Source organism: Pseudoselenomonas ruminis (assembly GCF_008271295.1).
Lineage (GTDB): Bacteria > Bacillota > Negativicutes > Selenomonadales > Selenomonadaceae > Selenomonas_A > Selenomonas_A ruminis.
In genome coordinates, this window is the sequence record NZ_VTOY01000001.1 from 748,492 (window position 1) to 798,881 (window position 50,390).

The following is a 50,390-nucleotide window of genomic DNA, read 5'->3' on the forward strand; positions in this document are numbered from 1 at the left end:
TACAGCAACATCACCCGTCTGCAGGAAACAGCGGAATTTGCTAAAGCCATGGGCTATAAGAAGCTCGGCATGGCCTTTTGCATCGGTCTCAACGCCGAAGCCCGCTATATTGCCCGCTACTACGAGCAACAAGGTTTTACCTTTTACAGCGTCTGCTGCAAAAATTGCAGTTTCAACAAAAAAGAGCTTGGCCTAAAACAGGTCAAGCCCGAACTTACGCATGAAGCCATGTGCAATCCAAAATTCCAAGCCAGGATTCTAGCGGAAAAAGGCACAGAATTTTTCATCTCCTGCGGCCTCTGCGTGGGACATGATACCATATTTAATGCCAGCTGCCCCGGCCCTGTCACCACCTTAGTGGTAAAAGACCGGCTGCTGGCCCACAATCCTCTGGGTGCCATTTATTCCCGCTACTGGAAGCGGAAACTGGGAATTATGGATGAGGACGAAGTCTGAAGTCATTCATAGCCATGCTTTTGCAGCTGGAACGCCAGCAGCGCCCGTATGCGCTGTTCATCGTCTACTGCTAAAACCTTCATCGGCACCACCTCTTGGCATCATTTGCATTCAAACCGGTATTTCTGCTCTGCCTGGGGATATTTCGCATGATCCACCTCGCTCATGAACATGGCTAGCGGCCGGCAGAATATGCCATAGTCCCCATAAAGCGCCTGATACACGCAGTACAGCTCCTCCGTTTCGGTATGGATCACCGGGCAGGCGATGATCTTGTAATCGTTGTGTTTGAAATGCTGCCATATCTCGCCCGCCTGCGGGATTGGCCGCCCATATTGTTTATCCATCGGTTTCCTCCATAATCTTTTTCAGCAATCCTTCCAGTTTTGCCTGGTACTGTATATTATCTTCCACGGAGCGCTTCCGTGGCCCTTTCCAATGGCTTTTACTCGAGGCACGACGTGCCTTCTTCCCCAGATGGCGTTCCATCAGCAGCCGCTCGATATTTTCATTGGTATACTGCCAGCCATTCTGGTGAATAGCATACGCCTTCTTGCCCAAAGCCATGGCTGCCACTCCATAATCCTGCGTAACCACCAAATCGCCAGACCGGCAGCAATTGACCAGTGCAAAGTCCACCGCATCGGCTCCTGCGCCGATTATCTTTACCTCGCTATAAGCAGACTGCAGGATGTGATTGGTATCGCATAGCAAAACCACTGGCACCGAATATTTTGCCGCCACTTCTTCTGTTTCCTTGACCACCGGGCAGGCATCTGCATCGACAAATATTTTCATAGCGAAGCTCCTTGTCTTGGATTTGCCAGGGCCAGCTTTTCTGCGGCGGTGGTGTTGCCGCCCAGCAGGCTGCCGCTGCGCATATTATCGGGATCAACCACGATGAGCAATACCCCAACGGTGGCCAGAACCACCGACAACAAGCGGCTGAGATTGAACCGCTCATGGAGCAGCAGACAGCCAAAGACCACCATGAACGCCGGGGTAGCTGCTGTTATGACAGACCCCATTTGCGCAGAAGTCAGCATAGTGCCGGATTCCTGGGTGACAATCGACAAAGTGTTTCCCGTAAGGGCCGAAAGCAGGAGCAGTTTCCAGTCCTTGCGCTCGATCTTCCACGAGATTTTTTGCTGGTACATGAGAAATACCAAGGGGATAAGCGCCACACCATACCGCATCCAGACCAAGGCCACAGGCGTAATAACCCCTGTCGTCAGCCGGACGGCGATGAACATGGCGCCCCAGATACTGCCCGCCAGTGACAACAGTACCGAGCCGATAAGCAGATTACGCAATAGATCCCTCCTCCTTTGTTCCTCGATTATAACGCGTTGCTGGTATAAAGTAAATCCAGCCCACAGAAACAGCCGGCAGGTTGACCAGTCAATTTGACCAGTCAACCTGCCGGCTTACAGAGAACTGCCACGAGCAGATATCACGTCACGCCGCCCCCGCACATCCACATTAAAAAGCCCGCGGAATCTTGCCGGCGTCAGGCCAGCCAGGCTGCCCCGGTATGCCCGCAGTCGAAGAGGAACTTGCTCTCCGGGGTCTCGACGTAAAAGGAAAGGCCATGCTCCCCCTCCAGTTCCCAAGGCGTTTCCTCCACCCAATCATCAATCAGGACCCTTAACGTATATTTTGCTTCATATGCCATGACAAATGCCTCCAATGGTAAATCAATATGTACACATCATAAAGCATACGCCCAAAGCTGTCCAGCTCAGGACTTCTGCCACCCGCGAATATCTTTGCTTTTCTCTTCCCGCTTCATTCCACTCCCTAACATCGCTATGCAGATCCTGCCAAGGGTCCAGGCAAGATTCCTGCCTCAGCTGATTTGACATGTCAAAAAATCAAATCTCGGTTGACAGCCATCAGCCTATTTGCTAAAATCAATACTCGTATCGGACGGCAAGCAATCGCCTGCTTGCCAGATAAGGTGTCCATAGACACCAGAACGGGTTATTCAGGCCAGATAAGATCGCATTCTTATCTGGCCTTATTTTTTTTCGAAAGGATTTTAAACACATGCTAAAAGGTTATCTTCTGCTCGCCATCGCTATCGCCCTGGAAATTGTTTCCACCTCTATGCTGAAAGCCTCCTGCGGTTTTACCAAACTAATGCCCAGCGTTGCTTTCATAGCGGGAATGGGAACCTGTTTCTACATTTTTTCCAAATCCTTACTGTTGCTCCCCCTGGGCTTGCCCTGGGGATAATCCCCCTCATGGTACCACTGACATCTCAAGAAATGGTCTGTCCCAGCTTAAAAGCCTGCTGCAGGCTGTCTCCCTGCCGAACGTCTCCTTTTTCCTTGGCACCGCGCACCAGCACCGTACCGCCATCCTCTAAGTTGAAGAAGTTCAAGACCAGCTTATACTGCATGAGGATTGCATCAAATAGTTCCGGCAAGGTCGCGGCGCCAACCAGAATCATCGCCAATTTCCTGATATTGAACGCATCACGCCGCGGATTGTGCAGCCGGTCGATAATCGCCTTCAACTGAGCGCTAACCCCATAGAAATACACGGGCGAAGCAATGACCAAGATATCTGCCACTTTGAGCTTGTCATAAATCTGCTGCATATCATCCTGCTGAAAACAGGGATTCCCTTCCTTTTGGAAACAACTGTTACAGCCAATACAGGGCCCCACCTTATAATCGGCTACGGATATCAGCTCTACCTCATGACGGTCACTGGCACCATCTGCAAAGGCCTTTGCCAGTAAATCCGTATTGCCGCCTTTTCGATTGCTGCCCACCAAAACCACAATCCTGCTCATTCTAAGTCCTCCCCTAAAATATTCATAATCCTTTGCCTGCCGTCAATGGCACCTGAAACAGGCCATGCTGATTGCAGTAATAATACAGCTTACGAATATTGCTCCGCTTAAACCTGGCCTCAGCTACCCCTTCCGGGTAGAGTTTCTTTAGCTCATATCCATCCTCTTTGACAGCTGCCACAAACGATATGTAATGTTTCTTATCCATACTGTGATTCACCGCAACATAATATTCATCTTCCATAGGTTCTACATGAATGGTATGCACTGAATCAGGTGGCTCTGCTTCCACAGGCGGCAGCATTATGCCACAGCAGCTGATGGCAGCCTCCCCCGTTGAGAGGATGACATTTCCACAGATGGGGCATACATAAAGCTTCACTCTTTTCATGTTAAAGCATCGGTTTGTATTGCTTATGCTTTCACCAGCCAATAACTCCGTGACAGAAAGCTGCAGTGCCCTGGCCAAGGGTTCTAACAGGGCTATATCCGGATACCCACGCCCCGTCTCCCATTTCGATATCGTTTTATCGCTTACATTGAGCAGTTCCGCTAACTGCAACTGCGTCATGGTGCTTCTTTCCCGAAGCTTTTTGATGATACTGCCAGTTACATATTGATCCATGTTCATCCCTCCTTGCCCAATATCATATAATGGGTTGGGGATTTATCCAACCTACGGAAAGTATAGTATTTTCACACCAATCACCGGCCACTCTGACGCAAACGAACGCTTCTGCCAGCTGACCTAAATTGAGCCCAATATTTTAAGTGATAATTTTACACCCTTACCTATCATACGTCAACAATCGCAGGGCTTCTGTAAAGTTTGACACCCCCAAAAGCACGCTCCTTTGGATTCCACGCCGCAACATGCACCTGCAGGATTCTTATAAGCATAAATATTTTTTTGATGGCGGTGTTCCCTCAAAACGAACCAGCTGAAGACTACAGTAATATTTTTCATTGTCAGGCGGATTGTCAAGCTAAGTGCAATACTTTCTCAAAATGGACCTCATATGGTGTTCTGTAGTTTTTACCTTCATCAAAAATATGGGTACATATCCCGCCAGTCATCCTCGGTTTGTATTTTCTCTGGCTCGATAATCCCCTGCTGGGTAAACTGGGCGTATATTTCGTTGGCCAGCTCGTACTTATCCTTGTAGTAGTGATAGAAGGTTTGCTTGCTGACCTCCGCAGGCGAATTGCCTCCCAGGGCAGGTATTCTATGGAGACGCTTCTTCCTAAACCAATATTGCTTAATAGCAAAGGCTTTCGCCATCGCCAGGCATATCATAATTTCCCACATGACGGGCCATGAGCAGGGAACGCATCGTATGACGGGTAATGGTAGCGTGAGCAACATTATCCAAATGCGTAAGATAAAGTCTAGCCTGAGGTGCTTCCATGGCCACAGACCAAACGTCCTCATCATTCATAATCAAACGGCCATTTTCTACCAATTCAGCAGCGGAACAGTTAAGGGCAATAACCTCCGGGTTGAATTTGCGAATATTTTCCTGCACTTCAGGATACCAAACTGTATCCCCAGCCAGATAGAACGTTTTCTCCTTAGGGGAGGTAAACATGATCCCCATGGCTTCACCACAAGGAACTACAGTTCCATGACGAGCAGGCACCTGCGTCAGCCTTGCCGCACCAAAATCCATCCCCTCACGGGAAAGGACGATAATCTTCCTAAAGCCAGATTTCTCGAAAACAGCTGCATCTTCCTCATTTTGACAGATGACTGGTACATCTTTGTCTAAGGGAGCCCCCACTGTGCCATCCATTGCCATATCAATGTGATCCGGATGAATATGCGTTACCACATAATAATCAACCCCCTGCAATATTTCTTCCACGGACATGGGCAGGTCATAAAATGGCATAGCCATGTTCTCCTTTACAGGATCTGGCACATGGAAGGGCATCCCCGGTATGTCAACAAACGACAGCACATGTTTGGGTGACAGCCATGGGTCAATCAAAAAGGTCTTGCCGGCAAATTCCAAACGGTTGGTGGCATTACGTATCTGTGTCAATTTCATGTTAAAAACTCCTCTCACATATAGATTGCTGACTTATCTCTTACTGCTATTCTAACAATCGAATAATCCGTCAACAAGCAAATGCTTCGGCACTTGCCGCAACCATTCTGTTGCGGTAAACTAAAACCAGGAGGTGTTTTCCATGAATCAAAAACAGCTGGAATACTTCATCGAGGCCTATCGCAGCCGCAATATTCAAGCTGCGGCTGATAAACTATATGTCAGCCGTCAGGGCATCAGCAAAATCATCCGCCAGTTGGAAAAAGAGCTTGGTCAAGTTCTTTTTACCCGCACACCACGCGGTCTGGAACCAACGGATTATGCCACCACACTGCTTCCCCATGCCCAGCGTCTTTTGGATGATTATCGCTATATCGAGGGCATGAATCCCCTGGCCTCCCAGTCAAAAAGCGTCGTTACCATTTATGCCCTTGACCATATCCTGGCCTACCTGGGTGCCAATTTCCTGCTGGACTTCCATGCGGCCCACCCCGATATTATCCTCAGCGTTGTGGATACCACAGATGATGCTGCCCTCGACGGCCTTGCCGCCAAGAAATGCAATTTCGCCATAGTGACAGGCCCTTTGGACAACAGCCGTTTCCAGGGTGATGAGCTATTCTTTTCTCGATACTGTGTCCGCCTCCATAAAAACCATCCCCTGGCCGCCAAACAAGAACTATGCTATGCCGATTTGGATGGAGAAACCATCATCAGCAAAGGCCGGGCTTATCAATGTTTCCGGGATAACATTGATCGGCACATTCTCCTGCCAGGGCTGAATGTAAAGATTCTTGGCGAAACAGCAGATGAATCAATCATCACGGAACTGGTGGCTCAGAATCACGCCATCAACATCGGCTACGATTATGCAGCAGTTTTAAATACCCATGAGGATATCGTTCTTCGCCCTTTGGGTGAAGGCACAGAAAAAGGACAGAGTGTTTACCTTATCACGGATAAATACACTCTGCCCACAACTGCCAGCAAGAAATTCCGTCAGTTTATCTTGGATTGGCTGCCAGCAAGCGGCAAACACATCGTTTTACCTAGCTTTTTCCCATTAGTTTAGCTCGGACTACACCGTTTTCTCAGGAATGACTGATCAGCAGCTTCCTGGTCAAATCAGACTGACTGTTCCGGTAGAGAAACAGGGCCAAGATACCGCTGAAGAGGCTGGCTATCGGCGGCATTTTCGAAAAGATTTCTGAATGCATACAATCTCCTTCAGCAGCCCGGGCATACAAAAAAGGCCCGGGTTCTGCATTTAATACAGAATCCGGGCTCACCCGACACCTTATCCGACAGGCGGCCTGCAGGAAATCCTGCTATCCCCCGTGCTACGGCACTCTGTCCTCCGGTGACCAATATATGGATAGTATATTAACAGCAAAGCATTGACATGTCAATCCTCTTTGTTGTCGTTTAGGGCAAGATTCCCTGCAGATAGGTGAAACCACCCATCATATTGCGAACCTCAAAGCCTGACTGCTTCAGCATGCGTTCCATGAAATATCCGTTCATGCCAATTTTGCAGATGACCACCAGAGGACGTTTTTTATCCAGCTTATCCAGCTGTTCCCGCATTTTTGCCGCCGGGATATTGATTGCTCCCTCTACATGGCCTGCCGCAAACATTTCCGGCGGACGCACATCGATGATCAATGCCCCCCGTTCCTGTTCTGCCGCCAGTTCCGCCGGCAGCAGGGGATTGGTCAGGCCCTGCAGGATGTTATCGCCATAGTATCCGGCCATATTCACCGGGTCTTTGGCTGAAGAGAAGGGTGGCGCATAGGCAAGCTCCAAATCTTCCAAATCATACACCGTGCCGCCTAAACGCAAAACAGCAGCCAATACATCAATCCGCTTGTCCACACCCTTTTTACCAATTGCCTGGGCACCAAGGACCTTGCCATCCTGCAGGCTGAACAGCACCTTCAGGGCGAAGGGCTCCGCCTGGGGATAATAGGACGCATGGTCATTGGGATAGGTGATGGTATAACGATAGTCTTTGCCATAAACCAGCCCCGCCTTCTGCAAGGCCCGCTCGTTTTTGCCAGTGGCGGCAGCAGTCAAAGAAAAGACCTTGAGCACTGAACTACCCACCACACCGGCATACTTGCGTTTTTTGCCAGCAATATTGTCAGCGGCCAGCCGCCCCTGACGGTTGGCGGGACCAGCCAAAGGCAGCGCCGCCTTCTTTCCCGTCAGGCCGTCAAAGGTCATCACCGCATCACCTACGGCAAAGACTGCCGGGGCACTGGTCTGCATATATTCATCAACTAAAATATGCCCTCGCTCTCCCAGCTTGATACCGCTGTCCTGCAGGAATACCGTATCCGGGCGCACGCCGATGGCCAGCACCACAAAATCAGCCGTCAGCACTTCCTGAGGAATTTTAACGCCAATGGTGCCATCCTCATGATGAAGGAATTCCTGTACGCCCTGCTCCAATAGCAGCTTCACGCCATTCTGACGCAGTTCTGCTTCTGCCAGAGCTGCCATATCCGTATCAAAAGGAGCCAGAATATGGGGTGCTGCTTCCACCAATGTCACGGACAGGCCCTGGGCCTGCAGATTCTCCGCCGCCTCCACGCCGATGAAACCGCCGCCGACCACCACGGCACGCCCCTGAGGATAATCCCCGGCCAGCTTCTTCAAGACCGCAGCATCTGGTACATTGCGCAGGGTTACAATGCGTTCATGGTCGATGCCCGGAATCGGCGGCCGCAGGGGCTGGGCACCTGGAGACAGCAACAGGGCATCATAGCTTTCCGGATATTCTTCCTCCCCATGGCGAATGATTACCTGGCGGGCTGCCGTATCCACCTTTATGACTTCGCTCTGCACCCGCACATCCACATGAAAAAGCCCGCGGAATTTTGCCGGTGTCATCACCAGCAAATCTTCCTGCCGAGGAATAACGCCCCCTACATAATAGGGCAGGCCGCAATTGGCAAAGGAAATATCGCCGCCACGCTCCACCAGAATGATTTCTGCCCCTTCGTCCAGCCGCCGCAGACGGGCAGCTGCCGTAGCACCGCCTGCCACGCCGCCAACTACGATATATTTTGCCATAATCATACCTCCAAACGAATATCAATTTCTCGATGTTATTATGATTATAGCAATTTACCGGATAATCGTTCGTGATTCAATCACTTTTACATATCCGTGCAAGGTTTGCTGGATTCCCTAGACCCGCATTGGCCCAGAGTTTTGATATTTTTTTATATGTACTTGCTATGTCATACCGCTACTACCTGCATTTTGCAAGTCTTTCTGCAAATAAGTCAAAAATTCCCTTACGCAAGCCCTTGAAAAAGTGCTCACTTAAGGGGATTTCATTCACTATCTTTAGTGGTCAGACTTCAGCCCAGCCCCGCACATGGAGATCAGGGCATCGCAGGTACGTCCATGCTCCTCGCAACAATGGTCCCGATTACCGGGAACCACGTTTGCCTTAGCGCCATGTGCTTCAATCATCCGGATCTTTTTGTCGGAGGTTCCCTCGGGAACGAAGATTTCGCAATCTATGCCCACGCGGCCAGCATAAGCCGCCACACTATTACCGGCATTGCCGCTGCTATCCTGAACGGCATGTTTGATCCCCAGCCATTTCATATAGGCCACCAATACGGCAGCGCCCCGGTCCTTGAAGGAAAGAGTGGGCATATAGTAGTCCAGCTTCCACAAACCGCCGCAATCACATTTTGCCTTCAAGGTCTGAATCTCTTCTTCATGACCGCATTTGCTGCATACATATTTCATTTTGATGCCCCATAGCCTTTCCCCCTACTGGTTCAGCATTTCGTATGATACTTCCTCCTTGTTGAATAATATTTTATATCTATATAAAAATTTATATGGCTCTTCACCCGTAAGTGTGGGTGAAAATTTAGTATCAACAGTGTCTCAAGCCGCATGAATTGCGGTTCGAGGACGATTCGGCAATGGTACGACAATGTTGGAACATCCGAGCATGACCAAATCAATCATGTTCTGGATGTTTCGGAAGCCGTACGCACGCCGGATAATCAGCTTGATTTTGTTGTTCATCGATTCCACTCTGGCGTTGCTGACCTGCTCTTGGATGGTGTTCAGGATGTGGTCCTTGTGGCGCATGATCTTGCGCTGGAGCTCCACGAACTCCGGGATGCGGCAATGCCTCGCCCATTGAACCCACTTGTGGAGCGCGTGCTCTGCTTCTTCGACATCCGTCATCTTCAACAGGAGCCGCAGGTCTTCCTTGAGCAGATAGCTGCGGTAGAGCCGGTTGTCGTGGTTCTGGATCATCTCCAGCTTGCGCTGCTGGCTCTCCGTCAGGTTCTCCGGCGCTTTGCCGAGAGCAAAGGTCGAGCCCTTGATTTCTTTCGCTTCCTTGCGGGCAGCCGCGAGCTCGGCGGCATGGGCGTCGTCCTTTTTCGGACGTCCCTTGCTGTTCTTGCCGAGCTCCCGCACTCTCGCCTGCGCAGTGCGCCACGCCTCGCGCCGCACCTTGTCGAGTGCGTCCATGCTCCATTCCACGACATGGAAGGAGTCGATGCAGCGCGTGGCATTCGGCAGGTACTTCTCGACGCACGCTGTAATCCATTGTGCGCCGTCCGCCGTCACGGTCTTGATGGATGCGCGTTGCTCTTCCGTCAGGCTCTCCATGAACCGGGCGAGGACGTCTTTCCCGTAGCCCTCGCCAGCCCACACGACGGTGTTCGTCTCGTGGTTCACGACGATGGTGATGTACTTGTGTCCCTTGCGGTAGCTGGTCTCGTCGATGCCGATGCTAACAAGCCCGTCGAGGCGCTTGCTGATGTCCGGCTCGAGGTACTGGTGCGCGCGATGGACGCAACGTCCGACGGTGTCCCACTTGATGCGCATGTACGAGGCAACGGCGCTCTTGCTCAGCTGGAGGGTCATCCACGTCACCACCATGTCGAACGTCTTCGTGAATTGAGAGCGCGGGAAGGCCCACGACACGCTGGCGGCATGAACGCCGTGCTCGGGGCAGAAGACGCGCGGCAGGCGGTAGCGAAGGTAGACGAGAATGCCGTGGTTGTCCAGGGCACGCCACAGACGCGGCTGAGGTTGCGCATGGTCGTATCCGGGGCAACGTTTTCCGCAGACGGGGCAGAGATGCTGCTCCCGTTTGTACGGGCGTAGATCGATGATGATGCACTTCGTTCCATCCGAATGCTGGTGCAGGTTGATGTCCTCCACAACCGAGTGGTTGACATCACAGAAAATCCTGGCTAGAGTAGAAGTAGAAATCACTTGCACGGACTCCTTTGCGAAGGCAGTTTGTTTAGCAGCTTCTACTATAGCAGAGCGTGCAAGTGATTTCTTTTTTCATGCTGGCTTACCCACAGTTATGGGAGAAGCCTCCATTTTTTTGCTGTAATCAAAAGCGACAACCGAAGCGCCTCTTTGTGCAAGATACGAAGAATAATTTCCATTGCCACACGCAATATCCAAAATGTAATCCGCAGGATTAGGAGATAGAAGTTCCGTTACTTTGGGACGCACTACCTCTCTGTGAAATTCATTAGATTCGTCACCCATTGCATTATCCCAAAATTGTGCGTTCTCCTCCCAGATTTTTTTACTTTCCTCTGTTCCCATGTTCTCTCCCACTCCCCAAATTTGCTTTTTTGCTTCCATTAAATCTTCCTTACTATATTCCATTGTTACCCTCCATAACTTCTGATTGTTGCCGTCTTGACGATTATGTATCTTTACATTACCTTCTGAAACATATGGCGCACCTTGTCCAGGCGGCTGTTTGGACGGCGGGGCTGGATGACCGGCTGACCGACAGCGGCCTGATATCCTTTCAGCTCTGTAAGGCATACGCTCCGCCCGTTGGTGTAAAAGGCCAGATCAGTACGGTATGCCTGTATACAGCGGGCGGGAATCTCGCCAGTAAAGACAACTTCATCCTTTTTTACCTGGGCCGTTTCGATGGTGGCACAGTATTTCGGTGCATCATGATAAGCCCTGGAAAGGTATTCCTGGGGCGCATAGAGGATGAAGGAGAGATAAGGTTCCAGCAGCTGCGTCCCCGATTCCTTCAATGCCTGTTCCAATACAATCGGGGCCAATGAGCGGAAGTCCGCCGGCGTGCTGACCGGACTGTAATAAAGCCCGTATTCAAAGCAAATCTTACAGTCCGTTACGTTCCAGCCGAACAAGCCCTGCTCCAGCCCGTAACGGATACCATCCCTGACAGCGTTTTGAAAACTCTGGTTCAAGTATCCCAGCGAAACCCGGCTCTCGTATTGTACACCGGAGCCAAGCGAGAGTGGTGTAACAGACAGTCCTATGGATGCCCAAAACGGGTTGGGCGGCACCTCGATATGGATGGTGTGGCTGGCTGCTTTGAGCGGCCGCTCCATATAAATGACGGAGGGTTCCTTTACCACTGTTTCAAGCTTGTATTTTTCCGACAGCAAAGCGGAAACAACCTCCAACTGCACCCGGCCCAAAAAAGAAAGAATGATCTCATGGGTGATGGAATCCACTTCGCAACGCAAAAGCGGGTCAGTATCCGCAAGTTGCGTAAGAGCGTCCAGCAGCCGTTCTCTTTGCGCTGCCGTTTTCGGCGCAATCGTCGTCCGCAGCATGGGGAGGGGGTCCTCGCGCCACCTTTTACGAGGGAGCCGGGTTTGGTCCCCTAATACATCGTTTAACCTCACGCTGTCGCTGGGAAGGATAACAATTTCACCCTGATAAGCGGTGTCTGTCCGAACAATTTCCCCTTTGGATGGAATACGCATCTCTGTGATTTTCAGCTTTTCTCTCCCGGCCAGGGCCACCGTATCCCGCAGGCGCAGCGTTCCGCTGTATAACCGTAGATAGACACGCCGCTGGCCGCAATCGGTGTACTCAACCTTGAAAACGCTGCCGCATAGGGCGGCGCCCCCCTGTTCCCCAATCGGTTGGAACAGCCCTGTCACCGCATCCATCAACGGTTGAATGCCAAGGCCATTTTTGGCGCTGCCATGATAGACTGGGAACAGGGAGGCGTCTTGAACCCGCTGCTGTTCCTCCCGCGCAAGTTTTTCCCGGCTGATTGGTTCTCCTGCGATATACTTTTCCAATAATTCATCGTTATTTTCGATGACCGCATCCCATGCTTCTATGTCGGTATTTTCCTCCAGGACTATTTCCGGGGACAGCGACACCGTCTGCTTGATGATAATATCGGCGGAGAGCTTATCCCGAACAGACTGAATCACGCTCTGCAAATCAACGCCAGCCTGGTCGATCTTGTTGATAAAGATAACGGTGGGAATGTTCATTTTCCGCAGGGCATGGAACAGAATACGGGTCTGGGCCTGCACGCCATCTTTAGCGGAGATCACCAAGATGGCCCCATCTAAAACAGCCAAAGAGCGGTACACCTCCGCCAAAAAATCCATGTGGCCGGGCGTATCCACAATGTTAACTTTACATCTGTGCCACTGGAAGGAAGTGACTGCCGCTTGAATGGTAATCCCACGCTGCCGCTCCAAAAACATGGTGTCCGTCCTCGTTGTCCCTTTTTCGACGCTCCCCGGTTCTGAAATGGCTCCGCTGGCATATAGCAGGCTCTCCGTCAAGGTCGTCTTTCCAGCGTCTACATGGGCAAGAATTCCAATATTGATTATTTTCATGTGATTGTCCTCCCTTTACAGCCCCAAAGGGCATAAAAATCCCCAGCAGTAAAATACTTTTACCACTGGGGATTATAAGTTGCGGACATACACATATACAGCATACACCTGTTTGTGATTGCTGTTTTTGGGGATATGTCAAAATTGATAAGGCAAAAGTATTCTTAAATTGGGTACAAAAAACTAAGCCCCTACAAAAGGAGCTATCATAATCCTTTGTTCCCACTATTTGATTATAGTTTTATTTAAGAATACCTTGCCGCATATTTTTTACTCCTTTTCTGGATTAAATCATTGTATCACATCAGTTTTAGGAAAGCAAGTACCTAAAAGAAATTTTTCTTCCCCTTATATGTAACAATCATACCGGCTTCCTAGCGTTCAGAATGTTTTCTGCTGTCTGCTGTGGTGTTTGGTTGGAATTGTCCAACCAAAAGCCGATCCGTGGTGTTGTCTGCATTTTACTAAATACAAATTCAATGTATACAGAAAGATATAAGGAGTGGGAGGGATTCCGCCGTAGTTGGCATTGTAGGAAAATCCAAAAGTTTAGATTTTCCCACAATGCTTATCTTTTGGTGGCTCTTCACCCGTAAGTGTGGGTGAAAATTTAGTATCAACAGTGTCTCAAGCCGCATGAATTGCGGTTCGAGGACGATTCGGCAATGGTACGACAATGTTGGAACATCCGAGCATGACCAAATCAATCATGTTCTGGATGTTTCGGAAGCCGTACGCACGCCGGATAATCAGCTTGATTTTGTTGTTCATCGATTCCACTCTGGCGTTGCTGACCTGCTCTTGGATGGTGTTCAGGATGTGGTCCTTGTGGCGCATGATCTTGCGCTGGAGCTCCACGAACTCCGGGATGCGGCAATGCCTCGCCCATTGAACCCACTTGTGGAGCGCGTGCTCTGCTTCTTCGACATCCGTCATCTTCAACAGGAGCCGCAGGTCTTCCTTGAGCAGATAGCTGCGGTAGAGCCGGTTGTCGTGGTTCTGGATCATCTCCAGCTTGCGCTGCTGGCTCTCCGTCAGGTTCTCCGGCGCTTTGCCGAGAGCAAAGGTCGAGCCCTTGATTTCTTTCGCTTCCTTGCGGGCAGCCGCGAGCTCGGCGGCATGGGCGTCGTCCTTTTTCGGACGTCCCTTGCTGTTCTTGCCGAGCTCCCGCACTCTCGCCTGCGCAGTGCGCCACGCCTCGCGCCGCACCTTGTCGAGTGCGTCCATGCTCCATTCCACGACATGGAAGGAGTCGATGCAGCGCGTGGCATTCGGCAGGTACTTCTCGACGCACGCTGTAATCCATTGTGCGCCGTCCGCCGTCACGGTCTTGATGGATGCGCGTTGCTCTTCCGTCAGGCTCTCCATGAACCGGGCGAGGACGTCTTTCCCGTAGCCCTCGCCAGCCCACACGACGGTGTTCGTCTCGTGGTTCACGACGATGGTGATGTACTTGTGTCCCTTGCGGTAGCTGGTCTCGTCGATGCCGATGCTAACAAGCCCGTCGAGGCGCTTGCTGATGTCCGGCTCGAGGTACTGGTGCGCGCGATGGACGCAACGTCCGACGGTGTCCCACTTGATGCGCATGTACGAGGCAACGGCGCTCTTGCTCAGCTGGAGGGTCATCCACGTCACCACCATGTCGAACGTCTTCGTGAATTGAGAGCGCGGGAAGGCCCACGACACGCTGGCGGCATGAACGCCGTGCTCGGGGCAGAAGACGCGCGGCAGGCGGTAGCGAAGGTAGACGAGAATGCCGTGGTTGTCCAGGGCACGCCACAGACGCGGCTGAGGTTGCGCATGGTCGTATCCGGGGCAACGTTTTCCGCAGACGGGGCAGAGATGCTGCTCCCGTTTGTACGGGCGTAGATCGATGATGATGCACTTCGTTCCATCCGAATGCTGGTGCAGGTTGATGTCCTCCACAACCGAGTGGTTGACATCACAGAAAATCCTGGCTAGAGTAGAAGTAGAAATCACTTGCACGGACTCCTTTGCGAAGGCAGTTTGTTTAGCAGCTTCTACTATAGCAGAGCGTGCAAGTGATTTCTTTTTTCATGCTGGCTTACCCACAGTTATGGGAGAAGCCTCATTTATATATGGATTTTATAAAATAAGGCTCAGCGTTTACCGCGAACCTCATCCAGATAACTGTATACCGTAACCTTATTTACCCCCAGGCGCTCTGCCACCTGCTCAATGCTGCCTTTCAGCTGGAAGATGCCTCGTGTGTCCATGATGCGTATCTTGGCGATGCGTTTCTCACGGGAAAGGGCTGATGTCTCACAATCGGCCAAGATGTTATCAATCAGCGAATTGACAAAGTGCTCAAAGCTTTGGCCAATCTTCCCGTCCTCTATTTTACTTTAAAGCAATCAATTGGACAGCAGGAAATCTAGCCTGTATCACGAAGTTATGGAGAAGCGAACGTTCCATTTTTCGTTCCCAGAAGGTATTTCATAAAGGAGCTATACGGCGTTTGAGACACGCAACGGCCATCGAAGGAGGAATATCTATGAATACCCTCAAAACCGTCGCCGCCAATATCTTTGACCTGGAAAAGGACCGCGCTCCCTTGGAAGAAATCGCGGCGCGCATCTATAGCGGCGGCACCCTCAAAGGCACAAACATGTGCATCCTGATTCTTGCCATTTTCATTGCCTCGATTGGTCTGAACATGAACAGCACCGCCGTCATCATCGGTGCCATGCTGATCTCGCCCCTGATGGGGGTCATCATGTCCCTAGGCTATGGCATGGCTACTTATGACAGCGCTTATGTCCGGGAATCCTTCCTGAAGCTCGTGTTTCAGGTCAGTCTCTCCGTCCTGACCTCAGCGGTATATTTTACCCTCTCCCCCATTGACACCGCTTCCACAGAACTTCTAGCCCGCACGGAGCCGACCATCTGGGACGTGCTTATCGCCATCTTTGGCGGCCTGGCCGGCATCATCGGCAGCACCCGCATCGAAAAGAGCAATGTGATTCCCGGCGTAGCTATCGCCACCGCCCTGATGCCGCCCTTGTGCACGGCAGGCTATGGACTGGCCACCTATTCGCCCAAGTTCTTCTTTGGCGCGCTCTACCTCTTCTTTATCAACAGTTTCTTCATCTGCCTGACCACCTTTATCGTGCTGAAATTCATCAAGATTCCTGCCAAGACCTATGTATCCGAGCAAGTTTTCCGCCGCCAGCGCTGGCTGCTCTCCCTGTTGGGCGTGCTCATCATCCTGCCCAGCATGTATATGGCCTACCAGAGCATCCGCAACAATCTGGAACATGCTCAGGTCAAAGCCTATATCGAAAGCAATTTCCAGCAAGGAAACCCGCAGGTCGTCGCCTTTCATCTGAATCCCCAGGAGAAAAAACTGGATCTGACTCTTATCGGCCGGACGGTTACCGATGAAGAACAGGCCGAACTGGAAAAAAATCTGCAGACTTATTCCCATTTTGCAGACTGGAACCTGCATATCATTCAGAACGATCTGTCCGGCACCGTCCGCGCTGAGGATGTCCAAAACCTCATCAACACCCAGTGGAACGCCGCTGGCGGAGCCAGCCTTGCCAAGACCCAGGAAGATTTGCGCAAGTACAAGGAACTGAGCATGCGTTACAGCCCCGCCTACCAGCGATTCGAGGCCGACCAAAAGCTGCTGGCCAGCATACGGGAAAAAGCCCCTATCCTGTTCCCCTCCTTCACCGGCGTTGAAGGAGCCACCGTTGCCACGGAAAACAAGGATGGCCAAATCATCCCCACAGGATTCCTGGCCGTCATTACATGCAAATCACCACTTACCGAAGACGAACAAGCCCGCTTGCAAAAATGGCTAAATGCTGAAGCTGAACTTCCCGTAAGTTTTATCCTGCGAATTACACCAGAAACAGATTAATACATTATGGAGTATCCCAGGTCATTTGAGTATAAATCAATTTATATTTATATGTTTTTCATTTTTTGCTATACGAGGTGATTCCATGAATTTTTTGCGTATCAGTAAGGAAGCCTTATCCATAGCCATGGCCTATGTGGGCGTTTTGGTGGGAGCAGGGCTTTCTTCCGGCCAGGATATGCTGCAATACTTTTTGAGTTTCGGACAAGCAGGGATCTGGGGTGTGATTGCCCTCGGCTTGCTGAATGTCATCTTTGGCCGGATTATTGTGACGCTTGGTTCGCATTATCAATCCAGCAACCATCAGGAAGTGCTGGAACAAATCGCCCATCCCGTCATCAATCGCATCATTGACGTTACGTTGATCATTTCCTGTTTTGTTGTCGGCTTTGTCATGGTGGCTGGTGCCGGGGCCAATTTACAGCAGCAGTTCGGGCTGCCCAGCTGGTCAGGAGCTTTGCTCTGCTCCCTGCTGATCATTGTCATCTCCTTTATGGATTTCAACAAAATCACACGGGTGCTGGGAATCTTTACCCCCCTTATCATTTTGATGATCCTGGTGGTAACGGCCTACACCTTTGCTGGAAAAACCTATGATTTTACGGCGCTCAATGCGGTGGCAGACACCATGGAACCTGTTATGCCGAATATCTACCTGTCGGTGATGAATTATTTTGCCCTCTGCGTGATGAATGGCGTTTCCATGGCATTGGTGCTCGGCGGCTCCGTCATCCGCATCAGCGATGCAGAAAAAGGCGGTGCCTTAGGCGGCGTGATCATCGGCGTTATCGTTACCTGCGCGGCACTGGCCCTCTTTGCCAATCTGGACATGGTCAAGGATGCCGAAATCCCCATGCTCATGATTGTCAACCACATCCATCCTCTGTTTGCCTTTGCCTATGCGCTGGTCATCTTTGCCTTGATTTTCAACACGGCCTTCAGTCTTTATTACGCCACCGCCCGCCGTTTCGCCGGTGATGATGTACGCAAAATGCATCGTTATATCATTGGCATTGTAATCTTGGGCTATATCTGCAGCTTCGGCGGTTTCACCAAGCTGGTATCCTGGATGTATCCCCTGCTGGGCTATATGGGATTCCTGGTTTTGGCGGTGCTGTCCGTTGCCTGGATTCAGGAGAGGGACAATATCATTCGGGAAAAATTCCTGCGCCGCAAGATGATCCGCCTGCTGTTCCGCAAATACGACGACGATTATGAGTTTACCCGCCAAAACAAACAGACATTCCAAAAACTCGGGGAAATGTCTGCGGCTGATACGGAAGGCCTCAAAAAAGACATCAAAGCCTATGTAGAAGATGTTGTGGAAAATCATGATGACCTGCAAGCTTACGCCAAGGAGAATTTGTCCATGGAGGGCTCGCCCTTAAAGAAAGAAAAAAAGGAATAATGCACGGTGTCTTTTCTCATTGACAATAAACCCATAAATGAACGATAATGGGCGAACATGTCTTTTGGACACAGTACACCAAGCGAGGTAATTTATGGACGAAGCTTTCGCGGTCATCATGGCCTTTTCCCGTCTATATGCAGGTGTCCACTACCCCAGCGATGTAGTAGGTGGCATAATCGTAGCCTTTGTTGGCAGCTGCCTGACCTGGCACTTGCGCAGCACCATCTTTGACCGGAAATAACCTCACGAAAATTTTCAGCAACTCCCTGGGGTTCGTCTACCCGTGCTAAGTTCCCTTAAAGCAGACACACGTAAAGAGGCTATTGCATGTGTGAGCATATCACTTACATGCAATAGCCTCTTCTTTTATTTCATATTCTCCCACCAGGACGCAAAGTTCTGCTTTTTGCCACCGTCAAGATAAGCCGCCTCCCCGATTTCCGGGGTCAGCAGTTTATACCCCCGCCCCTGGCTAAAGCGGGTCAGTTCCCGGTAAGGTTCCTGCCAGGGATGACGGGAAAGGGCGAACTTGCCACCATGGGCTGGCAGCAGCATTTTCGCCCCTACATCCGATGCGGCCTGGGCGGTTTCCTCTGGCAGCATATGGATGGCATGCCAGGCCATATTGTACTGGCCTTTTTCGCCAAGCATCAGCTCAAAACCGCCAAACTTTAGCACTATTATCTTAGCAAACTTGCAATGCTTTTGGCAACTCTTCTACATTAAGGGTAAGTGTCAAGTTTTTTCGATATGGCAGTGCCCATAAGTCATCCTGAGTTGCATGGTACAACATCATAATTTTCTACAGTACAAGTGTCTTTTCCATCGGTCAGATTATTGCACCTACAAGATTATTATTCGCTCCATAGACTCAATATCATTCTGCCCCCCATACATACTGTCTCCGGACAACAGAAAACCAGCATCAAATTAAATGAAATGCCAGTTTTCTGTTCGTAATCTCTATGGATGATGTCCTGTGATCACCACTGAATTTTTCACATGTCAAAAAACATACTGATTACTGGCAAAATCAACGTATATATGAACAGCAATTCGACGGGGCAAATTGACTCGTCAAACTGCTACTTTTATCGGCTAAAAGCCCAATATTAAGCAAGGGGATTTTGTGAATAATTATCAGCACTTGCCGCAATGGCTGCATCCATTGCATATCAACCTGCTGCCGCAGGCATGGCAATGCGGACCGTCATAAGCGGCTCTATAGCAATCCTCTGACGTTACCGGAATGCCAATGGCATACCGCAGGTCAAAATGCATGGGCTTGCCCTTAAAATTCAAACCTGCCTTAAATGCCTGCTCCGCCTGTTTCTGCTTGCTGTTCAAGCGATAATGCTTGCCGTCCTTAATAAAATACGAACCTATTTCGATGAAGGAAAAGGAGACATTGGCTGCCTGACACTCTTCATGCAAAGCCAGGACCCAATCATAATTGCAAGGCCGTGACCCTTCATAGTTTTCGCCGCCGCAGATAACCTGCTCTATGAAACCATCCTCTAGATAGGGCTTCAAACTTACGGCACCAATCAAGGGGGCGCACATAACACCTTTGTGCTTGAAGGGCAAATCCCTAAGCAAGGGTAATCTTTTATCGGTCATTTTTTGATTCTCGCAGGTGACATTGAACCAGATATTCTCCCAGCCGCTGCCAAAGTCCCGGGGCAGACAGTCCGCCACCCGTTCCGGGCGCTTGGTCAGCAGATAGAAAATGACATCCGGCCTCTGCCGCATGATTTCCCATGCCTCGTCCCGCCATTTGTCCGCCTCTTCCAGAAAAAAATCCGAAGTCATGCACACGCGGATAAGCTCGCCGCTCTTTATCTTATAACTGCCGTAACGGTCTTTCTGCAGCGGATAGGCAAAATTTTCCGTACGATAAATGACAGCGCCATCTTTGCCTCTTTGCTTATCCAGCGTATACATATAACAGTTGGCACAGCCGGGGCTGATTTTCCTGCAGCCATGCCATGGATTCCAGATGTCATGCATAATTTCTCACTCTGCCGCTTCTTTCGCCTCGATAGACGCCAATAAATCGGCAATGGTGACTTTCTTGAAATCGGCCAGCATATGCTGTCTGACCTCTTCGAGTCTGTCCCCTAACACCCCATGGATATTCCTGCCCACCGGGCACTTCGGATTGGGATTCTCCTGAAAGTGAAATAGATCCTCGTCCTCTTCCACAGCCTGGAAGACATCCCACAAGGTGATGTCTTCCGGGCTTTTTGTCAACTTTGCCCCACCGACACCTGCTGCCACATCCACCAGTCCGGCAGCTTTGAGCTGGCCCAATGTTTTCCGGATAATGACCGGGTTGACATTGACACTGCTGGCCAAAAAGGTGGAAGTAGCCTTGTACTCATCCTTGAATCGCTCGATACAAAGCAATATATGTGTCGCGACTGGCAAACGAAAAGAAAACTGCATGCAAAAACCTCCGTTATGTAGTCGTTGTACCATACGATATTACATCATCTGTAAAATGTCAACCAAAACCCTCCAGCAACCTATGACAATTAGGAAAGCATGTGCCGCAAATTTTTCCATTGTAACCATTGACATTACATCAAAGCGATGTTATCATCTTATTGTAATCGATATCATTACAACACAAACTCATTGGAGGAAAATCAAATGGCAAATTTCAACAAAATCAGTGTGGCAAGCGATGCAAGAACTGAGCTGCATGACAAATTGAATCTGACGGGGGCAGAGATCAGCGTCAACAACCTGCCCGCCGGAGCCGGTGTTCCCTTTGTACACTACCACAAGAAAAACGAGGAGATTTATTTCGTCACGGCCGGTAAGGGCACAGCTGTGATTGACGGGCAGACCGTAGAACTCGCAGCTGGCGATTGGCTGCGCATTGCCCCGGCTGCGCGGCGTCAATTCTCGGCGGCTGCCAATGAAGGCATCAGCTTCATCTGCATTCAGGTGCGAGAAAATTCCCTGGAGGAATATACTGCAGACGATGCTGAAGTAGAACAGTAAGATTAACCGTTATCAGATAGCAAAAGCCATCAATAAGCACAGATTGAGATATCTGCCTTATTGATGGCTTTTGCTATTAGTATTTCACTACGCCTTTAGCTGTATATTGCACGCTAAGGAAACCACCAGTTTCACGACTTATGAAAGATACTCAGCCAGTGCATAACCCAGATTTCCTTTGTAGTAAACATAGTAGTACCCGTTGCTGCCTGCTTTGACAAAGCGAACGTATTCCCCTAGCGGAATACGGGTAATCACCGCTGCATCCGCGGACGGTGCTGAACGCAGGCTTATCCACTCGTTACAGTTGGCCACACGGTATAACGTGCAATGAGGAGTCAGATAGCTGTATAATGCATAACCCGTATTCCCATGATAGCGGACATGGGCAAATATCATCTTTTGATAGCAGGGATCATTGTCATCAATAATATTCACCATATCTCCAAGTGGTATCTTCGCGATGACGGGAGCATCTGTAGATGCATATGCCCGAAGGCTTATCCAGCTTTCACAGTTGACAACATACATACCACCATCCGTATTCGTTGCCCCCGTAGATGCGACAGTATAATTGGGCACAATCAACAGACAAACCAGGAATACATAGAACCATATTCTTTTCATCTTATTCATAATCAATCCCCTTATTTTCCTACAGTATCAGCGTCCTTCGGATAAGCTATAATCCAAGGTTGATAGCGCTCCTTCTTGGGCAGCATGGAATGGTCAAACCACATGGAGTAGAATTTTGTAGCATTGCCAGCGGTATATCCGTCCTGTTTATGGTCACAAGTATCGTAAGGATCTGCAAAAATAAGCATATCATCCAGCATTGACTTCGTTCCCATGTTGTCATAGCCAATAATAGCCCGCCAATGACCGCCCCACTCTATATTTTCCACCAGTACCGGTTTCCCCTGAGCCAGCGATTCCAGGATAAAGGTACGGAAATCCTCATAGCGGCTAAGCTTATCGCTGTTCAGGCTGCTGCGCACCTCCCAGCCGATTCCTTTAAAGAATCCAACCATATTTCTAAGCCCGGTACCGATTGGATACCCCTGGGTTTTCATGGCCTTTGTCAAGCTCATTTCATCATAATCCCTGTTCCCATACCAATAAAGCACGGTCAAGGCAACGGCAGGGCCACAGGTATACTCTCTTGCCTGTTGATAGGTCTTATAGTGGGAAAGTACAATACGGCGTCCCGGGATACTTTCCATGTTGTAGAAATCCATTTTTGTAAAATACGGTGAATTCTTATGATTTATTTCGGCTGGAGCAGATGAAGCACCTTCTGTAACCGTATCAAGCCCAGCCGGATAGGGAATCACCTTCTCTTCTGCCATAGTCGTGGAGGCCGTAAAACATAGCATACATGCCAATGATAAAGCCAGTTTTGCTCTCATGCGAAAAAATTTCCTCATATCCACCACGCTCCTATTCCACTTATACGCTTTTGAACTCCATCTTCCGATTGTATAATTCAATTTTCACCGTCCAATTACCTGCCTCCTCAACGACAAAAGGCAATGCACATATTTCATGCACATTGCCTGATGCTTGTCACGCTTATAAGCTCTCCACCCAGTTTTTAAGGTCAGCAACCGAAGGATTCCCATTCAGCAGCTTGCCTTCCCGGATAGCGGTACTGTCTGCCACGCTTCCTTTCAGTCCTTCCACGGCCTTGCCAAAGCCGCTGCCGCCGGAGGTGGCGAAGAGAATAATGGTCTTGCCGGCAAAATCATAGCTTTCCAGGAATGTGTTAATGATGGTGGGCGCCACATACCACCAGATGGGAAAGCCCACAAATATCACATCATAGTCCGCAATCCTGGCGTCACCTGCCGCAATCTGCGGACGAGATTTACTATCCCGCATCTCCACGGAGCTGCGGGAATTTTTATCATGCCAATCCAAATCAGCCTGGGTATAGGGCACTTCCGGCTTGATTTCAAACAAATCTGCCCCAGCCGCCTCGGCAAGGTTCTTGGCAGCCTTTGCCGTCACACCGCTGGCGGAAAAATAAGCTACTAATTTCTTACTCATGTGATTACCTCCAATATCAAATGTTCATGCTTTTAGATAGCGCTGCAATGCGGCTCCGAGCAAAACATAAAGTCCGATGGTTCCGCAAAGCAACAGTACATAGATGACCGCCGGTTCGTTGGTAGCTGCCGTGGCAAAGATATGTTTCATCAATAGGCGGTCACCGATGCGGTTCAGGAAGGACGCATAAATCCCTGCACTGAGCGCCGCCAGACTCAAAGCTGCCACAACTGTCCGTTTAGCCACAGCAGATAGTTTCCAGTCAAAGACCTTTTGCCACTGCCCCAGCCAGCCTTTGAAATGCAGCCCCCAATGGAGGCCGCATAAAATCAGCAGGGCATAGGGCAGGGACACATGATACTGATGAATGACAATGCTGCGCTGGATTTCCAGCGGCATGATATCTTTCAGCAGGAAGTTGGATATGCCAAGACCGGCAAACACAGTCACCAGCACCACGGCAATCAGCAATATATCAATGACCGTGCCCAAAGCCCGCCGAAAATTCCATTTGCCCTGCCGCAAGCTTTTCAGCCAGTGACGATTCTGATAGAGATGAACGCCTGCCAGCAGGAACCAGACTACGCCTATGATTTCATGCAGCAGCTTGGGGATATAGTGAAAACTCATGGTCAGCACAAACAGCAACGGCAAAAGCGCCGTTACGGCCATGCGCCGATTTATGCTCCGGTAATTCATAGGCCTAAGCCATTGTACCAGGCTTTGATTTCATCGGCGCCAGCCTGCGGGCTGAATAACTTGCCCGGTTTCCAGTTGGCCTTGCCTTTGGTAATCCTGGCCAGGTAATCTGCACTGCTGCCAATATCGCTGCCGCCGGAGGTGCAGATAGCCGTCATATTCTTGCCTGTAAAGTCATAGCTTTCCACGAAGGTATCCATGATGCGGGGAGCCTGGGCCCACCAGATGGGATAGGCCAGGATAATGGTCTTGTAGCCCGCAATAGGAGCATTCTTATCGGCCAGCTTAGGGCGGGCGCTGTCGTTCTTCTGCTCCACCGTGGCTCTGGTGGTTTCGTCATTGTAATTCAGGTCTTCGGCCGTATAGGGGGATTCCGGCCGAATTTCATACAAATCTGCGCCCAGCGCCTTGGCGGTGTTCTCCGCCAGTTGCTTCGTGTTGCCCGTCGCGGAAAAATACGCGACTAAGATCTTATCTCCCGTTGCATTATTATCAGCCGCCTGTGCCACAGTTTTCGTTGGCGGAGCCTTTTCCTCAGCCTTGCCATTATCTGCACCGCAGCCCATCAGCCCCAGTACCATCAGCATAGACAAACAGGCAATCCATAATTTCTTCATACATCTTGCTCCTTTCCAGTCAGCTTACATCAACACTTATGGATAAACTCTATCACTTAAAGCCAACTCTAAGTCAAGCCTCGTTAGAGATTCGCTCCGATTTTGTAGGCAATATCGGCAAACTGGGATTTTTCCACCAGGGAGCGGGCACCGCAGCCTGTAGCCATCACCTGCCCCACATCCTGCCATTCCATGTAACGCACCAGCGTATTATAGTGATTGACCAATGCTTCCATCGTCCAATCGGCACTATTGTAAGCTGTGGCTATCATGATGGATTTCTTGCCATGGAGCTTTTCGGTCCGGGAATAGAACCTATCGATAATCGTCTTTAACTGAGCCGACATGCCAAAGTAATAAAGCGGTGTGGTCAACACAATTAAGTCTGCCTCCAGCATCTTGGGCATCAACGCGTTTTCAATGGCATCCTTAAAAATGCACGGACCGTCCATACCGCATTTGTCGCAGCCACGGCAAGGGTGCGTTTCCTCATTGGCCGCATCAAAGGTAAAGACCTCGTGTCCGGCACTTCTGGCTCCATCCGTAAACCGGTCAGCCAGATAAATAGATGTTGATTCATTTTTCGGATGGGGACTGCTGGTGATTACCACAATTTTCATTTTCGTGCCTCCTGATATGCTGCCCTTTTCCGGGACAACATTTGCTTTTGACTCATCGCCAGTCAGGGCCGACAGACCGCAGCCTGTCAAAAAGAAGGTTACCGCCCCCATGCCGCTGACTTTCAAAAACTCCCGTCTGTTCATACACATCAATCCTTATATTTTCAGGGCAACTTGTTATACTCCTTTTCCTCCACCGGCTCACACCACTCATTGGAAGTATTTTCCCCCGGCACCTCGATGGCGATATGCTGGAAGGCGGAGTCCTTGGCGACGCCATGCCAGTGCTTGACACCTGCGGGGATATGCACGACATCTCCCACCTTCAATTCCTGAGCAGGCTTGCCCCATTCCTGATACCAGCCACGGCCGGCAGTGACCAGCAGCATCTGCCCGCCGCCTTTGTCGGCATGATGGATATGCCAATGGTTGCGGCAGCCCGGCTCAAAGGTCACATTGCCAATCACGACCTGGTCGAGGGAAATCATATTCAGATAACTCTTGCCGTCAAAATACTGGGCATAGTTGACATTTTCACCGCCAACGGGGAACAGGCTGGTTTCTTTGATGGTTTCCAAATCCATAGGATCGCTTCCTTTAGTCTCTGTATTCTGGGCAGCTGGCTCGTTATACACTTCCTTGGCCAGATTGAACGCCGCCCAGGCCTTGGGCCAGCCAGCATAAAATCCCAACTGGGTGATAACCTCAGCCATTTCCTCACGGGTAACACCGTTCTTCTTCGCTGACTGCAGATGATATTTCAAAGAGCTGTCCGTCATGCCGCTGGCCACCAATGCCGAAACCGTCACGATGCTGCGGTCATGGAGAGACAGCACATCATTTTTCGACCAGACCTCTCCAAAGAGAATATCATCATTATAACGGGCAAAGTCCGGGGCAAAATCCCCCAACTGCTGCCTTCCTGCAGTCTGTACTACCTTCACGGCTTTCTGATTACCTGCACTGTTTGCCATAACTGTTGCCTCCCATGTAAAAAAACTGCTGCTCCATAATAAGCCAGCGGCCAGTCCTGCCGCCAGGAACTTCCTGTCTTTCATAACACACACATCAGATTTTTTCGCCAGCCCAGGTACCTTTAATCCCCTGGACTGCTGTCTGTGCATCGATTATCTTATCGCTATTATCAATATCTACAAGCTGGTAACGGTCATTGCCCATACCCATTTCTTTCATATAGGTAAGCTGACGCATGCTATGGCGGAATTCCATCCGCTCCACCAAGTCATGCTTGCTTTCTTCTGGCAGGGCATAGACCAAATCCACGCTAGCCTGGTCGGCAGCCAGAATATCCAGAGAAGCCACAATGCCCACATCGGGAGTTACCACGGGCTTGGCCCCGGTACCTGCACAATCGCAGTCCACACTCATATTCCGCAAAACATTGATAAAGGCGATTTTCCCGGCAAAGTGATTTACCGTGGCCTTGGTGGACTCGGTCATACGTTCCATAAACTCTTCCTGCACGATGCCCCACTGCTGGCCGCTGTCACCGCTGTGAATCATTTTCTTGCCAATGCGACCATCGGCACAGCCAATGCCCAAATTCTTGTTGGAGCCGCCAAAACCTCCCATGGCATGCCCCTTGAAATGGGTCAGTGTCAGCAGGGAATCGTAGTTCAGCATATTCTGACCCACGCTCATTTCCTGGAACCACTTACCCCCAGGCACCGGCAGCATGGCAGTGCTACAACGGCCAGAGCTGCCCCGGCCAATTTAACAAATTTTCGTCTGGACATTCGCTTTTCCATAGCCTTGCCACCTTTCCCTTATTACTTCTTTGCCACTTCCACCTGGTCTATTTCCTGCCCGTCCGGCAGGAAACATTTGATGACAATACGCTCTTTCGTCACATCCATAGTAAGGTAATTGTCTGTCTCCGGCTGTGGAGCAACCCGCTCATCCAATGCATGGTCTATCCAAAGTCCCGGATAACGCACGTTCCCTGCCACCCCTGTAAGGATATAGAGGGGCCCCTTGCTGTCATGATGGTTCCCGCGAATATGACCGCGATTGCGGTAAGTGTGCAGATGAGCCGAAAACACAATGTCAATGCCCAATTCCTCAAAGAGAGGCATAAAGGCTTCTCCTACATCGGAAATTCCTTCCTGCCGCTCGGGGCGGTTGTGAATGCGGTATTGCAGAACATCCTTGTGAATCAGCACGATTTTCCACTGCTTAGTGCTTTGCTGAGCATCCTTCCTAAGCCACTCTATCTGCTCCTCCTTGAGCCCGGACTTGAAATCCTCCGTTTCATCCCATTGGCTGTTCAGCACCATGAAATGCACCGGGCCATAGTCAAAGGAATAGTAGTAGCGGGCAAAATCACGACTCCCGTTTTCCGGTACAGCAAAGTACTTGAGATAGGCCTCCGGCAGACGTACCTTCCAATTCTGTTTATAAGTTTCGTGATTGCCCATAACAGGCACAAAGGGCATGCGGTTTACAATGCCATCTACCGCGTGAAACCAGGCCTGCCATTGGGTATGGTCCTCGCCATTGTCCACGATATCTCCCATATTGACGAAAAAGGCCGCCTCAGGATTACGCCATGCCGCCTCCTGGGCCAAATGCTCCCAATCACTGTAATCGCTGGACTGGGAATCCGGGAAGATTAGGCACTGAAAACCTTCCTCCCCTGCCGTATGCAAAGGCTGCCACTGACTAGCGGAGTTTTCGGAAACCAGGCGGTACTCATAGGCCGTAGCTGGTGCCAGCCCTGCAAGCTTTGCCACATATTGGCAGTTCGTCACACCATCATCTGTAAAGAAATCCTCACTGGCAGGGACGGCCTCTGTTTCCTCCTGCCCCTGAAGTCGATATTCCACCTTGGGACTGGAAAGGGTACTGCCTGACTGCCACATAATGGTGCTGGCCGATGCAGGGTCAGCAGCAATGACTTGGCGAAGACACTGAAAATCTAGGTCATTGGTCAGATTTCGCATGCCATTGGCCACTTGCCGATACCATGTCCCTTTCCCAAGAAAGACTCCGCCACCTAAGAGCAGTCCGCCACCGATAAGAGCCTTTAAGAAATTGCGGCGTGTCAATATATGGTTGGTTTTGTTCATACCTAAACCTTTCTGAAACATTTCATAATTACAAACTGGTTCCCAGTTTTTTAGCTTTTGTCAAAGCCGTGTTTCCAGCAATGTCTCCCGCATCCGTCACGCCACCACAAAACAGCACATCCGTTAAGCGGGCTTTTTGGAAACATGTTACCCAGCCTTCCAGCCCCTTACGGGCACCATCTACAGCACTTGCATCTTCATCAGCAGCAGTGGCCAAAAGATAAATCTCCCTGAATGCATACTCTGTCGGAAACAGAGGATTCGCCCTATCCAAAAGCGTCTTCAGCTGACCGCACATTTCGTAGTAATAGATGGGTGTCGCAAATACCAGTACATCGGCCTTGCCCATCTTCTCAACAATATCGTTGGCATCATCTTTGATTACACACTGAAAAGTTTTCTGGCAGGCAAGACAGCCACGGCAAAAGCCCAAGGTTTTATCACGCAGGGACAGCACCTCTACCTCATGCCCCGCCTCTCTGGCTCCATCAGCAAACGCTGCCGCCAGCTGTTCTGAATTGCTGTTTTTCCGCAGGCTCGTGGAAATCACTAATACATTCTTGCTCATACGCTCTCCTCCATACACAATCATTTCCGAAAACTCACCACTGCTTTGCCCGACCCCAATGCTTCGGCCAAGCCTTTGGGATTATCGATATGCCCCAGCCTGGTATAGCGATATTGACTCGGGAAGTCCTTATAGAATATCACCACATAATGGCTGGCAAAGAGCATGATGTCCCCGGCATGAATCTGGCCTATATCTTCATCATTGGCAGGAAAACCTTCAGCAAACTGGTAATACTTTTCGTTGCCATTAAGCTCTTCCATCTCCAAAGTCATGGGGAATTTTGCCATAAGCTGCCTGGTTGCCGGATTATCTTCCAAAACCGCCGTATACTCCTGCTGAGAAATATTCAGCTTTATTTTGTTAGCTAATGTGACCGCCCCCTTAGCCTCTGCTGGTTCTAAAGATTTGGCCGTCACAGCCGATGCATTTTTCTGCCCTGCCACGCTGCTTTCTGCACTACAGCCGGATACACAAAGCACTGCCATCAATGCAGCTATAAACCAAAGCTTGCCCATTGTCTCTCCCCCTTTTCCACTCTAACACCTGGAGCAAACTCCAAGTCAAGGAATTATTATACTTTTTGAGCCTGTATACGCAAACCAGACGCACTTTTCATCATCAGGCACTGCCCCCATACAACCAGAGCTGCTGCACCGCAAAGCACAAGGCCAGCCAACACTACATATTCAGTTCCCCATCCCTCTATAAACCAGCCGCCAACTGTTGTCCCCAAAACACAGCCGATATTGGCCGCAGTAAGAAAGAGACCATTGGCAAAGTCCGGGGCCTCGGGAGCTGCCTTGGTTATCCAATACTGGTTTATATTGCCATTGATACCACCCAAGATGCCCCACATAACTACCAAAACTCCCATAAAAGGCCAGACACTGCCACCGCCAAGCATAACCCCATACAGCATAGCCGTAGCTAAAGGAAATGCCTTAACCACAGACAAGGGGCGTATGGTCAGAAGATTTCCCGCCAACAAACTGCCCAGAATATTGCACAGCCCATAAACAAGAAGCAATAAACTGACCAGAGCGGGTGTTACCCCGGAGACCACAGACAGAAAATCAGCCAGATAATTGAATACGCCAAAAATCGAGCCGTTCAAAAACACCACTGCCATAATAGACGCCCACAATTGTGGCTTTTTCAGCACAGCCAGCTGGCTGCCATAGCTCATGCGTGACTTAGCAGGCATGGATGGTACCAGCCATAAGGTGGCCAGGAGCACCAACAGAGTTGCCACGGCGAAAAAAGTCATAGAGGCAGACAGGGATATCTGTTCCGCCAAGAAATTACTGATGGGCACTCCCGCCACCATACCGGCAGAAACGCCAACATTGATTTTTGCTACCGCTTTTGGTGCTTCGCCGGGTCGTGCCAATGCTGCCGCCACCGAAAACGCCATGGCACAGTAGACGGGATGGAAAAAGGCAGGTATGACCCTCGCCAATAGCAGCACATAGAAATCTTCTGCAAAGACCGCCACCACATTGCATAATGTAAACAGCCCCAAGATAAATACCATCACAGTCTTACGATTAAACCTGGACATGACAAGAGGCATGGTGGGCCCTGCCACCGCCACGCCCAAAGCAAACAGGCTGATAAGCCACCCTGCCTGCACAATGGTCACATCGTAGTCTTCGGCGATGTAAGGCAAAATTCCTATAAAGCCCATTTCCGTATTCAAGATACCAAACACCCCAGCTGCCAGGATAAACAGCAGTACATTCTTGCGTTCCAAAAAATTACCCCCAGTTTGCAAAAGCCTTCCCCGCAGGGAAGGCTCAGCCAAAGCTTATTTCAATTTCTTGTCAAAGAAGGCCACGAGACGGTCAAAGGGAATCTTGTCCTTGTTGTCATAAAGGTCTATATGGGAAGCTCCGGGCACGATAACCAGCTCCTTATTGTTTCCCTGAAGCTTCTTGAAGGCATCTTCTCCAAAGTAGCGGGAATGAGCCTTTTCACCATGAAGCACCATGACTGCATTCTGTATCTCATTGCTGTAGGACAAAATGGGCATGTTCATAAAGGAAAGTGCCGTAGTCTGATTCCATCCTCCGTTGGAATTCAAAGAACGAGGATGATAGCCACGCTCAGTCTTGTAGTAGGTATAGTAGTCCTTTACAAACCAAGGAGCATCCTCTGGCAACTGATCTGGCACACCCCCGGCATTTTTATAAGCGCCGTTCCTATAATCCTCTGTACGCTGCTTATTCAGTGCCTGACGGTTGGCATAACGTTCTTTGGCAAGTGCCCCGGCATCCTTGTCATTGTCAAAATACCCATTGGCCATAACACGGCTCATGTCGTACATAGTGGAAGCAACTGTGGCTTTGATGCGGGTATCCATAGCTGCGGCATTGATGGCCATACCACCCCAACCACAGATGCCAATAATGCCGATACGGTTCGGGTCAACATTGTCCTGGATGGAAAGGAAATCCACGGCTGCGGAAAAGTCTTCCGTATTGATATCAGGTGATGCCACAAAGCGGGGCTGGCCGCCGCTTTCGCCGGTAAAGGACGGATCAAAGGCAATGGTCAGGAAACCACGCTCTGCCATTTCTTGGGCATACAGGCCGGAGGACTGCTCCTTCACAGCACCGAAGGGGCCGCTTACCGCCAGGGCCGGAAGCTTGCCTGAGGCATTCTTGGGCACATACATATCTGCCGCCAGTGTAATGCCATAACGGTTCACAAAGGTCACCTTGCGATGGTCAACCTTGTCGCTCTTGGCAAAGACCTTGTCCCATTTGTTCGTAAGGTTCAGCTTTTCTGCCTTGATGGCACGGTCTCCTTGCTTTTCTGCACTTTGCATCATATTTCTATCCTGTACAGCTGCCTCTGCACTCATGCCCATAGTCATCACTCCTATACACAGCATACCAGCCAGCATTATTTTCAAAGACTTTCTCACGTTGAATCCCCCTTGCTCTATTCACTCTTGCTTGATGATTTGAGTATAGCAAAAGGATTCTCCTAATACCAATACCTATATCAAATACCATTCTATGCTTTACAGTAATAGATTTTCCCCGTTATAATTAAGAGAAACGACGCACATACAAAGGAGGCCTTAAGCTATGGAACTGCGGGTATTGCATTACTTTTTGACTGTAGCCCGGGAGGGCAACTTTTCCCGGGCAGCGGAGAAGCTGCATCTTTCACAACCTACCCTGTCCCGTCAGATAAAGGACATGGAAGATGAATATGGCAAGATGCTGCTTATTCGGGAGCCACGCCGGGTGCTGCTCACTGAAGACGGCGAACTCTTACGCCGCAGGGCTGAGGAAATCCTCTCCCTGGTAGAAAAAACCGAAGGAGAGCTATTGAGCAATGACCGGTCAATTTCCGGTGACATTCGCATCGGAGCCGGAGAATCGGTGAACTTCCGCCTGGTCATGCAGGTGGCAAAGGAAATCCGCAACACCTATCCAGACATCCGCTTCCATATCATCAGCGGCGATGGCGAAACCACCCTGCATCGCCTTGATAGAGGCCTTATCGACTTTGGCTATGTCTATGGCGACCTTGACCCAGCCAAATATCATCAGCTTTCCCTGCCAGCCCGAGACCGCTGGGTAGTGCTCATGAACAATCAGGACGAGCTGGCCCAAAAAGAAACCATTGCCTCTGCCGACCTGCACAACCGGCCTTTGCTCCTCTCACGGCAAACCCTCTCTCCCAGCACCCACGGAGATGAGCTCCTCGACTGGCTGGGCAAGCCTCTGGAAGAGCTGCATATCGCGGGTTCCTACACCCTGCTCTATAACGCCTCCCTTATGGCACGTGAAGGTCTGGGCTGTGCCCTGGCCTTCGAAAACATCATCAATACAAAAGGGAGCGACATCTGCTATCGCCCCCTGAAGCCGGAGATTTTTGCCCAGCCATTTATCGCCTGGAAAAAGAATCAGGTATTTTCCAAAGCCTCTCAGAAGTTTTTAGAAGCTCTGAAAAATAGCTTTCTGTAAACAGGAACATTCCTCAAACATTTTCTCTGCTATTGACCAGACGATGGTTGAAAAACAAGAATAAAAAACTCAATGCAGTAAAAGAGCGTCATCAACATCGATGACGCTCCTTTGCTGTTATTTCATGTCCTCCCACCAGAACCCAAAGTTCTGGGCATTGTCAAGATAAGCCGCCTCCCCGATTTCCGGGGTCAGCAGTTTATACCCCCGCCCCTGGCTAAAGCGGGAGAGCTCCCGATAAGGTTCCTGCCAGGGATGACGGGAAAGGGTGAACTTGCCGCCATGGGCTGGCAGCAGCATTTTCGCCCCTACATCCGATGCGGCCTGGGCGGTTTCCTCTGGCAGCATATGGATGGCATGCCAGGCCATATTGTACTGGCCGTTTTCCCCCAGCATCAGGTCAAAACCGCCAAACTTTTCGCCGATGGCCTTGAAATGCTCGCCATAGCCCCCGTCGCCGGTATAATAGACCTTCCCCTTAGGCGTCACAAAGGCAAAACCGCACCACAAGGTTGGATTGCGGTCAAGGAAGCGGCCGGAGAAGTGTTGGGAGGGCAGGATATGGACGGAGAAATCTTCCGCCAGCCTAATTTCCGTATCCCAATCTTCCTCCCGCATAATTGACATGTCAAATCCCCAAGCTTCGAAGTGCTCACCTACCCCCAAAGGGCAGACAATATGCTTCACCTTAGGCTTCAAGGCCATAACAGTAGGATAATCCAAATGGTCCCAATGGTCGTGGGATATGGCCAGCACATCAATCTCCGGCATATCGTCAGCGGTATAGACATTGCTGCCGGGAAAGGACTTGTTGATGAAGAACACTGGCGAAGCATAATCGCTGAACACCGGGTCAATCAGTATCCTGCGTCCTCCCAGCTGCAAAAAGAAGCTGGAATACCCCAGCCACACCACAGCATCCTTATCTTTGTCCAAAGCCTTCAGATCTGTCTTTTGAGATAGCATGGTTTCCTTGGGAGATAGCTCGGATTTATCCCCAAAGAGGAATTTTGCCGTGGCCACGAAGAGGTTTTCCCCGCTATCCTCATTCATGACCTGCACCGGCACCAGATTCTGGAACTGGCCGTTTTTGTAATGAGGCGAGGCCTGTATACGGGCCAGCCGTTCCCCCTGGGGCAAACGACCAAACTCCGGCCGTTGGGTAAATAGCCAGCCACTGACGGACATCATGCCCACAACACCAATACCTCCCATAATAAATGTTCTGCGATTCATCTTTTTCCCCATTATAAATCAGAGCGTCAGACTGTCCACCCATTCTTTCAGCGCATCGATTGAAGGACTGCCGTTCAAAATTTTTCCTTCCATAACCGTCGCCCCCGGGCAGCTATCCTGAAGGCCTGCGACACTTTTGCCAAAACCGCTGCCACCGGAAGTTGCAAAGAGGATAATCTTCTTGCCTGACATGTCATATTCTTCCAGAAAGCTGTTGGTGATGTGAGGAGCCACATACCACCAGATGGGGAAGCCCAGGAAAATCACATCGTAATCTCCCATGTTCTCCACCTTACCCGTCACCGCCGGACGGGAGGACGTATCCCGCATCTCCACGCTGCTGCGGGAGTTCTTGTCCTGCCAGTTCAGGTCTTCTTTTGTGTAGGGCACCTCCGGCTTGATTTCGAAAAGATCTGCACCTGCGGCTTCAGCCAGCTTGCTGGCAACCTTGGCGGTTACACCGCTGGCAGAAAAATACGCGACTAATGCTTTGCTTATAATGGATCCTTCTCCCTTCTACACTTATAAAGTCTTTATGATATCCTCGGCAATCTGTTCAGCAGTCAGATGATGTTCCTGCGCCAGCTTGCCGTAATCATAGCGGTCATAGAATTTCTTGGGCAAGCCGAAGTTCAACACCTTCATCCTGTCTGCACCATAGAAGCGGGCAATCTTTTCGCCGAAGCCGCCTTCCAGCACACCATCTTCCAGCGTTACCACCATATCGTGGTTGTCTTTCAGACTCTCCAGCAATTCCTCATCCAGCCCCGTGATAAAGAGCGGATTGATTACCGTAGCCTCCATGCCCTGTTCTTTGAGCTTGGCCGCCGCTTCTTCCGCCAGATTGCAGAAACTGCCCAGACCGAGAATAGCCACCTGGCTGCCCTGGCGGACCACCTCGTACTTGTTCAGCTCGTCATAGCTCTTGCGGACAGGACGATTGGAGCTCCCCACCATCATATGGGGCACGCGGATGGCTACCGGGTATTTTTCCTGCGCCACCGACCAGTCCAGCATGGCCTGATATTCCTCCAGCGAGGTCGGTGCCAAGTAAACCAGATTGGGGATATTGCTCATCATGGGGATATCGTAGAAGCCCAGATGTGTCACATCATTCATGCCGTACATAGAGGCCCAGAATACCAAAAACGTTGCGGGACTGTTATTGACACATACATCCTGTGCCAGCTGATCATAGGTACGCTGGAAGAACGAGGAATAATCCCCAAAGACCGGATGGGCACCATTTTTCGCCAGACCGGATGCCATAGCCACCGCCTGCTCCTCGGCAATACCCACATCGATATAATGCTCACCCAGCTCCTCGCGGCGTGCCGGAGTAAGTCCCATGCTGGCAGGCGTAGCGGCCGAGATGGCGATGAATTTCTTATCCTCCTTAGCCAGCCGCAGGAAGGTCTCCGCCGTCTGCTCCGCATAAGGGTCAATCAACGGCTGTGTCACTTCACCGGTCTCGATATCAAAGGGCATATGCCAGTGCCACTCTTCCTTATTCTCTTCGGCAAACTTATAGCCTTTTCCTTTTTTGGTGACGATATGCAGCACCACAGGATGATTGATATCCTTGACTTCCTCCAGAGCCGCAATCATCGCCTCGGAATCATTGCCATCGGCCACGAAGCGATAATCAAGCCCCATAGCCTTGAACAGGTTACGTTCCGACTGGCCATTGGTATCCCTCAGCTCCTTGAAGCCCTTATACATACCGCCATGCACCTCGGCAATGCTCTGGTCATTGTCATTGAAGAGGATAATGAGGTTGGACTTCATCTCTCCCGCAGTATCGAGCCCTTCCAAAGCCTCGCCGCCGCTCATGGAACCATCGCCGATAATGGCGATGATGTTTTCCTTGTCCCCCTTGAGGTCACGAGCCTTGGCCAGTCCCGTTGCCAGACTGATGGAGGTAGACGTATGGCCTACATTGAACATATCGTGCGCGCTTTCCTCGGGGTTGGTATAGCCCGACACATCATCATAATGCTCCTCATAGAGATAGGCATCCTTGCGGCCCGTCAGCATCTTATGGGGATAGGCCTGATGGGAAATATCAAAGACAAACTTATCCTTCGGCGAATCAAACACCGTATGCAAAGCAATTGTTGCCTCCACAATACCGAAATCGGGGCCGAAATGGCCGCCATGGATACTAGCTCTTTTCAGCATAGCCTCCCGCATTTCACGAGCCAACGCCTTGCGCTGCTCCGCCGAGAACCCTTTGATATCCTCAGGGCCAGTGACTTTCTCCAAATACATGAAATCGCTCCTTTGCTCTAGCTTACAACCTTCAAAATCTCAGCTGATGTTTGTAAGTCTATACCTTGGAGTAAACTTCAAGTCAATACCTCTTCCCAAAAAAATTTCGCAGAATAAATTTCTCCCCCTCTCTGTTCGAATCACTTCTTTTCATAAATTTGATCAAAGGTTCCACCATCGGAGAAGTGTTCTTTCTGTGCCTTGGCCCAGCCACCGAAGGCATCGTCAATAGTTACCAATTTCACCGGCAGAAAAATGTTGGCGTATTTGGCAGCGATTTCCTTATCCCGGGGACGGTAAAAATGTTTCGCCGCAATCTCCTGTCCCATCTTGGAATAGAGGAAATTGATATAGGCTTCTGCCAACTTCCGCGTTCCTTTACGGTCTACCACATCATCAACCACAGCCACGGAGGGCTCTGCCAGAATGCTGATTGACGGTACCACAATCTCATAGGAGTCTGGAGCATCCTTCACGCAAAGCAGCGCTTCATTTTCCCAGGCAATCAGCACATCCCCCTGACCGCGCTGTACGAAGGAGGTCGTTGAACCGCGGGCACCGGAATCGAGAGCCACCACATTGTTGAACAACTTTTTCATGAATTCCTTGATCTTTGCCTCGTCGCCGTTATTTTTTTCCTTGGCATATTCCCAGGCTGCCAGATAATTCCACCGAGAGCCGCCACCGGTTTTGGGATTTGGCGTCACACTCTTCACATCATCGCGGATGAGGTCATCCCAGTCGTGGATGTTCTTTGGGTTTCCCTTGCGCACCAGAAATACAATTGTCGAGGTGTAGGGAGAGGAATTATCCGGGAACTTCTTACTCCAATTTTTGTCAATAAGGCCCGCCTGGGCAATTTCCTCAACATCATACGCCAGCGCCAACGTCACCACATCAGCCTGCAGTCCATCCCGCACCGAACGGGCCTGCTTGCCGGAGCCACCATGAGATTGGGAGAAGGTTACATCTTCACCGGCTTCCTTTTTCCATTCTTCCTTGAATACGTCATTGAAATCTGCATAGAGTTCCCGGGTGGGGTCATAGGAAACATTAAGAAATTCCTTGCCCGCTATCTCATTTTCTGCCGCTACGTCGCCGCCACATCCCGTCAACGTTCCCATTGCCAGAATCACACCTACTGCCGCCAGAACCAACCATTTCTTTGCCTTCATACCAATCACTCCTATGTTTTTTTATAAAGAAAAGCCTATGAAGCGGCACAGCAAAAATGCTGTACGGCTCCATAGGCTTTCGCTATCGAATGACCTGCGGGAATCCGCTAATCCTATAATCTTTTTCAATGCTAATAGTTTATATGGACACATAAAATTTGTCAATACTATGGGAAGCAAAAACCTTCACAATATCTTCACATTCTCTGCAAAAGTTCTGCATATTTCGCCGCTATACTGTAAACAGTCAATATAAACAACCCTTGAGGAGGAATTAGTGTATGACAAATTATATGGAACTTTTGATGACGAATCAGCCTTGGAATCTCATCGCCTTTATGGTGCTGCCGGTGGCAATGGCCGAACTCATCACCATGGCGGAATTTTTTATCCTGTCCGATGTCCAGGAACATAGGAGCTGGAAAAAACTTAGCCACTATCTGGGCATGATTTTAGGCGTTTATTTTACCGGGGTGTTCCTGTACCTGGTCACAGCCGTGGTACCGCAGATTGAATTCCGTGGCTGGATTGACCTGCTGGCTGTAGGCTTTTATATGCTAGGCGTCATCCCCTTGGGAGCCATTGCCTTGCAGGAAATGGGCGTCATAAGCAAGGCTTTTGACGAAAAAAGAAAAATGCACCGTCATATCTTGCTGCTGGTCACCTTCCTGATTGTCAGCCATGTAGCTATGGTTTTCGGCATGGTATCCCCTTCATTAGGTGGTTGGCAGCCAGCCCCCCAATATGATATGATGGATAGCAATATGAGCGGCATGCATCATACGAATGGTGCCGCCCATGGAATGAACCACTAATACGTCAAGGAAGATGGACTCTTGATGATTGAGTCCGTCTTTTGCGTATACGAGGGAAACAGAATGCAGAAAAAAATATTGCTGGTAGATGACGATGAAAAATTGCTGGATGTTCTGGAACCATTTCTCCGCAACGAGGGCTTTGCCACCATCCGGGCCCAAGATGGGCTGGAAGCCTTGACGCTGATGATGAAACAGCCAGACCTGGTCGTCCTAGACATTATGATGCCTCACCTGGATGGCAAAGAGATCTGCCGCCGTATCCGGCAAATCAGCCAAGTTCCCATCATTATGCTGACTGCACTGGACGAGGAAGCAGACAAACTGGAAAGTCTGGATTTAGGCGCAGACGATTACATGGCAAAGCCCTTCAGCATGCGGGAACTAGCTGCCAGGATACGGGCAGTCCTGCGGCGAACCTCCGGCTCACTTGCCGATACATCCCCCCAGACACAACAAATTGCCGCCGGCGGCCTTGTCTTAGACAACCTGAGGCATACCGTGCAACTCAACGGCAAAATGCTGGAGCTTACCCCTATCGAATTTACCCTGCTGGAAGTATTGATGCGTCATCCTGGACAGGTGATGAACCGCCTGCAGTTGATGGAACAAAGCCATGGCTTTGCCTTTGATGGCTATGAACGAACCATTGACGCCCATATCCGCAACCTGCGCCGCAAAATTGAACAGGACACCCGCAAGCCCATGTATATCTTGACCGTGTATGGCGTAGGCTACCGCTTTGGAGGTGACGCTAGTGAATAAATGGCAAAGCATCCGCCTAAAATTGGCCGGAGGTACTTTTCTCCTTTTGCTCATCACCGTATGCAGCTTAATTGTGCTAATGAACGGTCAAATGGAGCGAGCCTTCCATGATTTCCTGCAACTTCATCATTCCGCAGCACCAATGCAGGATACGGCCGAAATGATGTTCCTGCACTCTGTCCATCAATCCCTTTGGTGGGTGGGGCTGTTTTTCATCGCCCTAGGTCTGGTGGCCAGCTATCTCCTATCCACCAGCATCACCAAGCCCCTGCGCCGCCTAACTGAGGCGGCTAAGGAAATCGGTCAGGGAAATTTCAACCAGCAGCTGCCAGCTTCGGCCCATGATGAAGTAGGCCAACTGACCCAGGTCTTCAACCAGATGGCTGAGGACCTATCACGCAATGAAAAATCACGGCGTGAGTTTTTCGCTGGCATTGCCCATGAACTACGGACGCCCCTAGCCATCCTGCAGGGAAATCTGGAAAACATCAGCAGCGGCATCACTCCCCCGGAACCGGAAATCATCTTCTCCATGCAGGAGGAAGTCATGCGCCTGAGCCGTTTGGTGACGGACCTGCGTGACCTGTCCCTGGCCGAAATCCGGGAACTGAAACTTCACCGAGAGCCCACCGATTTCGGCCAGTTAGTCCTGCAGCTTGGCCAGTTCATGCAGCCATTATTTGATGAAACCGGCCAAAAACTGCTGCTTGACGTGGCGGATAATCTGCCTATCGTATCCGTAGACCAGGACCGCATGCGTCAAGTCATCGGCAACTTATTAGCTAATGCCAGCCGTTACAGCGGCCCGGGAAGTACCGTGCAGCTTCGAATCCAGCAAAAAGATCATTCCCTGTGCATGGAAATACAGGATAACGGGCCTGGGATACCACCAGAAGATATGCCCCATATCTTTGAACAATTCTATCGCGGGGAAAAATCCCGCAACCGAAAAAACGGCGGCTCGGGAATTGGTCTGGCCTTAGCCCGCCATTATATAGAGATTCACGGCGGTACTATAAAAGCCGAAAACCTGCCAGTTGGCGGAGTACGCTTTGTAATCCTTATCGATTGCTAACCCTCAAGATATTCAATGCCTCGAAAGCAACAAAAGTTTTCCCAAAACCTATTGACTTCGAGTGGACTCCAAATGCTACACTAAAGGCATAGCAAGCGGTTCCCGATAATGAGGTGAGATTATGACCATAAAAGAAGTAAGTGAGAAATACGATTTGTCTGCTGACACCATCCGCTATTATGAACGGATTGGCCTTATCCCCCACGTCCCCCGCAAGGAGAACGGCATCCGGGACTTTGACGAGGCCTCCTGCGGCTGGGTGGAATTCATCAAGTGCATGCGCGGTGCCGGGGTGCAGGTAGAAGCCCTTATCGACTACGTCGCTCTGTTCTTCCAGGAAGGCACCGAGGCTGCCCGCAAGGATATCCTCGTGGAGCAGCGTGCCCGCCTGCAGGAACAGCTGGAAAACCTGCAAACCACCATGCAGCGGCTGGACTACAAGATTTCCCATTATGATGAGATTCTCAAATGCTCGGAAAAACTCAAATCATAATCCCCATCTTCCTTATTAACCCAAAATACAGAAAACTGGTGCCAGCCGCAAACTGACACCAGTTTTCCTTTTATTGCACCTTTAGGAGAATTTCCGCCAACAGTCCTCCGAATATTTTCCTTGACTTGAAGCTGGCTCCAAGTAGTAAAGTATAGTTGATGAATCATTTATATTTGAGGATAGACGCATGAAAAACGAACCAAAGAACAAAAACCTGCTCTCACGCCGCAGGTTTCTGAAAGGGATTGCCGCGGGGGGCTGCTGCTGGCCGGCGGTGCTTACTTTGCCAAGGGACCTCTCTACCGGCAGGCCGTCACCAGCGTACGGGCTCTGACCGAAGACCTGCAGGCCAGATTCCTGCGGCAGCTGATGACAGCGGATGCCGCCACCAGCCGGGTGCTGATGTGGCAGGCGGCCAGCAGGCTTTCCCAGCCACAGGTGGAATACCGGCATAAGGGACAACGTGATTCGCTGACAGTTGCCGCACAGGAAGACTTTTTCACCGATGATGGCGTGGAGAACCTGCAGTATCTGGCCCGGCTGGAAAACCTTACCCCGGAAACGGACTACGAATATCGTTTGGTGTCGGAAAGCCATGCCAGCGATTGGCACAGTCTCAAAACTGCCGGAGCTAAGACCTTCCAGTGCCTGATATTCCCCGACTCCCAGTCCAGCGATTACAGCGACTGGGAAAATCTGGCTCAGGCGGCGGCGAGGCGCAACCCCGATGCGGCCTTTTTCATCAACATGGGCGACATCGTGGACAATGGCGAAGACCACACCCAGTGGCAGGCCTGGTTCCATGGTGTGGACGGTATCATTGACCGCATCCCCTTTGCCCCTCTGATGGGCAACCATGAGACCTATGACCAGAACTGGAAGGTGCGCCTGCCCGAGGCCTATCTCCATTACTTTGCCCTGCCGGACAACGGCAGCAGGGATTTTGCCCGCTATTATTACGACTTCGACTATGGCGATGTGCATTTCATGGTGCTCAACAGCCAGTGGGATGAGACGGAAGCCTTCAAGCCCGGCCTGCTGGAAGAACAGAAGCAATGGCTGCAGCAAAGCGCGGCTGCCAGCACGAAGCGCTGGCAGATCGTGCTCATCCACAAGGACGTGCTGCAATACCGCATCACCAAGCGGCCCGAGCGGAAAGAGGGAATTTCCGGTTTGGGCGAGGCCTTCATGCCCCTCTTTGACCAGCTGGGCATCGATGTGGTCTTCACGGCCCATCTGCACACCTACCGCAACCGGGGACATATCCACAACTTCCAGCGGGATAGCAGCGGCCCGCTGTATATCCTCACGGGCGTGGCCGGCAATGTCCGCTATCCCGGCCTGTGGGTTGACCACGCGCTGGACGAAAAGGTGGCTCCCCAGCCGGAGACCGACAATTACCTGACCCTTGCGGCAGAGGAAAACCGTCTGATCATCAAGTGCTTCCTGCCAGACGGACAGGAAATCGATCAGGCAGTCGTTGAAAAACATGATCATAGCCCTAGTTTATCCTAAATCAGGAAAACTACTGTAACCTTCTCCAACGATTACACGATTTTGTAGCCGTGTTCCCCCAATGCCGTTAATGCTGCATTAAAATCGCCTTCCTTAACGAGGATATAATCTGTGTTGTAGGTGGATACGGCGAATATCCCTATCTTATTTTCTGCCAAAGACATTAACAGCGTATTATCCATCCCGCCACGAATATATTATCCATAGGATATACTTCCCCGCTTAAAAATCAAACGGTTTTATATCTAACACAGGGGTACCATCCATCATATCAACACCAGTAAAATATATACGATGCCCCTCGATTTTCGTTACTGTTACAACAGAAGCGCCAATGGGATTCGGACGATATGGCGCATGGGTAGAAAAAATCCCCATCATAGGACCAACGCCTCGGAACGGCACTTTAAGCTTCACGTCAGGGACTTTATCAAACCAGAATAACACTTCATATTTCTTGCCAGCTTCCATATCAGCCATAGCCTCAGCATATTCCTCCGAGATTTCCATCACAGCTTCCTGGTCAGGATACTCATCCCCACTTTTCGGTGTTGTTTCCCGCGTCTGATAAGGGGACTGTATGTAACCAATCGGCTTGCAAATCAATTCTTTCATTTTTTCTCCTCCTAATTTTAACCAAGGATCCATTCCCTGCACTCAAATCGATATTTCTATTCTACCTGCGGATGTTTCTAATTGGCAAGCAGCTGCATCAACCAATATCGTCATTTTCCAATTTCAGCCTTCTCCTATTAATAACGCAGCCCCCTTATACGCAATAAATTTTCTCTTTGTCCTTGATTATAACGAGTTATTGCCTTAAAGTAAAACCCCATTGGCAAAATATTTTCCCTTTTCCTAACCTAGGTTTGATTTACGCCTGGTCCAAAAGCATGGATACATCCATCGCTGATTTCTGTACCCATGTTGCTCCTTCCAACAAGAATGCAGCCAAAAAATACGCCCCCGCTGCTGATCCGGCCTATCCTCAAAAGCCGCGGTTGACAGCCATCAGCCTATCTGCTAGAATGTATATCCGTATCGGACGGCAAGTATACGACTACTTGCCAGATAAGGTGTCAAAAAACACCGGAACGGGTTATTCAGGCCAGATAAGATCACATTCTTATCTGGCCTGATTTTTTTCAACCAGAACGAAAGGATTTTAAACACATGTTAAAAGGTTATATTCTGCTCGCCATCGCTATTGCCCTGGAAATCGTTTCCACCTCCATGCTGAAGGCCTCCTGCGGTTTTACCAAACTGATGCCCAGAATCGTCTGCACATTGACAAGGATATCCCCTATAATAGACCACCATGTCTTTCTGACATAGTACATAATACGAGGTAATTTATGGACGAATCACTACTCCTATTCCTACAGCAAAATATCCGCACCGATTTCCTGACGCCTGTATTGATGCTAATCACCAGTATTGGCCATTATGGAGCCATCTGGCTGCTTATCGCAGTCCTTTTTTCCCTGCACCAATCTACCCGCCAGCAGGGAATACTGTCACTGATCGCCCTGCTGCTTAGTGGCGGTATAGCGGCCTGCCTAAAGCAACTGGTCATGCGTCCGCGTCCCTTTCTGCAAATTCCGGAAATCCTCCCTTTAGGGCTGCCTCCCCATTCCTTTTCCTTCCCATCCGGACATACCGTCTGTGCCTTCGCCGCAGCCTTTATCCTTTGGCGAACCTGCACAGGCTGGCAGCGATTCTTGTTTATGTTTTTCGCTATTGTCATGGCCTTTTCCCGGCTCTATGCAGGCGTTCATTATCCCACCGATGTGTTGGGCGGCATAATCGTGGCTTTTGTTGGCAGCAGCATCACCTGGCACTTGCGCAATAAAATCTTTAACCAATCAAAAAATGACAGGTAAAATTGAAATTTGACCTGTCATTTTTGCCTTCCATATATCTATTTATTGGCAAATCCATCACTACTTCCGCAAGAGTATTCTCCTTGCAGTACCCATGATCATGCTCCCCACTTGTCACTTATGCGCCCAGCATCAATGGTCAGCGAATCCGGATGAACCTCACAGCCCAGCATAAGGATTTTAACGCCTGACGCCTTGGCCTTTTCCAATGCCTCACCGAAGGCTGGATGAGTCTCCATATTTGGCCGTACTTCTTTTACCCTAGGCATCTGAATGACAAAAGCCAAGCCGCACCGATAACCTTCCTGCCTAGCTTTGATTAATTCATGGATATGCTTTACGCCCCGCTCGGTGGGCGCGTCCGGGAAATAGCCCACACCATCGATTTCTAAGGTACAGCCCTTGACCTCCAGCAGATATTTCTGTCCCTGCCGCTCCATATAGAAATCTATGCGGGAATCCCCATATTTATACTCCGGCTTGATGTAATCAAAACCTTGCCCCGCCAGCCATTCCTGCAGGATTTTGTTGGGCGCCTGACTGTCGATATTCACCAGGCCCAGGCCTGCTTTCTCCACCGCAATCAAATCGTAACGCGTTTTGCGGTTGGGATTATCCGCCGCCGACAAGATGACTCTAGCCCCGGGCAGCAAGAGTTCCCGGCAGCGGCCCGTATTCTTCACATGAACCGTTTCCTCACTGCCGTCAATCTCAACCTTGGCCACAAAACGATTGGGCCGGGCCAAAAATTTCGCCTGTTTTATCTTATGATATTGCATCAATCCAGCTCAACTTTCTTTGCCACAATATTGAATTTCCCCCTGCAACTGTTCTAAAAATTTCGCTGCATGCCCCCCATCCATTTGCACATGGTGAAACTGAAAGGACACCGGTAAAACGGTTTTGAAAAAACCTTTACGATATTTTCCCCACATAACCATTGGATTTGAGAATTTTTCCGTATACTGATTCACAATACAATCCAACTCTGTCTGTATCATTGCTGATGTGCCAATAATCATGCAGTCTTCAAGGAAATTGCTTTTACATTCCTGCGCCGCTTTTTCCGTTAATGTCAAGTAGTCCCGATTGAATTGCTCCAAATCAGCAGAAAAGGGAATATCGCAAGAGCTAATCCCGCCTTGTTTGTTGGCCACAATAACATTTATCCCCATTTTGTCGGGAACAAGGGCTTATAATGCTCGCTTTCCCCGGCAGTACCTCCTTTGCCATGATCATATAGTATCTGCATTTTTCCTCTCCATTTATCGTCTGCAATATCAATCAACACCGTTTCTTCGGCTGGGACAGGACAAAGCTATCGTCGATTCTCTGCTGTATCTCCATCATCGGTATGCTGCCATCCAGACATATCGTATACCAGTATTTTCGGTTCATATGCCAGCCGGGGAAATACCGCTTTCCATCCACCAGCGCGGCTACCTGTTCCGCCGTACCATGCAGGTTCATAATGCGGATAGGCTGGCTGCCGCCAAGTCCTATCTTGCTGGGATGCACCTTCATAAATACCGCATACCATTTCCTGGTCAGATGGGAGCGGATAACCGCCGCATCCGTATCCTTCCAGGGATATTCGATTTCGTCTCCATAGGTATTCTGCACATAACGCAGTAGTTCCTCTACATAAGCCCCATGGAAACTGCCATGCTCTCCGCAAGCCTCACCTATGCGGTTAAGCACCGCCTGATAGGCGGTTCTAACCTCTCCCACAAAGGCTCCCTAGGCATTTTCCACCAGATGCAGCACATAGGGTTCCTCTGATTCTATATCCAATAGCAGGGTTGATACCACACCGTCCTTGCTGACCTTTACTTGGAGACTGAAACTGCCTGCCAGCAAATCCTCTGCGTAGAAATATGCATCTCTGTCAAAGGCAAAGCCAAAGGGCTCCAGTTTATCCGCCATCAGCTTCGGTAATTCTCCTGCTGTGAGTTCATGCCATTCTTCTGTCTGCTTCGCTGTATTATCCGGCTCTGCTTCGGCCTCTACGCGAAGTACACCAGCCTGCTTCAACAGTTTTGTAAGCAATCTCTCCAATTTTTCCTTGAATTGCAGATTATCTTCCTCCGAGCGTTTCCGCGGCCCTTTCAAGTGGTGCTTGCCCGATGCCCCGCGGGCCTTCTTGGCAAGGTGACGTTCCATCAGGAGGCGCTCGATATTTTCATTGGTATACTGCCATCCATTTGGGTGAATGGCATAAGCTTTCCTTTCCAATGCCATAGCCGCTACTCCATAATCCTGCGTGACTACCAAATCCCCAGCCTGGCAGCAATTGACCAATGCAAAATCCACGGCATCTGCCCCCGCACCGATTACTTTCACCTCACTGTAATCCGAATGCAAAACGTGATTGGTATCGCATAGCAACACCACTGGCACCGCGTATTTTGCCGCCACCTCTTCTGTTTCTTTAATCACCGGGCAAGCATCTGCATCGACAAATATTTTCATTTTCCCCGCTTCAGTCCTCTCCTGTCAACGCAACGGCATTCCCACACCATTCGCCATAGATGAATTTCCGTCTCTTGATTATAGCGCTATTCTTCCAGTTTTACCATAGGCAAATCATCTTGACTACGAAAAGCATAAGCACATAAATAAAGCCTAGCCAAATTAGTGGTTATCATTACCAGTAATCACATCTTCAACAGCATCACATAGTGTCTGTATACGACCGAAAACATTTCCAATTGCCCCCCCAATTTGACGGCCAGCCCTGTTTATGTTTTCTAAATATGGTTTATAACTCAAAAAAATTTACACACTTATCTTGACAAACTCGCTTACGCGAGCTAAACAGCCATATTTCGCCTCTATCTATCCTAGAATATATTCTTTTCATTGTTTCATGACATTTATCAAACAGCTTCATTAGCATTCCTCTTTCCATTTTATTCAGTCATTATTTCCCGATTAATTAGATTAATTAGATTCATCATTCCGTCTCTCCTATAAAACCACCTTCTCTATATCAGAGAATACCTTATATGTCTATGTATTAGATATCTATTATTCTTATTGCTATCGCCCTCCCAACTTGCACTATTATCTTTGTCACCCCTATTATCACACGCACCGTAATAGAAAATATATTATATTTATCTCCTATTACCCTATCCCTAAATTCTAAAAAACTCTATAATTGTCATTAACATTTTTTTAGGATTTAATCTTATCCTAAAAAAAGCCGCTATTGTATGAAACCATTCATGCAATAGCGGCTTTTTCGTTATGTAACTTTCCCGAATAAAAGGATTCGTTTAGAAAATCTGACCTGGCAGTACCAGTTTTTCTTTATGTGGAAATGCCCGGTCAAAAGCCTCGGCCTCTCCCTCATCCACGAAGTATCCCTGTGGCGTAGCGTATTCGCCAGTGATGCCATCCAGGAATCCAGGTATCAGCTCTCGGCACAAAAAGAAGGATGCGTCCTCTCCCGCCGGTAACCCGTGATAGCGGATGCCGAATTTGCTGGCATAGTCAAACCCACTCTTGCCATAAAAGCCAATATTACCTTCAAAGCACAGAGCACCACAACCAATCTCGGCAGCTTTCTGGATACTGAAATCCAACAGCTTCTTGCCATAGCCCTGGCCTTTAAGCTCTGGACAGATACAGATTGGCCCCATGGTCATGATGGGGATTTTCCGCCCATCATCCGCTAGGATTTGCGCCCGCATGAAGATATTCTGGCCAATCAACCGGCCATCCTTCTCCATTACCCAGTCGAGCTCCGGCACAAAGTCGGGATCGTTTCGCAGGCAATGCAACACATAATGCTCGAGGCAGCCGGGACGATAGACGTTCCAAAAGGATTCGCGAACCAAGTTTTCAACGGCGCGATGTTCTTCTTGTTTTTCCAAACGGATCCGATAGTCATTTTTACTCATTGTTTATTTCCTCCTGATGATTGTTGACTACAATGCAGGGAGGTTTGCGTGAAATTGTAGTTACGCCAACCTCCCGGTCAGCCTACAATCTCCAAGGTGTTGTTCTTCAAACAGCAATCTCCTTAATACGAATAATCAATACACAGTTGAACGGAATCGTCCAACACTTATATTCTATTACGATATTCCATCTTCGTCAATCCGCACCGTTGCCCATTCGTTCCTGTTTTTCAACCACAAATTTTTCTGCCAACTGCTTCCCTATCTTAAGCCAGGCAGTATGCAGCTGCTCCTGCTGCTGGATTTCTTCAACCGGCAGGCCTGGCCCCTTATCTTCCTCATCAGCGATAAACACAAAGGGCTGGCGCGGTGCCTCGCGCTCGTCTACGCGCCGGAGCCTATCGGTAAACTCCATATCCTTGCCCTCTGGCTTGCGGCCGCGCAATACATCCCCGGCGGACTCCGCCTGCTTATCGTTCTCCTTGCCCAGCAGAGCATCCAACAGCTGTCCTTCCTCCTCAGCCTGGCGGCGCTGCATAGCGAGATAGTCAAGTCCCTGCGCTTCTTCCTGCTTGTGGTCCTGCTTTTGCTTCTGCTTGGCCTTGGCAGTTTGTACCGAACCGCCAAAGGTCTTGGCGATAGCCTCCTGCACTTCTTCCTCGAAGGATTCGCTCTCGGTGTCAATGGGACTGCCACCCTTTACCTGATTTATCATCTTGCGGATTTGATTGACGATGTCATTCTCCCCTTGCGGGTCTAGTTCATTCAAGGCGCTGGCTAATGTATCGTAAAACGAGTCATCCTTGCCATAATCCTCCAAGAACCGGTTCAGCTGCGTGGCCAGTACGCCAAAGGCGCCGCCCTGGGTGTTTTTCATGCGCATATCATAGCAAAACGTCTCTTCGTTGAAGGTCACTACGGGTGCCGACACCGCATCCCCATAAAGCGCCGCATAGGCGTCTTCATAAGTCGCATGGGGTTTTAGTATCTCGCCGACGGTATCGGTGATATATCCCTGCATCCACTGACGGACTACGGACTTCCCGTTTGCAATCTCCTGCTCCTGCGTCAGGGTTTCTTCGATGCCCGTCGCCTCGGTCCAGCGGTAATGCTTCGTAGCGATTTCCGTTACTGGCGTATAGAGGCTTGCCGATGTATCAAGAACCTCGGCAGACGTAGCCGCAGCCGTTGCTGGCGGCTTGTCCGCTATGGCAAAATCCTGCTCGATTGCCGGCAAACCTAACTCCTTATAAGTCGCCGGCACCAGCGAAAATTCGCCCATCGGAATCTCTGAAACGATCTGCTCCAGCCGCTTTTTATCCGCCTCGGGGTCATAAGGACTGCCCTGTGAATAGTACCTTTCATTGCACTGCTGATAATAGGCAATGCCACGCTCCAGCGCTGCCAGCTCATCCTCCCGCGTCCAGCCCTTTCCATAGGGCGTATAGGGCGCGTAAGCACCATTGGCTGGCTCCAGCCAAACCTTCCCTCCCTGTACGCGTGTCGATATGCCTTCCAGCAAATTGGCGGCGATATCCACCTGGTAAGCCGGTGCCGTCAGTAAAGACGCCGTATCTGCCGCCTTGCTCTGATTTTCTGCCATACTTCCTGCTTTATTGGCGGCACTTAGCTGGTAGTCGATAAAGCCAGCACTGGCCGCCTCTTTGGTGCCAATCATCATGCGATCATCCTCCTTGGCGCATCTTCCCCTCTCCCCTATATATCGAATATTTCTTAAAAGATATAAGCTTATTCCCAATATTCTATAAAAAACTAAAACGAGACCATCATTGAAGATGATCTCGTCTTACTGATTTGTCACACTTCTCGACCTGTATGGCTATTCTTTTTGCTTAAACCATCTTCAGCTAGCCAGTAACTTCTAAATTTATTGAAGCAGTCTCAACACGATTCCACTATTTTGATTAGCTTGCGCCAGCATTGCCTTGGATGTTTGCGTTAAGATATTATCCGTGACGTAATTCATCATAGATTTTGCCATATCAGCATCGCGAATAACACTTTCCGCACTGGTGGTATTTTCTTCGGCTGTGGTATTGTTATCTATGGTATATTTAAGTTTTGTCTGATACGCGCCCATACGGGTTAATTCATTCAGTGCGTAATCCAATGCCTCATCCAACTTTCCCAGCGCCTTTCTAGCTTCTTCTATGGGGTCAATTACCACATTCTGCAACCCCATAGCTTTGGTGTGCATATCATTGATATACACCCGCAAATGCTGATTCTGCTTAGGGCCATAGTGGATAATCAGCGGATTGCCCTCAAATCGCTTGCTCCTACGCTCATATTGAGGGTTTGGCTCTGGCGGGTCCGGCTCTGGCGGGTCCGGCT

Annotated in this window: 62 protein-coding genes (1 of these 62 running past the window's edge); 16 read left to right on the forward strand and 46 right to left on the reverse strand. The window is 49.9% G+C overall.

What is annotated here, in order from left to right; all coding sequences use genetic code 11:
* Window positions 1–456, forward strand: the 3' portion of a protein-coding gene (locus FZ040_RS03405; RefSeq protein ID WP_149170697.1) for a DUF1847 domain-containing protein. Its footprint begins 150 nt before the window's first position; the window shows 456 of its 606 coding nt (coding positions 151–606); its start codon lies off the left edge, out of view; its stop codon occupies window positions 454–456.
* A 101-nt stretch (window positions 457–557) separates the two neighbouring features.
* On the opposite strand, the gene FZ040_RS03415 is transcribed toward FZ040_RS03405, so the two are convergent.
* The 4 genes from FZ040_RS03415 to FZ040_RS03430 form a co-directional block, all read right to left on the reverse strand.
* Complete coding sequence (locus tag FZ040_RS03415) at window positions 558–803, reverse strand: DUF1653 domain-containing protein (protein ID WP_074514564.1); 246 nt, start codon at window positions 801–803, stop codon at window positions 558–560.
* Window positions 796–1,254 carry a YaiI/YqxD family protein gene (locus FZ040_RS03420; protein ID WP_075428214.1) on the reverse strand — a complete coding sequence of 153 codons (459 nt, stop codon included), beginning with the start codon at window positions 1,252–1,254 and terminating at the stop codon, window positions 796–798. Before FZ040_RS03420 ends, FZ040_RS03415 begins: the two co-directional genes overlap by 8 nt.
* On the reverse strand, window positions 1,251–1,769 hold the full coding sequence (locus FZ040_RS03425) for a DMT family transporter (RefSeq protein ID WP_255448713.1): 519 nt from the start codon (window positions 1,767–1,769) through the stop codon (window positions 1,251–1,253). The genes FZ040_RS03420 and FZ040_RS03425 overlap by 4 nt, the downstream gene beginning before the upstream one ends.
* Window positions 1,770–1,966: 197 nt before the next feature.
* The gene (locus FZ040_RS03430; protein WP_187620221.1) at window positions 1,967–2,131 is read right to left on the reverse strand and encodes a hypothetical protein; all 165 of its coding nucleotides are present in this window, start codon (window positions 2,129–2,131) and stop codon (window positions 1,967–1,969) included.
* A gap of 374 nt (window positions 2,132–2,505) precedes the next feature.
* Between FZ040_RS03430 and FZ040_RS14335 the strand changes: the two genes are divergently transcribed.
* Window positions 2,506–2,694 carry a DMT family transporter gene (locus FZ040_RS14335; RefSeq protein WP_149170699.1) on the forward strand — a complete coding sequence of 63 codons (189 nt, stop codon included), beginning with the start codon at window positions 2,506–2,508 and terminating at the stop codon, window positions 2,692–2,694.
* Window positions 2,695–2,719: 25 nt separating this feature from the next.
* On the opposite strand, the gene FZ040_RS03440 is transcribed toward FZ040_RS14335, so the two are convergent.
* The 4 genes from FZ040_RS03440 to FZ040_RS03455 form a co-directional block, all read right to left on the reverse strand.
* The gene (locus tag FZ040_RS03440; protein ID WP_149170700.1) at window positions 2,720–3,259 is read right to left on the reverse strand and encodes a flavodoxin family protein; all 540 of its coding nucleotides are present in this window, start codon (window positions 3,257–3,259) and stop codon (window positions 2,720–2,722) included.
* A 22-nt stretch (window positions 3,260–3,281) separates the two neighbouring features.
* The gene (locus FZ040_RS03445; RefSeq protein ID WP_149170701.1) at window positions 3,282–3,884 is read right to left on the reverse strand and encodes a helix-turn-helix domain-containing protein; all 603 of its coding nucleotides are present in this window, start codon (window positions 3,882–3,884) and stop codon (window positions 3,282–3,284) included.
* A gap of 420 nt (window positions 3,885–4,304) precedes the next feature.
* Window positions 4,305–4,556, reverse strand: coding sequence for a TetR/AcrR family transcriptional regulator (locus tag FZ040_RS03450; RefSeq protein ID WP_149170702.1), 252 nt, complete (start codon window positions 4,554–4,556; stop codon window positions 4,305–4,307).
* Window positions 4,519–5,310, reverse strand: coding sequence for an MBL fold metallo-hydrolase (locus FZ040_RS03455; protein WP_149170703.1), 792 nt, complete (start codon window positions 5,308–5,310; stop codon window positions 4,519–4,521). The genes FZ040_RS03450 and FZ040_RS03455 overlap by 38 nt, the downstream gene beginning before the upstream one ends.
* 142 nt (window positions 5,311–5,452) lie before the next feature.
* Here FZ040_RS03455 and FZ040_RS03460 point away from each other — a divergent pair, with 142 nt between their 5' ends.
* Window positions 5,453–6,382 carry a LysR family transcriptional regulator gene (locus FZ040_RS03460; protein WP_149170704.1) on the forward strand — a complete coding sequence of 310 codons (930 nt, stop codon included), beginning with the start codon at window positions 5,453–5,455 and terminating at the stop codon, window positions 6,380–6,382.
* A gap of 19 nt (window positions 6,383–6,401) precedes the next feature.
* Here FZ040_RS03460 and FZ040_RS14215 read toward each other — a convergent pair whose 3' ends face one another.
* From FZ040_RS14215 to FZ040_RS03495, 8 genes are all read right to left on the reverse strand, one after another.
* Window positions 6,402–6,527, reverse strand: a complete 126-nt coding sequence (locus FZ040_RS14215) for a hypothetical protein (RefSeq protein ID WP_255448714.1) — start codon at window positions 6,525–6,527, stop codon at window positions 6,402–6,404.
* 208 nt (window positions 6,528–6,735) lie between these two features.
* Window positions 6,736–8,388 (reverse strand): FAD-dependent oxidoreductase, encoded by a 1,653-nt coding sequence (locus tag FZ040_RS03465; protein WP_149170705.1) that lies wholly within the window; start codon window positions 8,386–8,388, stop codon window positions 6,736–6,738.
* Between the two features lie 279 nt (window positions 8,389–8,667).
* Window positions 8,668–9,081: a pyridoxal-phosphate dependent enzyme gene (locus FZ040_RS03470; protein WP_255448715.1), complete on the reverse strand. Its 414-nt coding sequence runs from the start codon at window positions 9,079–9,081 to the stop codon at window positions 8,668–8,670.
* Between the two features lie 144 nt (window positions 9,082–9,225).
* Window positions 9,226–10,578, reverse strand: a complete 1,353-nt coding sequence (locus FZ040_RS03475; RefSeq protein ID WP_187620222.1) for an ISL3 family transposase — start codon at window positions 10,576–10,578, stop codon at window positions 9,226–9,228.
* Window positions 10,579–10,653: 75 nt separating this feature from the next.
* Entirely contained in the window at window positions 10,654–10,989 is a 336-nt protein-coding gene (locus FZ040_RS03480) for a class I SAM-dependent methyltransferase (protein WP_439653900.1), read from the reverse strand.
* 50 nt (window positions 10,990–11,039) lie between these two features.
* Complete coding sequence (tet(W), locus tag FZ040_RS03485) at window positions 11,040–12,959, reverse strand: tetracycline resistance ribosomal protection protein Tet(W) (RefSeq protein WP_149170707.1); 1,920 nt, start codon at window positions 12,957–12,959, stop codon at window positions 11,040–11,042.
* A gap of 627 nt (window positions 12,960–13,586) precedes the next feature.
* Window positions 13,587–14,939: an ISL3 family transposase gene (locus FZ040_RS03490; protein WP_187620222.1), complete on the reverse strand. Its 1,353-nt coding sequence runs from the start codon at window positions 14,937–14,939 to the stop codon at window positions 13,587–13,589.
* Between the two features lie 140 nt (window positions 14,940–15,079).
* Window positions 15,080–15,319, reverse strand: a complete 240-nt coding sequence (locus FZ040_RS03495) for a helix-turn-helix domain-containing protein (RefSeq protein ID WP_369407135.1) — start codon at window positions 15,317–15,319, stop codon at window positions 15,080–15,082.
* A 155-nt stretch (window positions 15,320–15,474) separates the two neighbouring features.
* On the opposite strand from FZ040_RS03495, the gene FZ040_RS03500 reads away from it, so the two are divergent.
* The 3 genes from FZ040_RS03500 (at window position 15,475) to FZ040_RS03510 (ending at window position 18,500) form a co-directional block, all read left to right on the forward strand.
* The gene (locus FZ040_RS03500) at window positions 15,475–16,848 is read left to right on the forward strand and encodes a DUF389 domain-containing protein (RefSeq protein ID WP_149170708.1); all 1,374 of its coding nucleotides are present in this window, start codon (window positions 15,475–15,477) and stop codon (window positions 16,846–16,848) included.
* An 85-nt stretch (window positions 16,849–16,933) separates the two neighbouring features.
* A complete protein-coding gene (locus FZ040_RS03505; RefSeq protein WP_187620223.1) occupies window positions 16,934–18,256 on the forward strand; it encodes a YkvI family membrane protein in 1,323 nt (440 codons plus the stop codon).
* A 94-nt stretch (window positions 18,257–18,350) separates the two neighbouring features.
* Window positions 18,351–18,500, forward strand: a complete 150-nt coding sequence (locus FZ040_RS03510) for a phosphatase PAP2 family protein (RefSeq protein WP_149170709.1) — start codon at window positions 18,351–18,353, stop codon at window positions 18,498–18,500.
* Between the two features lie 125 nt (window positions 18,501–18,625).
* On the opposite strand, the gene FZ040_RS03515 is transcribed toward FZ040_RS03510, so the two are convergent.
* The 3 genes from FZ040_RS03515 to FZ040_RS03525 form a co-directional block, all read right to left on the reverse strand.
* Window positions 18,626–18,910: an MBL fold metallo-hydrolase gene (locus FZ040_RS03515; RefSeq protein ID WP_222930935.1), complete on the reverse strand. Its 285-nt coding sequence runs from the start codon at window positions 18,908–18,910 to the stop codon at window positions 18,626–18,628.
* A gap of 489 nt (window positions 18,911–19,399) precedes the next feature.
* On the reverse strand, window positions 19,400–20,269 hold the full coding sequence (locus FZ040_RS03520) for a DUF5131 family protein (RefSeq protein WP_149170710.1): 870 nt from the start codon (window positions 20,267–20,269) through the stop codon (window positions 19,400–19,402).
* Window positions 20,270–20,275: 6 nt separating this feature from the next.
* On the reverse strand, window positions 20,276–20,707 hold the full coding sequence (locus FZ040_RS03525; protein ID WP_074514579.1) for an Rrf2 family transcriptional regulator: 432 nt from the start codon (window positions 20,705–20,707) through the stop codon (window positions 20,276–20,278).
* Between the two features lie 207 nt (window positions 20,708–20,914).
* On the opposite strand from FZ040_RS03525, the gene FZ040_RS03530 reads away from it, so the two are divergent.
* Window positions 20,915–21,271 carry a cupin domain-containing protein gene (locus FZ040_RS03530; RefSeq protein ID WP_014431083.1) on the forward strand — a complete coding sequence of 119 codons (357 nt, stop codon included), beginning with the start codon at window positions 20,915–20,917 and terminating at the stop codon, window positions 21,269–21,271.
* 138 nt (window positions 21,272–21,409) lie between these two features.
* Here the strand turns inward: FZ040_RS03530 and FZ040_RS03535 are convergent, their stop codons facing one another.
* From FZ040_RS03535 to FZ040_RS03600, 14 genes are all read right to left on the reverse strand, one after another.
* A complete protein-coding gene (locus FZ040_RS03535; protein ID WP_014431082.1) occupies window positions 21,410–21,907 on the reverse strand; it encodes an SH3 domain-containing protein in 498 nt (165 codons plus the stop codon).
* An 11-nt stretch (window positions 21,908–21,918) separates the two neighbouring features.
* The gene (locus FZ040_RS03540; RefSeq protein WP_255448716.1) at window positions 21,919–22,698 is read right to left on the reverse strand and encodes a C39 family peptidase; all 780 of its coding nucleotides are present in this window, start codon (window positions 22,696–22,698) and stop codon (window positions 21,919–21,921) included.
* 145 nt (window positions 22,699–22,843) lie between these two features.
* Entirely contained in the window at window positions 22,844–23,320 is a 477-nt protein-coding gene (locus tag FZ040_RS03545; protein ID WP_033169338.1) for a flavodoxin, read from the reverse strand.
* Window positions 23,321–23,344: 24 nt separating this feature from the next.
* On the reverse strand, window positions 23,345–24,019 hold the full coding sequence (locus FZ040_RS03550; RefSeq protein WP_074514582.1) for a hypothetical protein: 675 nt from the start codon (window positions 24,017–24,019) through the stop codon (window positions 23,345–23,347).
* The gene (locus FZ040_RS03555) at window positions 24,016–24,636 is read right to left on the reverse strand and encodes a flavodoxin (protein ID WP_149170712.1); all 621 of its coding nucleotides are present in this window, start codon (window positions 24,634–24,636) and stop codon (window positions 24,016–24,018) included. Before FZ040_RS03555 ends, FZ040_RS03550 begins: the two co-directional genes overlap by 4 nt.
* Window positions 24,637–24,719: 83 nt before the next feature.
* Entirely contained in the window at window positions 24,720–25,400 is a 681-nt protein-coding gene (locus FZ040_RS03560; RefSeq protein WP_149170713.1) for a flavodoxin family protein, read from the reverse strand.
* Window positions 25,401–25,420: 20 nt separating this feature from the next.
* Entirely contained in the window at window positions 25,421–26,230 is an 810-nt protein-coding gene (locus FZ040_RS03565) for a carboxymuconolactone decarboxylase family protein (RefSeq protein ID WP_255448717.1), read from the reverse strand.
* Between the two features lie 94 nt (window positions 26,231–26,324).
* On the reverse strand, window positions 26,325–26,918 hold the full coding sequence (locus FZ040_RS03570) for a DUF362 domain-containing protein (protein ID WP_255448718.1): 594 nt from the start codon (window positions 26,916–26,918) through the stop codon (window positions 26,325–26,327).
* Complete coding sequence (locus tag FZ040_RS03575; protein ID WP_149170715.1) at window positions 26,915–27,025, reverse strand: twin-arginine translocation signal domain-containing protein; 111 nt, start codon at window positions 27,023–27,025, stop codon at window positions 26,915–26,917. The genes FZ040_RS03570 and FZ040_RS03575 overlap by 4 nt, the downstream gene beginning before the upstream one ends.
* Window positions 27,026–27,046: 21 nt before the next feature.
* Entirely contained in the window at window positions 27,047–28,345 is a 1,299-nt protein-coding gene (locus FZ040_RS03580; RefSeq protein WP_255448719.1) for a purple acid phosphatase family protein, read from the reverse strand.
* Window positions 28,346–28,373: 28 nt separating this feature from the next.
* Window positions 28,374–28,913 (reverse strand): flavodoxin family protein, encoded by a 540-nt coding sequence (locus FZ040_RS03585; protein ID WP_149170717.1) that lies wholly within the window; start codon window positions 28,911–28,913, stop codon window positions 28,374–28,376.
* 20 nt (window positions 28,914–28,933) lie between these two features.
* Entirely contained in the window at window positions 28,934–29,431 is a 498-nt protein-coding gene (locus tag FZ040_RS03590) for a cyclophilin-like fold protein (protein WP_222930936.1), read from the reverse strand.
* Between the two features lie 56 nt (window positions 29,432–29,487).
* Entirely contained in the window at window positions 29,488–30,669 is a 1,182-nt protein-coding gene (locus FZ040_RS03595) for an MFS transporter (RefSeq protein ID WP_255448720.1), read from the reverse strand.
* A 54-nt stretch (window positions 30,670–30,723) separates the two neighbouring features.
* The gene (locus tag FZ040_RS03600) at window positions 30,724–31,788 is read right to left on the reverse strand and encodes an alpha/beta hydrolase (RefSeq protein WP_255448721.1); all 1,065 of its coding nucleotides are present in this window, start codon (window positions 31,786–31,788) and stop codon (window positions 30,724–30,726) included.
* Window positions 31,789–32,011: 223 nt separating this feature from the next.
* Here FZ040_RS03600 and FZ040_RS03605 point away from each other — a divergent pair, with 223 nt between their 5' ends.
* Window positions 32,012–32,899 (forward strand): LysR family transcriptional regulator, encoded by an 888-nt coding sequence (locus FZ040_RS03605; RefSeq protein WP_149170718.1) that lies wholly within the window; start codon window positions 32,012–32,014, stop codon window positions 32,897–32,899.
* A 117-nt stretch (window positions 32,900–33,016) separates the two neighbouring features.
* On the opposite strand, the gene FZ040_RS03610 is transcribed toward FZ040_RS03605, so the two are convergent.
* From FZ040_RS03610 to FZ040_RS03625, 4 genes are all read right to left on the reverse strand, one after another.
* A complete protein-coding gene (locus FZ040_RS03610; RefSeq protein ID WP_149170719.1) occupies window positions 33,017–34,135 on the reverse strand; it encodes an MBL fold metallo-hydrolase in 1,119 nt (372 codons plus the stop codon).
* 18 nt (window positions 34,136–34,153) lie between these two features.
* A complete protein-coding gene (locus FZ040_RS03615; RefSeq protein WP_149170720.1) occupies window positions 34,154–34,636 on the reverse strand; it encodes a flavodoxin in 483 nt (160 codons plus the stop codon).
* Between the two features lie 21 nt (window positions 34,637–34,657).
* Window positions 34,658–36,406 (reverse strand): 1-deoxy-D-xylulose-5-phosphate synthase, encoded by a 1,749-nt coding sequence (locus FZ040_RS03620; RefSeq protein WP_149170721.1) that lies wholly within the window; start codon window positions 36,404–36,406, stop codon window positions 34,658–34,660.
* 140 nt (window positions 36,407–36,546) lie between these two features.
* Window positions 36,547–37,581 (reverse strand): sulfate ABC transporter substrate-binding protein, encoded by a 1,035-nt coding sequence (locus tag FZ040_RS03625; protein ID WP_149170722.1) that lies wholly within the window; start codon window positions 37,579–37,581, stop codon window positions 36,547–36,549.
* Window positions 37,582–37,862: 281 nt separating this feature from the next.
* Between FZ040_RS03625 and FZ040_RS03630 the strand changes: the two genes are divergently transcribed.
* From FZ040_RS03630 to FZ040_RS03655, 6 genes are all read left to right on the forward strand, one after another.
* Complete coding sequence (locus FZ040_RS03630; RefSeq protein ID WP_149170723.1) at window positions 37,863–38,396, forward strand: DUF6803 family protein; 534 nt, start codon at window positions 37,863–37,865, stop codon at window positions 38,394–38,396.
* A 63-nt stretch (window positions 38,397–38,459) separates the two neighbouring features.
* Window positions 38,460–39,161, forward strand: a complete 702-nt coding sequence (locus FZ040_RS03635; protein WP_149170724.1) for a response regulator transcription factor — start codon at window positions 38,460–38,462, stop codon at window positions 39,159–39,161.
* On the forward strand, window positions 39,154–40,236 hold the full coding sequence (locus FZ040_RS03640) for a sensor histidine kinase (protein ID WP_149170725.1): 1,083 nt from the start codon (window positions 39,154–39,156) through the stop codon (window positions 40,234–40,236). Before FZ040_RS03635 ends, FZ040_RS03640 begins: the two co-directional genes overlap by 8 nt.
* Window positions 40,237–40,357: 121 nt before the next feature.
* Window positions 40,358–40,729, forward strand: coding sequence for a MerR family transcriptional regulator (locus FZ040_RS03645; RefSeq protein WP_074514607.1), 372 nt, complete (start codon window positions 40,358–40,360; stop codon window positions 40,727–40,729).
* A gap of 187 nt (window positions 40,730–40,916) precedes the next feature.
* The gene (locus FZ040_RS14220; protein ID WP_149170726.1) at window positions 40,917–41,063 is read left to right on the forward strand and encodes a twin-arginine translocation signal domain-containing protein; all 147 of its coding nucleotides are present in this window, start codon (window positions 40,917–40,919) and stop codon (window positions 41,061–41,063) included.
* Window positions 41,064–41,098: 35 nt separating this feature from the next.
* Complete coding sequence (locus tag FZ040_RS03655; RefSeq protein WP_255448722.1) at window positions 41,099–42,244, forward strand: purple acid phosphatase family protein; 1,146 nt, start codon at window positions 41,099–41,101, stop codon at window positions 42,242–42,244.
* 32 nt (window positions 42,245–42,276) lie between these two features.
* Here the strand turns inward: FZ040_RS03655 and FZ040_RS03660 are convergent, their stop codons facing one another.
* Together FZ040_RS03660 and tsaA are read right to left on the reverse strand one after the other, a co-directional pair.
* A complete protein-coding gene (locus tag FZ040_RS03660) occupies window positions 42,277–42,426 on the reverse strand; it encodes an ACT domain-containing protein (RefSeq protein WP_369407134.1) in 150 nt (49 codons plus the stop codon).
* A gap of 40 nt (window positions 42,427–42,466) precedes the next feature.
* A complete protein-coding gene (gene tsaA, locus FZ040_RS03665) occupies window positions 42,467–42,859 on the reverse strand; it encodes a tRNA (N6-threonylcarbamoyladenosine(37)-N6)-methyltransferase TrmO (RefSeq protein ID WP_187620224.1) in 393 nt (130 codons plus the stop codon).
* 558 nt (window positions 42,860–43,417) lie between these two features.
* On the opposite strand from tsaA, the gene FZ040_RS03670 reads away from it, so the two are divergent.
* Window positions 43,418–43,579, forward strand: a complete 162-nt coding sequence (locus FZ040_RS03670) for an SMR family transporter (RefSeq protein ID WP_149170729.1) — start codon at window positions 43,418–43,420, stop codon at window positions 43,577–43,579.
* 20 nt (window positions 43,580–43,599) lie between these two features.
* Window positions 43,600–44,127, forward strand: a complete 528-nt coding sequence (locus tag FZ040_RS03675) for a phosphatase PAP2 family protein (RefSeq protein WP_149170730.1) — start codon at window positions 43,600–43,602, stop codon at window positions 44,125–44,127.
* 98 nt (window positions 44,128–44,225) lie between these two features.
* On the opposite strand, the gene sfsA is transcribed toward FZ040_RS03675, so the two are convergent.
* The 7 genes from sfsA to FZ040_RS03715 all read right to left on the reverse strand — a co-directional run.
* Complete coding sequence (sfsA, locus tag FZ040_RS03680; RefSeq protein WP_149170784.1) at window positions 44,226–44,906, reverse strand: DNA/RNA nuclease SfsA; 681 nt, start codon at window positions 44,904–44,906, stop codon at window positions 44,226–44,228.
* A gap of 9 nt (window positions 44,907–44,915) precedes the next feature.
* Entirely contained in the window at window positions 44,916–45,284 is a 369-nt protein-coding gene (locus FZ040_RS03685) for a CatA-like O-acetyltransferase (protein ID WP_255448723.1), read from the reverse strand.
* Window positions 45,285–45,411: 127 nt separating this feature from the next.
* Window positions 45,412–45,858 carry an MmcQ/YjbR family DNA-binding protein gene (locus FZ040_RS03695; protein WP_149170731.1) on the reverse strand — a complete coding sequence of 149 codons (447 nt, stop codon included), beginning with the start codon at window positions 45,856–45,858 and terminating at the stop codon, window positions 45,412–45,414.
* Window positions 45,859–45,867: 9 nt separating this feature from the next.
* Window positions 45,868–46,599, reverse strand: a complete 732-nt coding sequence (locus FZ040_RS14090) for a YaiI/YqxD family protein (RefSeq protein ID WP_222930937.1) — start codon at window positions 46,597–46,599, stop codon at window positions 45,868–45,870.
* An 809-nt stretch (window positions 46,600–47,408) separates the two neighbouring features.
* The gene (locus tag FZ040_RS03705) at window positions 47,409–48,035 is read right to left on the reverse strand and encodes a GNAT family N-acetyltransferase (protein ID WP_149170732.1); all 627 of its coding nucleotides are present in this window, start codon (window positions 48,033–48,035) and stop codon (window positions 47,409–47,411) included.
* Between the two features lie 196 nt (window positions 48,036–48,231).
* Window positions 48,232–49,716, reverse strand: coding sequence for a hypothetical protein (locus FZ040_RS03710; protein WP_149170733.1), 1,485 nt, complete (start codon window positions 49,714–49,716; stop codon window positions 48,232–48,234).
* 207 nt (window positions 49,717–49,923) lie between these two features.
* The coding region (locus FZ040_RS03715; protein ID WP_255448724.1) for a flagellin at window positions 49,924–50,390 on the reverse strand (467 nt) is incomplete at its 5' end.

Excerpts from the sequence above, each read along its gene's own strand:
- FZ040_RS03415 (WP_074514564.1), bottom strand. The coding sequence starts at position 803 with ATGGATAAACAATATGGGCGGCCAATCCCGCAGGCGGGCGAGATATGG.
- FZ040_RS03420 (WP_075428214.1), bottom strand. The coding sequence starts at position 1,254 with ATGAAAATATTTGTCGATGCAGATGCCTGCCCGGTGGTCAAGGAAACA.
- FZ040_RS03430 (WP_187620221.1), bottom strand. The coding sequence starts at position 2,131 with ATGGCATATGAAGCAAAATATACGTTAAGGGTCCTGATTGATGATTGG.
- FZ040_RS14335 (WP_149170699.1), top strand. The coding sequence starts at position 2,506 with ATGCTAAAAGGTTATCTTCTGCTCGCCATCGCTATCGCCCTGGAAATT.
- FZ040_RS03440 (WP_149170700.1), bottom strand. The coding sequence starts at position 3,259 with ATGAGCAGGATTGTGGTTTTGGTGGGCAGCAATCGAAAAGGCGGCAAT.
- FZ040_RS03445 (WP_149170701.1), bottom strand. The coding sequence starts at position 3,884 with ATGGATCAATATGTAACTGGCAGTATCATCAAAAAGCTTCGGGAAAGA.
- FZ040_RS03450 (WP_149170702.1), bottom strand. The coding sequence starts at position 4,556 with ATGATATGCCTGGCGATGGCGAAAGCCTTTGCTATTAAGCAATATTGG.
- FZ040_RS03455 (WP_149170703.1), bottom strand. The coding sequence starts at position 5,310 with ATGAAATTGACACAGATACGTAATGCCACCAACCGTTTGGAATTTGCC.
- FZ040_RS03460 (WP_149170704.1), top strand. The coding sequence starts at position 5,453 with ATGAATCAAAAACAGCTGGAATACTTCATCGAGGCCTATCGCAGCCGC.
- FZ040_RS14215 (WP_255448714.1), bottom strand. The coding sequence starts at position 6,527 with ATGCATTCAGAAATCTTTTCGAAAATGCCGCCGATAGCCAGCCTCTTC.
- FZ040_RS03465 (WP_149170705.1), bottom strand. The coding sequence starts at position 8,388 with ATGGCAAAATATATCGTAGTTGGCGGCGTGGCAGGCGGTGCTACGGCA.
- FZ040_RS03470 (WP_255448715.1), bottom strand. The coding sequence starts at position 9,081 with ATGAAATATGTATGCAGCAAATGCGGTCATGAAGAAGAGATTCAGACC.
- FZ040_RS03480 (WP_439653900.1), bottom strand. The coding sequence starts at position 10,989 with ATGGAATATAGTAAGGAAGATTTAATGGAAGCAAAAAAGCAAATTTGG.
- FZ040_RS03500 (WP_149170708.1), top strand. The coding sequence starts at position 15,475 with ATGAATACCCTCAAAACCGTCGCCGCCAATATCTTTGACCTGGAAAAG.
- FZ040_RS03505 (WP_187620223.1), top strand. The coding sequence starts at position 16,934 with ATGAATTTTTTGCGTATCAGTAAGGAAGCCTTATCCATAGCCATGGCC.
- FZ040_RS03510 (WP_149170709.1), top strand. The coding sequence starts at position 18,351 with ATGGACGAAGCTTTCGCGGTCATCATGGCCTTTTCCCGTCTATATGCA.
- FZ040_RS03515 (WP_222930935.1), bottom strand. The coding sequence starts at position 18,910 with ATGCTTGGCGAAAAAGGCCAGTACAATATGGCCTGGCATGCCATCCAT.
- FZ040_RS03520 (WP_149170710.1), bottom strand. The coding sequence starts at position 20,269 with ATGCATGACATCTGGAATCCATGGCATGGCTGCAGGAAAATCAGCCCC.
- FZ040_RS03525 (WP_074514579.1), bottom strand. The coding sequence starts at position 20,707 with ATGCAGTTTTCTTTTCGTTTGCCAGTCGCGACACATATATTGCTTTGT.
- FZ040_RS03530 (WP_014431083.1), top strand. The coding sequence starts at position 20,915 with ATGGCAAATTTCAACAAAATCAGTGTGGCAAGCGATGCAAGAACTGAG.
- FZ040_RS03535 (WP_014431082.1), bottom strand. The coding sequence starts at position 21,907 with ATGAATAAGATGAAAAGAATATGGTTCTATGTATTCCTGGTTTGTCTG.
- FZ040_RS03540 (WP_255448716.1), bottom strand. The coding sequence starts at position 22,698 with ATGAGGAAATTTTTTCGCATGAGAGCAAAACTGGCTTTATCATTGGCA.
- FZ040_RS03545 (WP_033169338.1), bottom strand. The coding sequence starts at position 23,320 with ATGAGTAAGAAATTAGTAGCTTATTTTTCCGCCAGCGGTGTGACGGCA.
- FZ040_RS03550 (WP_074514582.1), bottom strand. The coding sequence starts at position 24,019 with ATGAATTACCGGAGCATAAATCGGCGCATGGCCGTAACGGCGCTTTTG.
- FZ040_RS03555 (WP_149170712.1), bottom strand. The coding sequence starts at position 24,636 with ATGAAGAAATTATGGATTGCCTGTTTGTCTATGCTGATGGTACTGGGG.
- FZ040_RS03560 (WP_149170713.1), bottom strand. The coding sequence starts at position 25,400 with ATGAACAGACGGGAGTTTTTGAAAGTCAGCGGCATGGGGGCGGTAACC.
- FZ040_RS03565 (WP_255448717.1), bottom strand. The coding sequence starts at position 26,230 with ATGGCAAACAGTGCAGGTAATCAGAAAGCCGTGAAGGTAGTACAGACT.
- FZ040_RS03570 (WP_255448718.1), bottom strand. The coding sequence starts at position 26,918 with ATGAGCGTGGGTCAGAATATGCTGAACTACGATTCCCTGCTGACACTG.
- FZ040_RS03575 (WP_149170715.1), bottom strand. The coding sequence starts at position 27,025 with ATGGAAAAGCGAATGTCCAGACGAAAATTTGTTAAATTGGCCGGGGCA.
- FZ040_RS03580 (WP_255448719.1), bottom strand. The coding sequence starts at position 28,345 with ATGAACAAAACCAACCATATATTGACACGCCGCAATTTCTTAAAGGCT.
- FZ040_RS03585 (WP_149170717.1), bottom strand. The coding sequence starts at position 28,913 with ATGAGCAAGAATGTATTAGTGATTTCCACGAGCCTGCGGAAAAACAGC.
- FZ040_RS03590 (WP_222930936.1), bottom strand. The coding sequence starts at position 29,431 with ATGGGCAAGCTTTGGTTTATAGCTGCATTGATGGCAGTGCTTTGTGTA.
- FZ040_RS03600 (WP_255448721.1), bottom strand. The coding sequence starts at position 31,788 with ATGGGCATGAGTGCAGAGGCAGCTGTACAGGATAGAAATATGATGCAA.
- FZ040_RS03605 (WP_149170718.1), top strand. The coding sequence starts at position 32,012 with ATGGAACTGCGGGTATTGCATTACTTTTTGACTGTAGCCCGGGAGGGC.
- FZ040_RS03610 (WP_149170719.1), bottom strand. The coding sequence starts at position 34,135 with ATGAATCGCAGAACATTTATTATGGGAGGTATTGGTGTTGTGGGCATG.
- FZ040_RS03620 (WP_149170721.1), bottom strand. The coding sequence starts at position 36,406 with ATGTATTTGGAGAAAGTCACTGGCCCTGAGGATATCAAAGGGTTCTCG.
- FZ040_RS03625 (WP_149170722.1), bottom strand. The coding sequence starts at position 37,581 with ATGAAGGCAAAGAAATGGTTGGTTCTGGCGGCAGTAGGTGTGATTCTG.
- FZ040_RS03630 (WP_149170723.1), top strand. The coding sequence starts at position 37,863 with ATGACAAATTATATGGAACTTTTGATGACGAATCAGCCTTGGAATCTC.
- FZ040_RS03635 (WP_149170724.1), top strand. The coding sequence starts at position 38,460 with ATGCAGAAAAAAATATTGCTGGTAGATGACGATGAAAAATTGCTGGAT.
- FZ040_RS03645 (WP_074514607.1), top strand. The coding sequence starts at position 40,358 with ATGACCATAAAAGAAGTAAGTGAGAAATACGATTTGTCTGCTGACACC.
- FZ040_RS14220 (WP_149170726.1), top strand. The coding sequence starts at position 40,917 with ATGAAAAACGAACCAAAGAACAAAAACCTGCTCTCACGCCGCAGGTTT.
- FZ040_RS03655 (WP_255448722.1), top strand. The coding sequence starts at position 41,099 with ATGACAGCGGATGCCGCCACCAGCCGGGTGCTGATGTGGCAGGCGGCC.
- FZ040_RS03660 (WP_369407134.1), bottom strand. The coding sequence starts at position 42,426 with ATGGATAATACGCTGTTAATGTCTTTGGCAGAAAATAAGATAGGGATA.
- tsaA (WP_187620224.1), bottom strand. The coding sequence starts at position 42,859 with ATGAAAGAATTGATTTGCAAGCCGATTGGTTACATACAGTCCCCTTAT.
- FZ040_RS03670 (WP_149170729.1), top strand. The coding sequence starts at position 43,418 with ATGTTAAAAGGTTATATTCTGCTCGCCATCGCTATTGCCCTGGAAATC.
- FZ040_RS03675 (WP_149170730.1), top strand. The coding sequence starts at position 43,600 with ATGGACGAATCACTACTCCTATTCCTACAGCAAAATATCCGCACCGAT.
- sfsA (WP_149170784.1), bottom strand. The coding sequence starts at position 44,906 with ATGCAATATCATAAGATAAAACAGGCGAAATTTTTGGCCCGGCCCAAT.
- FZ040_RS14090 (WP_222930937.1), bottom strand. The coding sequence starts at position 46,599 with ATGAAAATATTTGTCGATGCAGATGCTTGCCCGGTGATTAAAGAAACA.
- FZ040_RS03705 (WP_149170732.1), bottom strand. The coding sequence starts at position 48,035 with ATGAGTAAAAATGACTATCGGATCCGTTTGGAAAAACAAGAAGAACAT.
- FZ040_RS03710 (WP_149170733.1), bottom strand. The coding sequence starts at position 49,716 with ATGATGATTGGCACCAAAGAGGCGGCCAGTGCTGGCTTTATCGACTAC.